At 66.7% G+C, this 54015-nt stretch carries 55 protein-coding genes and 6 pseudogenes; 23 read left to right on the top strand and 38 right to left on the bottom strand.

Annotated elements, in window-relative coordinates:
- Positions 1 to 33: 33 nt before the first annotated feature.
- From ACFFN1_RS06175 to ACFFN1_RS06165, 3 genes and pseudogenes are all read right to left on the bottom strand, one after another.
- On the bottom strand, positions 34 to 582 hold the full coding sequence (locus ACFFN1_RS06175; protein ID WP_376839584.1) for an SLC13 family permease: 549 nt from the start codon (positions 580 to 582) through the stop codon (positions 34 to 36).
- A 69-nt stretch (positions 583 to 651) separates the two neighbouring features.
- The gene (locus ACFFN1_RS06170; protein WP_376839582.1) at positions 652 to 1461 is read right to left on the bottom strand and encodes an alpha/beta fold hydrolase; all 810 of its coding nucleotides are present in this window, start codon (positions 1459 to 1461) and stop codon (positions 652 to 654) included.
- Between the two features lie 94 nt (positions 1462 to 1555).
- Positions 1556 to 2145 (bottom strand): annotated as a pseudogene (locus ACFFN1_RS06165) (thymidine kinase).
- A 223-nt stretch (positions 2146 to 2368) separates the two neighbouring features.
- On the opposite strand from ACFFN1_RS06165, the gene ACFFN1_RS06160 reads away from it, so the two are divergent.
- Positions 2369 to 4594, top strand: a complete 2226-nt coding sequence (locus ACFFN1_RS06160; protein ID WP_376839580.1) for an NADP-dependent isocitrate dehydrogenase — start codon at positions 2369 to 2371, stop codon at positions 4592 to 4594.
- Positions 4595 to 4748: 154 nt separating this feature from the next.
- On the opposite strand, the gene ACFFN1_RS06155 is transcribed toward ACFFN1_RS06160, so the two are convergent.
- Positions 4749 to 5906 (bottom strand): C40 family peptidase, encoded by a 1158-nt coding sequence (locus tag ACFFN1_RS06155; RefSeq protein ID WP_376839578.1) that lies wholly within the window; start codon positions 5904 to 5906, stop codon positions 4749 to 4751.
- 177 nt (positions 5907 to 6083) lie between these two features.
- Between ACFFN1_RS06155 and ACFFN1_RS06150 the strand changes: the two genes are divergently transcribed.
- Positions 6084 to 6536, top strand: a complete 453-nt coding sequence (locus ACFFN1_RS06150; RefSeq protein WP_376839576.1) for a DUF6392 family protein — start codon at positions 6084 to 6086, stop codon at positions 6534 to 6536.
- Positions 6537 to 6619: 83 nt separating this feature from the next.
- The gene (locus tag ACFFN1_RS06145; RefSeq protein ID WP_376839574.1) at positions 6620 to 7141 is read left to right on the top strand and encodes an O-acetyl-ADP-ribose deacetylase; all 522 of its coding nucleotides are present in this window, start codon (positions 6620 to 6622) and stop codon (positions 7139 to 7141) included.
- A 76-nt stretch (positions 7142 to 7217) separates the two neighbouring features.
- Here ACFFN1_RS06145 and ACFFN1_RS06140 read toward each other — a convergent pair whose 3' ends face one another.
- On the bottom strand, positions 7218 to 7679 hold the full coding sequence (locus tag ACFFN1_RS06140; protein ID WP_376839573.1) for an OsmC family protein: 462 nt from the start codon (positions 7677 to 7679) through the stop codon (positions 7218 to 7220).
- A gap of 265 nt (positions 7680 to 7944) precedes the next feature.
- On the opposite strand from ACFFN1_RS06140, the gene ACFFN1_RS06135 reads away from it, so the two are divergent.
- The 3 genes from ACFFN1_RS06135 to ACFFN1_RS06125 all read left to right on the top strand — a co-directional run bounded on the left by ACFFN1_RS06135 (position 7945) and on the right by ACFFN1_RS06125 (position 11426).
- Complete coding sequence (locus ACFFN1_RS06135) at positions 7945 to 9432, top strand: peptide MFS transporter (RefSeq protein WP_376839571.1); 1488 nt, start codon at positions 7945 to 7947, stop codon at positions 9430 to 9432.
- 175 nt (positions 9433 to 9607) lie between these two features.
- Complete coding sequence (locus ACFFN1_RS06130; RefSeq protein WP_376839570.1) at positions 9608 to 10675, top strand: DUF808 domain-containing protein; 1068 nt, start codon at positions 9608 to 9610, stop codon at positions 10673 to 10675.
- Between the two features lie 31 nt (positions 10676 to 10706).
- Positions 10707 to 11426: a PIG-L deacetylase family protein gene (locus ACFFN1_RS06125; RefSeq protein WP_376839568.1), complete on the top strand. Its 720-nt coding sequence runs from the start codon at positions 10707 to 10709 to the stop codon at positions 11424 to 11426.
- A gap of 75 nt (positions 11427 to 11501) precedes the next feature.
- On the opposite strand, the gene tpx is transcribed toward ACFFN1_RS06125, so the two are convergent.
- The 4 genes from tpx to ACFFN1_RS06105 form a co-directional block, all read right to left on the bottom strand.
- Positions 11502 to 11999, bottom strand: coding sequence for a thiol peroxidase (tpx, locus tag ACFFN1_RS06120; RefSeq protein ID WP_376839566.1), 498 nt, complete (start codon positions 11997 to 11999; stop codon positions 11502 to 11504).
- 66 nt (positions 12000 to 12065) lie between these two features.
- Complete coding sequence (locus ACFFN1_RS06115; protein ID WP_376839565.1) at positions 12066 to 13094, bottom strand: DUF368 domain-containing protein; 1029 nt, start codon at positions 13092 to 13094, stop codon at positions 12066 to 12068.
- 139 nt (positions 13095 to 13233) lie between these two features.
- The gene (locus tag ACFFN1_RS06110) at positions 13234 to 14295 is read right to left on the bottom strand and encodes a 2,3-butanediol dehydrogenase (protein WP_376839563.1); all 1062 of its coding nucleotides are present in this window, start codon (positions 14293 to 14295) and stop codon (positions 13234 to 13236) included.
- A gap of 85 nt (positions 14296 to 14380) precedes the next feature.
- A complete protein-coding gene (locus ACFFN1_RS06105; RefSeq protein WP_376839561.1) occupies positions 14381 to 15250 on the bottom strand; it encodes a uracil-DNA glycosylase in 870 nt (289 codons plus the stop codon).
- Positions 15251 to 15407: 157 nt separating this feature from the next.
- Between ACFFN1_RS06105 and ACFFN1_RS06100 the strand changes: the two genes are divergently transcribed.
- The 3 genes from ACFFN1_RS06100 to ACFFN1_RS06090 all read left to right on the top strand — a co-directional run bounded on the left by ACFFN1_RS06100 (position 15408) and on the right by ACFFN1_RS06090 (position 17585).
- Complete coding sequence (locus ACFFN1_RS06100) at positions 15408 to 16331, top strand: patatin-like phospholipase family protein (protein WP_376839559.1); 924 nt, start codon at positions 15408 to 15410, stop codon at positions 16329 to 16331.
- Complete coding sequence (locus tag ACFFN1_RS06095; protein WP_376839557.1) at positions 16328 to 16924, top strand: 4'-phosphopantetheinyl transferase family protein; 597 nt, start codon at positions 16328 to 16330, stop codon at positions 16922 to 16924. The genes ACFFN1_RS06100 and ACFFN1_RS06095 overlap by 4 nt, the downstream gene beginning before the upstream one ends.
- A 70-nt stretch (positions 16925 to 16994) precedes the next feature.
- Positions 16995 to 17585, top strand: coding sequence for a protein-L-isoaspartate O-methyltransferase family protein (locus ACFFN1_RS06090; protein ID WP_376839555.1), 591 nt, complete (start codon positions 16995 to 16997; stop codon positions 17583 to 17585).
- 96 nt (positions 17586 to 17681) lie between these two features.
- Here the strand turns inward: ACFFN1_RS06090 and ACFFN1_RS06085 are convergent, their stop codons facing one another.
- Both ACFFN1_RS06085 and ACFFN1_RS06080 read right to left on the bottom strand, forming a co-directional pair.
- On the bottom strand, positions 17682 to 18326 hold the full coding sequence (locus tag ACFFN1_RS06085) for a peroxiredoxin (protein WP_376839553.1): 645 nt from the start codon (positions 18324 to 18326) through the stop codon (positions 17682 to 17684).
- A 132-nt stretch (positions 18327 to 18458) separates the two neighbouring features.
- Positions 18459 to 19292, bottom strand: coding sequence for a siderophore-interacting protein (locus ACFFN1_RS06080; protein ID WP_376839552.1), 834 nt, complete (start codon positions 19290 to 19292; stop codon positions 18459 to 18461).
- 221 nt (positions 19293 to 19513) lie between these two features.
- On the opposite strand from ACFFN1_RS06080, the gene ACFFN1_RS06075 reads away from it, so the two are divergent.
- Positions 19514 to 21130, top strand: coding sequence for an inorganic phosphate transporter (locus tag ACFFN1_RS06075; RefSeq protein WP_376839550.1), 1617 nt, complete (start codon positions 19514 to 19516; stop codon positions 21128 to 21130).
- A gap of 68 nt (positions 21131 to 21198) precedes the next feature.
- Here the strand turns inward: ACFFN1_RS06075 and ACFFN1_RS06070 are convergent, their stop codons facing one another.
- The 4 genes from ACFFN1_RS06070 to ACFFN1_RS06055 are packed head-to-tail and all read right to left on the bottom strand — an operon-like array spanning position 21199 to position 23607.
- Entirely contained in the window at positions 21199 to 21672 is a 474-nt protein-coding gene (locus ACFFN1_RS06070) for a SufE family protein (protein WP_376839549.1), read from the bottom strand.
- On the bottom strand, positions 21669 to 22577 hold the full coding sequence (locus ACFFN1_RS06065) for a sulfurtransferase (protein ID WP_376839547.1): 909 nt from the start codon (positions 22575 to 22577) through the stop codon (positions 21669 to 21671). The genes ACFFN1_RS06070 and ACFFN1_RS06065 overlap by 4 nt, the downstream gene beginning before the upstream one ends.
- Positions 22578 to 22630: 53 nt before the next feature.
- On the bottom strand, positions 22631 to 23170 hold the full coding sequence (locus ACFFN1_RS06060) for a DUF1697 domain-containing protein (protein ID WP_376839545.1): 540 nt from the start codon (positions 23168 to 23170) through the stop codon (positions 22631 to 22633).
- Positions 23167 to 23607, bottom strand: a complete 441-nt coding sequence (locus ACFFN1_RS06055) for a YchJ family protein (protein WP_376839544.1) — start codon at positions 23605 to 23607, stop codon at positions 23167 to 23169. The genes ACFFN1_RS06060 and ACFFN1_RS06055 overlap by 4 nt, the downstream gene beginning before the upstream one ends.
- A 62-nt stretch (positions 23608 to 23669) precedes the next feature.
- On the opposite strand from ACFFN1_RS06055, the gene ACFFN1_RS06050 reads away from it, so the two are divergent.
- Positions 23670 to 24254 (top strand): HhH-GPD-type base excision DNA repair protein, encoded by a 585-nt coding sequence (locus ACFFN1_RS06050; protein WP_376839542.1) that lies wholly within the window; start codon positions 23670 to 23672, stop codon positions 24252 to 24254.
- A 90-nt stretch (positions 24255 to 24344) separates the two neighbouring features.
- On the opposite strand, the gene ACFFN1_RS06045 is transcribed toward ACFFN1_RS06050, so the two are convergent.
- A complete protein-coding gene (locus tag ACFFN1_RS06045; RefSeq protein WP_376839540.1) occupies positions 24345 to 25658 on the bottom strand; it encodes a CPBP family glutamic-type intramembrane protease in 1314 nt (437 codons plus the stop codon).
- Between the two features lie 159 nt (positions 25659 to 25817).
- Positions 25818 to 26669 (bottom strand): alpha/beta fold hydrolase, encoded by an 852-nt coding sequence (locus tag ACFFN1_RS06040; RefSeq protein ID WP_376839538.1) that lies wholly within the window; start codon positions 26667 to 26669, stop codon positions 25818 to 25820.
- 165 nt (positions 26670 to 26834) lie between these two features.
- Here ACFFN1_RS06040 and ACFFN1_RS06035 point away from each other — a divergent pair, with 165 nt between their 5' ends.
- Positions 26835 to 27485: a DJ-1/PfpI family protein gene (locus ACFFN1_RS06035; protein WP_376839537.1), complete on the top strand. Its 651-nt coding sequence runs from the start codon at positions 26835 to 26837 to the stop codon at positions 27483 to 27485.
- A gap of 25 nt (positions 27486 to 27510) precedes the next feature.
- A complete protein-coding gene (locus ACFFN1_RS06030) occupies positions 27511 to 28212 on the top strand; it encodes an MgtC/SapB family protein (RefSeq protein WP_376839535.1) in 702 nt (233 codons plus the stop codon).
- Positions 28213 to 28215: 3 nt separating this feature from the next.
- On the opposite strand, the gene ACFFN1_RS06025 is transcribed toward ACFFN1_RS06030, so the two are convergent.
- Together ACFFN1_RS06025 and ACFFN1_RS06020 are read right to left on the bottom strand one after the other, a co-directional pair.
- Positions 28216 to 28500, bottom strand: coding sequence for a YdeI/OmpD-associated family protein (locus ACFFN1_RS06025; RefSeq protein WP_376839534.1), 285 nt, complete (start codon positions 28498 to 28500; stop codon positions 28216 to 28218).
- The gene (locus ACFFN1_RS06020) at positions 28497 to 29009 is read right to left on the bottom strand and encodes an RDD family protein (protein WP_376839532.1); all 513 of its coding nucleotides are present in this window, start codon (positions 29007 to 29009) and stop codon (positions 28497 to 28499) included. The genes ACFFN1_RS06025 and ACFFN1_RS06020 overlap by 4 nt, the downstream gene beginning before the upstream one ends.
- A 254-nt stretch (positions 29010 to 29263) precedes the next feature.
- On the opposite strand from ACFFN1_RS06020, the gene mobA reads away from it, so the two are divergent.
- From mobA to ACFFN1_RS06005, 3 genes and pseudogenes are all read left to right on the top strand, one after another.
- Positions 29264 to 29854, top strand: a complete 591-nt coding sequence (gene mobA, locus ACFFN1_RS06015; protein ID WP_376839530.1) for a molybdenum cofactor guanylyltransferase — start codon at positions 29264 to 29266, stop codon at positions 29852 to 29854.
- A gap of 97 nt (positions 29855 to 29951) precedes the next feature.
- Entirely contained in the window at positions 29952 to 31589 is a 1638-nt protein-coding gene (locus ACFFN1_RS06010) for a helicase HerA-like domain-containing protein (RefSeq protein WP_376839528.1), read from the top strand.
- A 383-nt stretch (positions 31590 to 31972) separates the two neighbouring features.
- Positions 31973 to 32441: pseudogene (locus ACFFN1_RS06005) on the top strand (1-acyl-sn-glycerol-3-phosphate acyltransferase).
- A gap of 189 nt (positions 32442 to 32630) precedes the next feature.
- Here ACFFN1_RS06005 and ACFFN1_RS06000 read toward each other — a convergent pair.
- From ACFFN1_RS06000 to ACFFN1_RS05985, 4 genes are all read right to left on the bottom strand, one after another.
- Entirely contained in the window at positions 32631 to 33524 is an 894-nt protein-coding gene (locus tag ACFFN1_RS06000; RefSeq protein WP_376839526.1) for a PKD domain-containing protein, read from the bottom strand.
- On the bottom strand, positions 33515 to 34120 hold the full coding sequence (locus ACFFN1_RS05995; RefSeq protein ID WP_376839524.1) for a hypothetical protein: 606 nt from the start codon (positions 34118 to 34120) through the stop codon (positions 33515 to 33517). The genes ACFFN1_RS06000 and ACFFN1_RS05995 overlap by 10 nt, the downstream gene beginning before the upstream one ends.
- A gap of 308 nt (positions 34121 to 34428) precedes the next feature.
- The gene (locus ACFFN1_RS05990) at positions 34429 to 35172 is read right to left on the bottom strand and encodes a DUF429 domain-containing protein (protein ID WP_376839588.1); all 744 of its coding nucleotides are present in this window, start codon (positions 35170 to 35172) and stop codon (positions 34429 to 34431) included.
- A 12-nt stretch (positions 35173 to 35184) separates the two neighbouring features.
- Entirely contained in the window at positions 35185 to 37614 is a 2430-nt protein-coding gene (locus ACFFN1_RS05985; RefSeq protein ID WP_376839522.1) for an ATP-dependent DNA ligase, read from the bottom strand.
- A 30-nt stretch (positions 37615 to 37644) separates the two neighbouring features.
- Here ACFFN1_RS05985 and ku point away from each other — a divergent pair, with 30 nt between their 5' ends.
- Genes ku through ACFFN1_RS05970 form a run of 3 tightly spaced genes read left to right on the top strand, consistent with a single transcriptional unit; the run spans position 37645 to position 39196 of the window.
- A complete protein-coding gene (ku, locus tag ACFFN1_RS05980; RefSeq protein ID WP_376839520.1) occupies positions 37645 to 38571 on the top strand; it encodes a non-homologous end joining protein Ku in 927 nt (308 codons plus the stop codon).
- A gap of 56 nt (positions 38572 to 38627) precedes the next feature.
- Complete coding sequence (locus ACFFN1_RS05975; protein ID WP_376839518.1) at positions 38628 to 38966, top strand: hypothetical protein; 339 nt, start codon at positions 38628 to 38630, stop codon at positions 38964 to 38966.
- A gap of 41 nt (positions 38967 to 39007) precedes the next feature.
- Positions 39008 to 39196 (top strand): hypothetical protein, encoded by a 189-nt coding sequence (locus tag ACFFN1_RS05970; RefSeq protein WP_376839516.1) that lies wholly within the window; start codon positions 39008 to 39010, stop codon positions 39194 to 39196.
- 188 nt (positions 39197 to 39384) lie between these two features.
- Here the strand turns inward: ACFFN1_RS05970 and ACFFN1_RS05965 are convergent, their stop codons facing one another.
- The 12 genes and pseudogenes from ACFFN1_RS05965 to ACFFN1_RS05910 all read right to left on the bottom strand — a co-directional run.
- Positions 39385 to 39825: a YtoQ family protein gene (locus tag ACFFN1_RS05965; protein WP_376839514.1), complete on the bottom strand. Its 441-nt coding sequence runs from the start codon at positions 39823 to 39825 to the stop codon at positions 39385 to 39387.
- Between the two features lie 83 nt (positions 39826 to 39908).
- On the bottom strand, positions 39909 to 41099 hold the full coding sequence (locus tag ACFFN1_RS05960; protein WP_376839512.1) for an arylsulfotransferase family protein: 1191 nt from the start codon (positions 41097 to 41099) through the stop codon (positions 39909 to 39911).
- Positions 41100 to 41740: 641 nt separating this feature from the next.
- Positions 41741 to 42601 (bottom strand): DNA-3-methyladenine glycosylase family protein, encoded by an 861-nt coding sequence (locus ACFFN1_RS05955; RefSeq protein WP_376839510.1) that lies wholly within the window; start codon positions 42599 to 42601, stop codon positions 41741 to 41743.
- The gene (locus ACFFN1_RS05950) at positions 42598 to 43242 is read right to left on the bottom strand and encodes a DNA-3-methyladenine glycosylase I (RefSeq protein WP_376839586.1); all 645 of its coding nucleotides are present in this window, start codon (positions 43240 to 43242) and stop codon (positions 42598 to 42600) included. The genes ACFFN1_RS05955 and ACFFN1_RS05950 overlap by 4 nt, the downstream gene beginning before the upstream one ends.
- Before the next feature lie 54 nt (positions 43243 to 43296).
- The gene (locus tag ACFFN1_RS05945) at positions 43297 to 43968 is read right to left on the bottom strand and encodes an alpha-ketoglutarate-dependent dioxygenase AlkB family protein (RefSeq protein ID WP_376839508.1); all 672 of its coding nucleotides are present in this window, start codon (positions 43966 to 43968) and stop codon (positions 43297 to 43299) included.
- A 119-nt stretch (positions 43969 to 44087) separates the two neighbouring features.
- Complete coding sequence (locus ACFFN1_RS05940) at positions 44088 to 44360, bottom strand: Ada metal-binding domain-containing protein (protein WP_376839507.1); 273 nt, start codon at positions 44358 to 44360, stop codon at positions 44088 to 44090.
- Positions 44361 to 44367: 7 nt separating this feature from the next.
- Positions 44368 to 45099, bottom strand: coding sequence for a 2OG-Fe(II) oxygenase (locus ACFFN1_RS05935; RefSeq protein ID WP_376839506.1), 732 nt, complete (start codon positions 45097 to 45099; stop codon positions 44368 to 44370).
- Positions 45096 to 45740, bottom strand: coding sequence for a methylated-DNA--[protein]-cysteine S-methyltransferase (locus tag ACFFN1_RS05930; protein ID WP_376839505.1), 645 nt, complete (start codon positions 45738 to 45740; stop codon positions 45096 to 45098). Before ACFFN1_RS05930 ends, ACFFN1_RS05935 begins: the two co-directional genes overlap by 4 nt.
- Entirely contained in the window at positions 45737 to 46234 is a 498-nt protein-coding gene (locus ACFFN1_RS05925; RefSeq protein WP_376839504.1) for an RNA polymerase sigma factor, read from the bottom strand. The genes ACFFN1_RS05930 and ACFFN1_RS05925 overlap by 4 nt, the downstream gene beginning before the upstream one ends.
- A gap of 51 nt (positions 46235 to 46285) precedes the next feature.
- Positions 46286 to 46801 carry a methylated-DNA--[protein]-cysteine S-methyltransferase gene (locus ACFFN1_RS05920; protein ID WP_376839502.1) on the bottom strand — a complete coding sequence of 172 codons (516 nt, stop codon included), beginning with the start codon at positions 46799 to 46801 and terminating at the stop codon, positions 46286 to 46288.
- A gap of 137 nt (positions 46802 to 46938) precedes the next feature.
- On the bottom strand, positions 46939 to 47547 hold the full coding sequence (locus ACFFN1_RS05915) for a DUF6928 family protein (RefSeq protein WP_376839500.1): 609 nt from the start codon (positions 47545 to 47547) through the stop codon (positions 46939 to 46941).
- An 82-nt stretch (positions 47548 to 47629) separates the two neighbouring features.
- A pseudogene (locus tag ACFFN1_RS05910) lies at positions 47630 to 47848 on the bottom strand (DUF2200 family protein); the annotation flags it as partial.
- Between the two features lie 72 nt (positions 47849 to 47920).
- On the opposite strand from ACFFN1_RS05910, the gene ACFFN1_RS05905 reads away from it, so the two are divergent.
- The 3 genes and pseudogenes from ACFFN1_RS05905 (at position 47921) to ACFFN1_RS05895 (ending at position 49392) form a co-directional block, all read left to right on the top strand.
- Positions 47921 to 48256 (top strand): hypothetical protein, encoded by a 336-nt coding sequence (locus tag ACFFN1_RS05905; protein WP_376839499.1) that lies wholly within the window; start codon positions 47921 to 47923, stop codon positions 48254 to 48256.
- 17 nt (positions 48257 to 48273) lie between these two features.
- The gene (locus ACFFN1_RS05900) at positions 48274 to 48705 is read left to right on the top strand and encodes a VOC family protein (RefSeq protein WP_376839497.1); all 432 of its coding nucleotides are present in this window, start codon (positions 48274 to 48276) and stop codon (positions 48703 to 48705) included.
- Positions 48706 to 48799: 94 nt separating this feature from the next.
- A pseudogene (locus ACFFN1_RS05895) lies at positions 48800 to 49392 on the top strand (1-acyl-sn-glycerol-3-phosphate acyltransferase).
- Between the two features lie 208 nt (positions 49393 to 49600).
- Here the strand turns inward: ACFFN1_RS05895 and ACFFN1_RS05890 are convergent.
- The 3 genes and pseudogenes from ACFFN1_RS05890 to ACFFN1_RS16860 form a co-directional block, all read right to left on the bottom strand.
- Complete coding sequence (locus ACFFN1_RS05890) at positions 49601 to 50089, bottom strand: PKD domain-containing protein (protein WP_376839495.1); 489 nt, start codon at positions 50087 to 50089, stop codon at positions 49601 to 49603.
- A gap of 380 nt (positions 50090 to 50469) precedes the next feature.
- Positions 50470 to 51078 carry a hypothetical protein gene (locus ACFFN1_RS05885; protein WP_376839494.1) on the bottom strand — a complete coding sequence of 203 codons (609 nt, stop codon included), beginning with the start codon at positions 51076 to 51078 and terminating at the stop codon, positions 50470 to 50472.
- Positions 51079 to 51415: 337 nt separating this feature from the next.
- Positions 51416 to 52742, bottom strand: a pseudogene (locus ACFFN1_RS16860) (ISL3 family transposase).
- Between the two features lie 238 nt (positions 52743 to 52980).
- Here ACFFN1_RS16860 and ACFFN1_RS05870 point away from each other — a divergent pair.
- Positions 52981 to 54015, top strand: a pseudogene (locus tag ACFFN1_RS05870) (ISL3 family transposase); the annotation flags it as partial.

The following is a 54015-nucleotide window of genomic DNA, read 5'->3' as shown; positions in this document are numbered from 1 at the left end:
CCGCCTCGCCCGCGGCTACCGCAACCAGCACAACTACCGCCTCCGCATGCTCCTCGCCGCCGGCGGACTCACCCCATGACCCCCACCGGATGTCCGAAGAGCCCCCATGAAGGACAGGATGAGGAGGGCGATGCGCCGGTGGAGGTTCCAGCGCTGCATCGCCAGGGCGATGAGGAAGCCGCCCATGAACAGGAAGATCGTGTCGGAGCCGTACTTCGCACCGACCGAGGAGACGGTGACCGGAGCTTCTTCGGTGCCTTCGATGAAGAGCGGGAACACGACGAGCGGGACGAGGGCGGTGGCCGGGATCGGCAGCGCCTCCGTCATCCACCACACCGCCATGACGCTGGCGGTCGCAGCGGTCACGCGGGCGCCGTGCGGTACCTCATCGGGCATGATGAACCAGACGATGGCGGCGAGCACGAGACCGCCGAGGATGCCGATCCAGCGGGTGTAGTTCGTCGAGGCCGAGAACGGTGCCGCCTGCTCACCGGGCGAGCGCATGTTCTGCTCGGTGCTGTCGGCGTTGGGCAGCGGTGAATAGTGGGAGGCGTGCTCACCGGCTGGTCTGTTCTCGGACATCGGGCTCATTCCCTTGGATCGTCGGGGCGGGTGGACGGAGGTGGAGGGTCAACGGGTGGACGGGGCGTGTCAGCTGCGGTTCTCGACGCGGGCGAAGAAGGCGGTGAGGGCATCGCAGACGAGGTCGGGGTGTTCGGCCACGACGATGTGGGCGGCATCCGGGATGACGGTCGCCTGCCCGTCGGGCACCTGTTCGGCCAGGGCGCGCATCGACTCCGGCGGGTTGCCGAGGTCCTGGGCGCCGGCGAGGAAGAGGATCGGGATACGGATCTGCGGGATTCGCTCGGTGATGTCGAAGCGGGCCAGCGCCCGGCAGCAGGCGATGTAGCCGTCATCGGGCACATTGCCGAGCATCTCGCAGACCATGGGTCCTGCCGGGTTGTCCTCGTCGAGGAATCCGGCGGCGAACCAGCGGTCGGCGGTGTCGGGGATGAGGCTGCGGGTGCCGTCGGCGCGGACGGTGGCGATGCGGTCCCGCCAGCTCTCGGCGGTGCCGAACTTCGGGGCCGCGCACAGCGCGGCGACGGCGGTCAGGCGGTCGGGGAAGTCGAGGGCCAGCTGCATCGCCACTCCTCCGCTGATCGACAGGCCGGCGTAGAGGAAGGTCTCAGCGCCGATCTCGTCGGCGATGGCGATGACGCCTGCGGCGATGTCGGCGAGGGTGAGGTCGGCGAGCTGGGCTTCGAGGTCGTCGGCGGTGTGGCTGGCCGGATCGTGGCCGGGCAGGTCGAAGGTGACGATGCGGTAGTCATCGGCCATCCGGTAGGCCACACCAGCCCAGAGTTCGCGGGTGGTGCCCAGCGCGTTGCCGAGGATGAGGACGGGAGCTTCGTGGCCGGGGTCGTGGACGATGGAGTAGGACAGCTGCGGGATCGCCATGGGCGAACACCCTCCTTCACACGAAACGTTCAGCTTCCACCATAGTGAAGGAGCTCACGCACCGGTACCGCAGGAGGCAGCCGTGTCCGGATCGTTAGCGGCTGGCAGCGCCGAGCACTCCCCCGGACCGGGTGAGATAGCAGTCAGCGCACAGCGACTNTCGCCGTCGATCTGGCGGCCGTTGAACATCGCCTTGCGCCCGCAGCGGCAGATCGTCTTGAGCTCTTCGAGGGTGTGGGCGATCTCCAGCAGCCGCGCCGAGCCGGGGAAGGCCCGGGTCTGGAAGTCGGTGCGGATCCCATAGGCCATCACCGGCACATCGTGCAGGGTGGCGATCCGCAGGCAGTCCTCGACCTGCGCGGCAGACAGGAACTGGGCTTCGTCGATGAGCAGGCAGGCGACCGGCTGGACCGGCACCTCCAGGCTCTCGATGAGCGCATCATGGTCGACATAGCCGGCGGTGTCGGCGAAGACCTGCTCGACATCGGCCTCCGCGTCGATGAGGAAGTCGACGGTCCGGGTGACCCCGAGCCGGGAGACGATCTCGTCAGCGCCCTTCGTGTCGATGAGCGGTTTGGCCAGCAGCACCCGCTGTCCGCGCTCCTCATAGTTGTAGGCGGCCTGCAGCAGGGCGGTGGATTTGCCCGAGTTCATGGCGCCGTAGCGGAAGTACAGCTTGGCGATTGCGGTCTCCTCCCCTCAGCTGGCAGCCGGCCGTCACCGGAGTCGGTCCGGGCGGCGGCGGGGTCGCGTGCGCCCCGCGCAACAGGATAGTACGAACCGGAGAAGCGGCCGCCGGACGTGGGCGATCGCACTCCTGCCATTGCCCGAGGTGGTTGGGCCGGTGTCTGTGTCGCTGAGTAGACTGTCAGCGATAACCCCTAGCGATCTGGAGACGTCACTGACCATGTCAAAGATCATCTATACGCACACCGATGAAGCGCCGATGCTGGCGACGTATTCGTTCAAGCCGATCCTCGAGGCCTTCGCTACGACCGCCGGCGTCGAGGTGGAGACCCGTGACATCTCACTGGCCGGCCGCATCATCGCGCTCTTCGGCGACTACCTCACTGAGGAGCAGAAAGCTCCTGATGCTCTCGCTGAGCTCGGTGAGCTGGCCAAGCAGCCTGAGGCCAACATCATCAAGCTGCCGAACATCTCCGCCTCGGTCCCGCAGCTCAAAGCCGCGATCGCTGAGCTGCAGGAGAAAGGCTACCAGCTCCCGGACTACCCGGAGGAGCCGGCGACGGATGAGGAGAAGGACGTCCGCGCCCGCTACGACAAGGTCAAGGGCTCGGCCGTCAACCCGGTGCTGCGCGAGGGCAACTCCGATCGCCGCGCACCGGAGGCGGTGAAGAACTACGCCAAGAAGCACCCGCATTCGATGGGCGAGTGGACGGCTGACTCGAAGACCGCCGTCGCCACGATGGGCAAGGACGACTTCCGCTCCAATGAGCTCTCCGTCGTCGCTGAGCAGGACGACACCTTCACGATCCGCCTGCGCACCGCCTCGGGAACGGAGACCCTCAAGGAGGTTCCGGTGCTCGCTGGCGAGGTCGTCGACGGCACCTTCCTCAAGGCCTCTGCGCTCGATGCATTCCTCACCGAGCAGATCGCCCGCGCTAAGGACGCCGGCGTGCTGTTCTCCGTCCACCTCAAGGCGACGATGATGAAGGTCTCCGACCCGATCATCTTCGGTCATGTCGTCAAGGCCTTCTTCCCCGAGGTGTTCGACACCTACGGCGAGCAGCTGGCCCAGGCCGGTCTGAGCCCCAATGACGGACTCGGCGCGATCCTCTCGGGACTCGACGCGCTGCCGGCCGAGGTCGCTGACGGCGTGCGCGCCGGCATCGACAAGGGTCTGGCTGAGGGCCCGGCGATGGCGATGGTCAACTCCGATAAGGGCATCACCAACCTGCATGTGCCCAGCGATGTCATCGTTGACGCGTCGATGCCGGCGATGATCCGCATCGGCGGCAAGATGTGGGGACCCGACGGCGCAGAGGCCGACACCCTGGCCGTCATCCCCGACTCCTCCTACGCCGGGGTCTACCAGGCCGTCATCGAGGACTGCAAGGCCAACGGCGCCTACGATCCGGCCACCATGGGCTCGGTGCCCAATGTCGGTCTCATGGCGCAGAAGGCCGAGGAGTACGGCAGCCACGACAAGACCTTCGAGATCGCTGAGGCCGGCACCGTCGAGGTCGTCGACTCCGCAGGCACCGTGCTCATGAGCCACGACGTCGAGGCCGGTGACATCTGGCGCGCCTGCCAGACGAAGGACGAGCCGATCCGCGACTGGGTCAAGCTCGCTGTCACCCGTGCCCGGATCTCTGCGACCCCGGCCGTGTTCTGGCTCGACGAGGCGCGCGCCCACGACCGCAACCTCATCGAGAAGGTCAAGCAGTACCTGCCCGAGCACGACACCGAGGGCCTCGACATCCAGATCATGGATCCGGTTGCCGCCACGAAGTTCTCCCTCGAGCGCATCCGCAAGGGCGAGGACACCATCTCGGTGACCGGCAACGTGCTGCGTGACTACAACACCGACCTGTTCCCGATTCTGGAGCTCGGCACCTCGGCGAAGATGCTCTCGGTTGTTCCGCTCATCGCCGGTGGCGGCCTGTTCGAGACCGGCGCCGGTGGTTCGGCGCCGAAGCACGTTCAGCAGCTGCTGGAGGAGAACCACCTGCGCTGGGACTCCCTCGGCGAGTTCCTCGCCACCGCTGAGAGCTTCCGCCACCTCAACCGCACTGCGAGCAATGAGCGTGCCGGTGTGCTGGCAGCGACCCTGGACAAGGCGACTGAGACCTACCTCAACGAGAACCAGTCGCCGTCGCGCACGGTCGGCGAGCGCGACTCGCGCGGCAGCCACTTCCACCTGGCGCTGTACTGGGCTGAGGAGCTGGCCAAGCAGACCGAGGACGCAGAGCTGGCCGAGGCGTTCGCACAGATCGCTGCGCAGCTGCGTGAGAACGTCGATACGATCGATGAGGAGCTGCTCGCGGTGCAGGGCGATGCCGCTGACATCGGCGGCTACTACCTGCCCGAGGATGACAAGGCCGCAGCGGTCATGCGTCCCTCGCAGACTCTCAACGCGATCATGCAGACGCTGGAGAAGAAGGACGTCTGAGAACGTGAGCTGATCATGTGATCGGCCGCCGCCGCTGCGGCTGAGACTGGCACAGCGACGGAGACAGGCAGAGCCCGGAACCATCTGGTTCCGGGCTCTGTGCGTGCAGCGGCTTGGTCAGATCCGCAGGCTGCCGCCAGAGGCAGCGGCTGGGTCAGAGGTAGCGTCGGGCGCCGGAGAACTCGCCGCCGCTGTCCCACTTCTTCCAGTCGACGATCTCGACCGTCTTCGAGGCATTGGGAGCGTGGATCATCTTGCCGTGGCCGATGTACATGCCCACGTGATGGACCTTGCCCTTCCCACCCTTGCCGGCGAAGAAGATGAGGTCGCCCGGCTGCAGTTCGGAGGCTTTGACGCTCGTGCCGGACTCAGACTGCGGTCCGGAGTCGCGCGGCAGGTCGATGCCGTGCTGGCGGTAGACGGCGTAGGTGAACCCGGAGCAGTCGAAGCCGTACTGCGAGGTGCCGGCCCACAGATAGGGCACGCCGTCATAGCGCTTGGCGGTGTCGACGAGCTGTGAGGGCTTGGGCTTCGCCGGCTTCTCACCCTGAGCGAAGATGCGCACATCGCCGGCCTTGACCCAGCCGGTGCCGCCATCAGGCAGCCGCACCCGCACCGAGCTCTCGCCGCTCGTGAGCACCGGCAGGCCGGTGTTCGTCGCGGCGGTCTCGATCGTCTTCCCACCCGGGGCGTCGGTGACGGCGGCGGTGACCGTCGAGACGATCGCGAGCTCACCGCGGCTGCGCAGCTTCTCGAAGTCCGGGTTGCCCACCAGCTGCCGGCGCGGCACCCAGGCCTCGTAGCCGTGCTCATCACCGGGATTCGACTGCGAACGCACCGCGACCTTCGCCCAGTTCTCCGTCAGCTTGAGCACCCGCACCTCATCGCCGAACAGCGCCTGGGTCTGCGTCTTGCCGGTCAGCCCGCGGCGGGTCTCGGTGTTCTTGAGGTTGGCGTTCCACTTGTCGAGGTCGACCGGATTGCCCAGCGCCGGCTCATCGACCTTCCGCGGGCTGTCAGGGTCGGTCCACAGGGTGGCCACGGAAACGTCGACGAAGGCCGGCTTGCCCTCCTGCAGCCCGGAGCCGGGCTTGCGGGTCTCCTCGGGCTTCGGATTGGTGTCGCGGACATTGCCGGCGAGCTGGTCGAAGCGCTTGATCGGAGGCTTCGGCAGCAGGTTCTCCCCGTGCTGCGGGACCTCCTGCGCAGCGGCCGGAGCGGCGATGCCGGCGGCACCGGCTGCGATGACGACAGCTGCAGCGAGCGCACGACCGGCACGGCGCCGCAGCGGGAAACGGGTATAGCGAGACATGGATGTCCTTCCAGTGACCTGGTGGGAAGTGGGACACGAATGTGGCTCCACACTAGCCGGTGGCTGTCCCTGCCGCCGTTCACCGCCCGGCGGTTGGGCGATCGTCACGGAATCGTGATAGTGAGCGGCCGCCCGGCCCCTCCCGTTCGACAGGGCGAAGATTGTAAGCTGGGTCACATGAATGCCAGCCCCGTGACCGGTAACATCCTTCCCCTCAGCCGTGCGGTGGGCCGCAGCAGCGACGACATCGCGGTCCTGACAGCCATGCTTGTGGTCGGCGAGAACCCGCTGCGCTCCGAATCCGATGACTGCGTGTGGTGGACCTTCGTCAACTCCGGCGTCGAGTTCCTCTTCGCCTGCGGCACCCTCGCCGAGGTGGAGCTGCGCCTCGTCTACGACCGCACCGGGTCCTTCAACGGGATCGTCGTGCCCTCCTGGCTCGTCGAATCATGGTGGTGCCGGCCCAATGCCGCGCAGGTGCACAAGACCTTCGGCGCTCCGGACCGGGTGCACGCACTGCTGGAGGACGATGCTGCCGGGGCCGAGGTGTTCAGCCTGGAGACCACGGAGATCCGCACCGAATACGATGTCAACGGCGGCCTGTGCTCGGTGTCCCTCACCGCCGCCTGAGCTCTCGCCTGCCTGACTGCGTTGCGGCGCGACGCCGGCCCTTAAGCGACGACCCCGCCCTGAAGCGAAGGAGGCTCTGCGCTATGCGCATCACTCTGCGCACCGGAGACATCACCACCGAAGACTGCGATGCGATCGTCAACGCCGCGAACTCCTCCCTGCTGGGAGGCGGCGGCGTCGATGGGGCGATCCACCGCGCTGCCGGACCAGAGCTGCTCGCCGCCTGCCGTGAGGTCCGCGCCGAGCAGCTGCCCGACGGGCTGCCGCCCGGCCAGGCGGTAGCGACAGAGGCCGGCAAGCTGGCAGCGACCTGGGTCATCCACACGGTCGGACCCAACCGGAACGCCGGGCAGACCGACCCCGAGGTGCTCGCCTCCTGCTATGCCGCCAGCCTCACGACCGCGCAGCAGGTGGGTGCCCGCACGATCGCCTTCCCGGCGATCGGCGCCGGAGTCTACGGCTGGGCGGCAGCCGACACTGCCGCTGCCGCCCGCCAGGCGCTGGATGCACAGGACTGGCCGGGCATCGAGGAGGTCCGGTTCGTGCTCTTCTCCCCTGAGGTCCACACAGCCTTCGCCGAGGTGTTCCCCAGCGCAGCCGGCTGAGCTCGCCAAGGCCCGCCACACCTCGGCAGCGGGCACACCACCTCGGCAGCGGGCACACCACCTCGGCAGCGAGTGCTCAGGCCGTGGGGTCTGGGGTGACCTCAGCGCTCATCGCCACGGGCGCGCCGTGCTCGATCGTGCGCGAGACCGTGCAGTAGCGGTCATGGGACAGGGCCAGGAGGCGTTCGACCATCTTCGCGGCCTGCCGGCCGGCGGCATCATCGGGGAAGGCCAGGTCGAAGTGCAGCCGGATGTCGTCCATCCGCGAGGCATCGTCCTCCTCGACGACCTTGACGCCTGCGGAGCCGATCGTGAAGCGCTCCGGTTCGGTGCGGCGGCTGATGACGGTGTCGAGGTCGACGGCCGAGCAGCCGGCGACGGCCGCCAGCAGCAGCTCGACCGGCGTCATGAGCCCCTCCCCGCGGCCGAAGTCGACTTCCGCACCCGAGGCGGCCCGCGCCCGGTAGTGATTCTCCGTGATCCTGGTCACCTCGACGCGGCGCTGGCCGTCGTCAGCGGTGCTGTTCTGTGCAGTCATATCCTCATCCTCCCATCTGCCGCGAAGCCATGTACAGCGCCGCACACAGCGGCTGAGACTGCCGCTGACCGACCGCCGCGCACCGCCGGCCCGATCGCGGATGCGCGCTGGAATTCGAGCTTTCCGCCGCTGGCGCGGCACAGATCACAGGAGTAGAGTGTCGGCGGCCTCCGGCTCCGCTGCCGCATACCCCCACGGCATCCGGGCTGCACCGGCCTCAGCGGAGCTGAGCATCCAGAACCGAATGACAGAGGAACACGACATCATGACTGGCCCGTCCGAGACGACGACTGCACAGCCGCAGGCAGAGGACCTGCGCAACGACACCCGCTTCTTCGGCCATCCGCTGCCGCTCATGCAGCTGTTCGGTCTGGAGATGTGGGAGCGGTTCTCCTACTACGGCATGACCGGCATCCTCGTCCTCTACCTCTACTTCTCGACCACCGAGGGCGGCATCGGCATGGACCAGCCGACCGCCTTCGCGATCGTCGGCGCCTACGGCGGTGCGGTGTTCCTCGCCACCGTCGGCGGGGCGTGGCTGGCCGACCGGGTGTTCGGCGCCGAGCCGGTGCTGTTCTGGTCAGCCGTCATCATCATGTTCGGCCATATCGCCCTCGGCCTCGTGCCCGGCGTCATCGGCGTGGCCGTCGGCCTCATCCTCGTCGCACTCGGCTCCGGCGGGCTCAAAGCCACCGCCAGCGCGATCGTCGGCACCCTCTACACCGAAGAGGACACCCGCCGAGAGGCCGGCTTCTCACTGTTCTATATGGGCATCAACATCGGCGCCCTGCTCGGCCCGCTCGTCACCGGCTGGCTGCAGAAGGACATCGGCTTCCACATCGGCTTCGGCGCCGCCGCCATCGGCATGGCCGTCGGCCTCGTGCTCTACCTCACCGGCCGGAAGAACCTGCCGGAATCAGCGAAGATCGTCGTCAACCCGCTGCCGGCCGGCCAGCGGTGGCGCTTCGGCGCCGTTGCGCTCGGCGTCATCGCCCTCATCACGATCCTGTGGATGACCGGAATCATGAACGCCGGCAACCTCGCCGTCTGGACCACCCTGGTGTGCCTCATCTCGGCTGTCGCCTACTTCACCGTCATCCTGCGCAGCAGGGAGATCACCGAGGTAGAGCGCTCCCGCACCCTGTCGTTCATCCCGTTCGTGCTCGCCACGATCGCATTCTGGTCGCTGTACCAGCAGATCTTCAACGCCCTGACCGGCTACTCCGACACGCAGCTCAACCGCAGCATCTTCGGCTGGGAGATGCCGATCTCCTGGATCACCCTCATCCCGGCGTTCTTCGTCATCGCCCTTGCCCCGGTGTTCTCTGCGATCTGGCTCAAGCTCGGCGACCGCCAGCCGGCCACCCCCATCAAGGCCGGGCTCTCGCTGCTCATCATCGGCGGCGCCTACCTGCTGTTCCTGCCCTATGCGCATGCGCAGAACAACACCGTGCCGCTGCTGTGGGTGGTCTTCATCCTCGCGCTCTTCGTCGTCGCCGAGCTGCTCATCTCCCCCATCGGCCTGTCGGTGGCCACGCGCCTGTCGCCAAAGGTCTTCACCTCGCAGATGATCGCCCTGTATTTCCTGGGCTCCGGTGTGGGCACCTCGCTCTCGGGCGTCTTCGCCAAGTACTACGACGCCGACAACCAGGTGCCGTACTGGACGACCCTCGGCCTGGCCTCGATCGCCGTCGGCCTCATCGTCGTGCTGACGGCCAAGCCGGTCATCCGGCTCATGCGCGGCGTCAAGTGAGCCTGCCTGCCGGCGCTGCCCGTACGATGGTGCCTATGACTGCGCGCCTGCACCCGCACCCAGCGTCGGCTCCCGCTCCCGAGGTGTCCCGCCCTGTCCAGGTATCCCGCCCTGCCGAGGCGACGGGCCCTGCCCCGGCGGCCACCGCCTCGGGCGCGGCGGCCGGAGGCCTGCGATGAGCGGCGGCATCGTCGCGCTGCTCGACGACATCGCGGCGATGGCGCGGATGGCTGCCGCCAGCGCCGATGATGTCGCGGCGGCGACGGCCCGGGCGAGTGCGAAGGCTGCCGGTGTCGTCGTCGACGATGCGGCGGTCACCCCGCAGTACGTCCACGGCGTCACGCCGGCGCGCGAGCTGCCGATCATCTGGAAGATCACGCTCGGCTCGCTGCGCAACAAGCTGCTCATCATCCTGCCGGCCGCGCTGCTGCTGAGCCAGTTCCTGCCCTGGGCGCTCACTCCGCTGCTCATGATCGGCGGCTGCTATCTGTGCTTCGAAGGGGCGGAGAAGGTCTGGGAGAAGATCCGCGGCCATCATGCCGAGCAGGGCGAGCCCAGTCAGCTGCAGGGTGAGAAGAGTGAGAAGCAGGTCGTCACCGGGGCGGTGCGCACCGATTTCATCCTCTCAACCGAGATCATGGTGATCTCCCTCAACGAAGTCGCCGCCGAGTCGCTCATCAACCGCACCATTATCCTCATCGCGGTGGCGATCGGCATCACGGTCCTCGTCTACGGCGTCGTCGACGTGCTCGTGAAGATGGACGATATCGGCCTGGCGATGACGCAGCGGGACAGCGCCGGCGCGCAGCGGTTCGGCCGCTTCCTCGTCACGGCGATGCCGCGGGTGCTCGATGCGATCTCGGTCATCGGCACCTTCGCGATGCTGTGGGTCGGCGGGCACATCCTGCTCGTGGGCACCAAGGACCTCGGCTGGCAGGGCCTCTACGGACTCGTCCACCACCTTGAAGGCTTCGGCGCTGCGGTCGCCGGCATCGGGGCGGTGCTCGGCTGGCTCATCAACACGATCTGCTCGCTCATCATCGGACTCATCATCGGTTCGCTGATCGTCGGGATCGTGCACCTGCTGCCCTTCGGCCACGGCACGAAGGACGGCGGTGAAGGCGCTGCGGAGGATGCGCCGAGGAGCGCCGGTTCCGCCCCTGGTGCGCCGTCCGGCACGGGCTCTGCAGGCGGCTCCCATGCCGCCGGCGACGGACCGGAGGCGGCAGACGAGACCCGCTGAGATGTGCCCGCCCATGGCCTAGGGTGGATGTATGAGCGATCTCGAATTCTTCGACACCACCGGCATCGACCGCGTCCTCGGCGTCGTCGCCCACCCCGACGACATGGAATACGGCGCCTCATGCGCCGTCGCCGCCTGGACGGCGGCCGGGATCGATGTCTCCTACCTTCTGCTCACCGCCGGTGAGGCCGGCATCCGCGATATGGATCCGGCCGAAGTCGCACCATTGCGCCGCCGCGAACAGGAAGCCGCCTGCGCCGAGGTGGGGGTTGAGTCGCTGACGATCCTCGACTTCCCCGATGGCCTCGTCGAGGCCGATCATGCGCTGCGCAAGGCGATCGCCCGGCAGATCCGGTCCTACCGCCCGCAGGCGATCATCACCCTGCCGTGGAAGCTGGAGGTCAGCTTCGGGCTCAACCACGTCGACCACCGCAACGTCGGCCTGGCCGTCATCGACGCGATCCGCGATGCCGACAATCCGTGGGTGTTCCCCGAGCTGCGCGAGGAGGAGGACTTAGAGGCGTGGAAGGCGGACTGGCTGCTCGTCTCGGGTGATGAGCCGACCTGCGCTGTCGACGTCACCGGCGAGCCGCTGGAGCGCGGCATCGCCTCGCTGTCAGCCCACGAGGTCTACCTCGACGCCCTGCCGGGTCACCCGGCCCCGCGCGAGATGCTCGAGGGCATGACCGCCGCTGCCGGTGAGCGCGCCGGAGTGGCCAGCGCGGTGGGCTTCCGCTCCATTCAGATGTGAGAAGCCGGCTGGATCTGTGCAGATCCAGCCGGCTGCCGGTCATGCGCCGGGTGCCGGCGCCGAGGCGGTGGGGCGTCAGCTCAGGGCGGCGACGGCTGCGTCGTAGTCGGGTTCCTGGCCGATCTCCGGGACCAGCTGCGAGTGCAGCACGACACCGTTCTCGTCGAGTACGACGACTGAGCGGGCGAGCAGGCCGGCCAGCGGGCCGTCGGTCATGCGCACACCGTAGTCATCGCCGAAGTCGGTGCGGAAGGCTGAGGCACTGGTGACGTTGTCGAGGCCTTCGGCGCCGCAGAACCGGCCGAGCGCGAACGGCAGGTCCTTCGAGGCGCAGATGACCGTGGTGTTGTCGAGTGTGCCGGCCAGCTCGTTGAACCTGCGCACGCTCTCAGCGCACACGCCGGTGTCGACGCTGGGGAAGATGTTGAGCACGACACGCTTGCCGGCGACGTCGGCGGAGGTGACTGAGGACAGGTCGGTGCCGACGAGTTCGAAGGCAGGTGCCTTGCTGCCGGTCTCGGGCAGCGAGCCGTTGGGGCTGACAGGGTCTCCCTGGAATGCGGTAGTAGCCATGCCTTCACCTTACGCGCCTGCACACCTCTGGCAAGTGGCAGCCGGTCGGGATGAGACTCCGAGCCCTCAGCGGGCCGGCTTGTGTTCGATGTCGAGCTCCTCGTCGTGGTCGACCGGCGTGTAGCGGGCCTCGACGAGGATGAGGGTGAGGACGACGGCGGCACCGGCGAGAGCCAGCAGCACGGGCCCGGCGACCGGGGCGGTGGGCAGGATGAGGTCACCGACCCCGTGGGTCTCGCCGCTGGCATCCGGGGTGCCCTCGCTCTGCCACGGCCACAGGGCGCGCAGCGAGCCGAACATCAGCCCGGCCATGACGAGCAGAGTGACCCGCCTGCGGTGGGTGAGCAGGTAGCGCAGCAGGCTCACGAAGCTGGCAAGCCCGAAGACCGCGCCGAGACCGAAGATCGCGATGTAGCCGAGGTCGCGTTCGCTGATCGCTGTCATCGTCGTGGCGTACAGGCCCACCGCCAGCAGGAAGAACGACCCGGACACGCCGGGGATGACGAGCGCGCAGATCGCCACGGCAGCGGCGAAGAACACGACGATCAGCGATGGGTCGGCGTCGTTGCCGCCGCCGGCGAAGCCGACCATGATGAACGCGGCTGCGGCGGCGAGGACGAACATGATGATGCCCACGGCCCGATGCTGGCCCGGTCGCCGGGCCGGCAGCATCCGCAGCGGGACGAGGATGCTCACGAGCACGAGACCGAAGAACAGGCCGCGGGAGTGCTCGGGATAGGCGGTGACGAAGTCCTTCATCACCCCGGCGATCGAGAGCACGGCGGTCGCCATGCCGATGAGCACGGGGATGATGAGCATCCACTGGGTGCGGCGCAGCTCGGTGAGCATGCCGGCGATCCGGTCCGGTCCGACGATGAGACGCTTGACAGCGGACACCACGTGGGAGGCCGAGCCGATGAGCTCATCGTAGATCCCGGTCACCAGTGCTATCGTGCCCCCGGAGACTCCGGGGACGAGTTCAGCCATGCCGATGAGGAATCCGCGCAGCAGGTCCAGCGGCACGAGGTACCACGATCGGCGCGGGGCGCGGCGCACCTGAGAGACGGCGTGCTGGTCGGATTCGGAATGCGGCATCGGGGTCCTCGAGTGGTAGTCGGAGGGTTGGGACCGGGTGGCCCGTCGAACATCGTAGGCCGGTCGCTTCAGAGTTTCCTGAAGCGACCGGCCGTGATGCTGTGCCTGCTGCCTCACACCGACAGGCGGTCTGGGCGTGTCAGGCGTTGGGGTCGACGAGGATCTTGACGTGCTGTTCGTTGTTGTTGATGAGCTGGTCGAAGCCCTTCTCCACGAGGTCGTCCAGCGGGATCTTCGCCGTGATGAACGGGGCCAGGTCGAGCTTGCCCGAACGCACGAGCTCGATGGTGGCCGGGTGGTCGCCTGCGTAGCCGATGGTGCCGCGCAGGTCGATCTCCTTGAGCACCAGCAGCGGCATCGCGACCTCGGGATTGAAGCCCCAGATCGAGACGTTGACGATGACCGCGCCGGGACGCACCGCATCGAGCAGCATGTCGAGGACGGCCGGCACCGAGGAGCACTCGAAGCCGACATCCGCACCCTTGCCGTCGGTGCGTGTGCGGACCTCGTCGGCGACATCGACCTCACGCGGGTCGAACACCTCATCGGCCACGCCGGTCTCGCGGGCCTTGGCCTTGCGCGCCTCGGAGAGCTCGGAGATGTACACCGTCAGCCCGTAGGCCTTGAGCACAGCGGCGGTCAGCAGGCCGATCGGACCGGCACCGCCGACGATCGCGACGTCACCGGCCTTCGCATCCGACCGGACGAAAGCGTGGTGGCCGACCGAGAGCGGTTCGATGAGTGCGGCCTGGTCCAGCGGCAGATCGCCGACCGGGTGCACCCAGCGGCGTTCGACGACGATCTTCTCCGACAGTCCGCCGCCGCGGCCGCCGAGGCCGATGAAGTTCATGTTCGGCGACAGCTGGTAATCCGATCCCTCACCGGTGTCGACGCCGTCAGCGATGATGTAGGGCTCGACGACGACGCTCTCACCGACGGTGAGGTCATCGACGCCCTCGCCCAGAGCAGTGACGGTGCCGGAGAACTCGTGGCCCATCGTCACCGGGGCCTCTTCCCCTGAGATCGGGTGCGGGCTGCCCTTGGGCGGGATGAAGATCGGGCCTTCGAGGTACTCGTGCAGATCGGTTCCGCAGATGCCGCACCAGGCGACGTCGATGGCGACGGTGCCGGGCTTGAGCTCCGGCTCGGGGATGTCTTCGATGCGGATGTCGTGGTTGTCGTAGTAGCGTGCAGCTTTCACGATCGTGAACCTTTCGCGTGACGGGCAGCCGGTCCGGCTGCCTGCTTCAAGGCTATGACCGCGCAGGTCTCGTATGCACGCGCTCTCATGAGTCGGAACGCGGGGTTTCACCAGTGTTCACCTGGTGGATCTCCTTCGCCCGGGAGAACACCGCGTCGAGCATCTCGGTCGTCAGCCGGCCGGTGAAGGTGTTCTGCTGGCTGGGATGATAGCTGCCGATCAGCCAGACCGGCGCTCCGTCTGGCCGGGTGAGGACCGCCTCGGCGCCGTGGCCGAACCGCGGCTGGGGGCGCGGGACGTCCCAGCCCATGCCGCGCACACCGGACAGGGTCGCCTGCCAGGCGATCCCGCCGAGCGCGATGAGCACCCTCAGGGTGGGGATGAGCTGGAGTTCGCGGCGCAGCCACCCGGCGCAGGCCCGGCGTTCGCCGGGGGTGGGCTTGTTGTCCGGCGGGGCGCAGTGAACCGGGGCGATGGTGCGCGCACCGGTCATGACGAGCCCGTCGCCTGCCGCGGTGGAGTCGGGCTGGGAGTTCATGCCCGCCCGGAAGAGCGCGGCGTGGATCCAGTCACCGGACCGGTCGCCGGTGAACATCCGCCCGGTCCGGTTCCCGCCGTGGGCTGCCGGAGCGAGGCCGATGATGCCCAGCCACGCCTGCGGGTCTCCGAACGAGGAGACCGGCCTGCCCCAGTACGGCTCCCCGGCAAACGATGCACGCTTGTCCTTCGCGACCGATTCGCGCCAGTCGACGAGCCGGGGGCAGGCCCGGCACTTCGTCACCCGGGCGTCGAGCTCGGCCAGGGTGCGTGCGCGCTCAGCCAGGCGGGCGACGTCTGCGGCGCTGCGGGCGACCGGGGTGCTGCGTGCGGCGGGATCCTCCGGCCAGCCCTGACCGGCAGGCACCGGGGAGGCGAAGAGCTGTCCGGTCAGCGGGTGCGGCAGGCGTTCGGTCATGTCCTGAGCCTAGCCTGCTGACAGCAGCCGGCAGGCTGCCGTGCTCGTCACGCCGCCGCCCTGGGGCACAGGACGGTTGGGCAGCATGGCTGATCTCACGGAAGCCCAGACCGTCTGAGCCGACCCGAAATGCCGTGCGGTGTCGTAGATTGGAGCCATGCCAGGAGACGACACAACAGCTGGCGCACCCCAGCTGCAGAGCACGGTCACCGACACGGCGCTGATCTTCGAAGGCGGCGGCATGCGCGCGGCGCTGACGTCGGCGATGGTTGTGCGCCTGCTTGAGGAGGAGATCCACTTCGACTGGGTGACAGGCATCAGCGCCGGCGCGACGAACACCGCCAACTACCTCTCCCGCGATGAGCGGCGCGCCCGCCGCTGCTTCGTCGAGTTCTCCGCGGACCCGAACTTCGGCAATATGCGCACCTTTCTGCGCGGCCAGGGCCTGTTCAACTCCGACTACATCTACCAGGGCACCTCTCTGCCGGATCAGGCGCTGCCCTTCGACTGGGAGACCTTCGCCGCCAATCCCGCAGACTTCGCCGTCGCTGCCCTCGACGTCGACACCGGCGCTGAGAAGATCTGGACCCGCGCCGATATCGACACGATGAGCGATCTCATGCGCGCCGTCCAGGCTTCCTCGACGATGCCGGTCGTCATGCCGCCGGTGACGATCGGCGATCACACCTATGTCGACGGCGCGCTCGCCGAGCACGGCGGCATCCCGCTGCCGACCGCACAGCGGGCTGGGTTCGAGAAGTTCCTCATCGTGCTGACCCAGCAGCGGGACTATGCGAAGACCCCGCAGCGCTTCCCGTCGTTCTACCGCAGCTACTTCCGCCGCTACCCCGCTGTGGCTGACGCGCTGCTGGGCCGGTGGAAGCGCTACAACGCCATGCGCGAGGAGGTCTTCGAGCTCGAGCGCCAGGGTAAGGCCTATGTCTTCGTCCCGGAGGTCATGCCGGTCGGCAACAGCGAGCGGAACCTCTCGAAGCTCGCAGCAGCCCACCGGATGGGGCTCTCCCAGGTGCGCCGCGAGCTGCCGGCGATCCGCGAGTTCCTCGGGCTTGAGAGCCGATGACCGCCCTGCCCGGCGTCATGCCGCTGCCGGCGGCCGACACCGGCCGGGCAGATCTGTGGGTGTGGATCGTCGACCTGCAGGCCTGGGAGGGCACGGCGCGTGAGCGGATCAGCCGGCTGGTGCTCGCCTGCCATCTGCAGGTGAAGCCCGAGGCGGTGCAGCTCAGTGCCGATGGCCGGGGCGCTCCGGTGCTGCACATCGCAGATGAGCCGGGGCCATGTGTGTCCTTCGCCCGCTCCGGCGGGCTGCTCGCGATCGCAACAGCCGACACCCTGCTGGGTGTCGACATCGAGGTCCGCGCATCCGCACAGACCGCTGCCGATGTCACCACTCTGCTGCATCCGCACGAGCAGGACGTCATCTCCGGAGCCGATCCGCAGTTGCACGCAGCGGTGTTCACCCAGATCTGGACGCGCAAGGAAGCGCTGCTCAAGGCCTACGGGACCGGGCTGCGACGGGAGCTGGCCGCCGATGACGTCACGACCGCCTCGGCGGCGGGAACCGGACTGCACATCTGCGATCTGAAGGTCCCGGAGGAGGTAGCAGCGGCGGCAGGGCAGCCGGTGCATGCCGCTGTCTGCCTCGCCGGATGAGCCTGAAGCCAGCTGGGGTTCTCAGGCCAGCCGGGATTCCTAGACTGGTCGCCGAGAAGGAGTGAGGATCATGACCGCGTCCGCCCGCCCCTCTGTCATCCGCGGGGTGATGAAGCGCCTCGACCGTGCCCGGTTCCTGCCGGCTGAGCACCGCCGCAGCGCCGCCCGCGACCGGCCGCTGCCGATCGGATTCGGGCAGACGAACTCCCAGCCGAGCACTGTCGTGGCGATGTTGGAGCTGCTGCAGGTCGAGCCCGGACTCCGCGTGCTCGACGTGGGCTGCGGGACCGGGTGGACGACAGCGATCCTCGCCGAGCTCCTCGGTCCGGAGGGCTCGGTGATCGGCGTCGAGCGGATCGGTGAGCTGGCCGCGACGGCCGAAGGGCTGCTGGCCGATGTCGCCACTGCCTCGATCGTGCAGGCGACCCCTGGGGTGTTCGGGCTGCCGGAGGCAGGGCCCTTCGACCGGATCCTCGTCTCAGCTGCTGCCACCGAGCTGCCCGAGGAGCTCGTCGCGCAGCTGGCCCCGGGCGGGCTGCTCGTCATCCCGGTGGGCACGACGATGCTGCGGGTGCGCCGGCTCGTGCAGGGGGACACGCAGATCACCCAACACGGCGGCTACGCTTTCGTCCCGCTTGTACGCGAAGCCCACGGCAGCTGAACCGCAGCCTGCAGCCCTACTCCCCCGCCGGAACGACGATGCTCCCGCCGGCTGCGGGACAGACGTCCCTCAGCTGGCGGGAGCAGCAGCGTCCGCTCAGTCCTCGGCGCCGGCGTCCTTGAGGCGGGCGGTGCGCAGGTAGGGGTAGTGCTCCTCGACCTCGTCGTAGGTCTCCTGCGCCTCGGCGGTCGGCACGTGCGGAGGCACGATGACCTTGTCACCGGGCTGCCAGTCCGCGCCGGTCGCACAGGCACCGCGGTCGGCTTCCTGCAGGGCGTCGACGACGCGCAGGATCTCGTCGAAGTTCCGGCCGGTGGACTTCGGGTAGGTCATCGTCAGGCGGATCTTCTTGTCCGGGTCGATGACGAACACCGAGCGCACCGAGGAGGTGTCGCCGGCACCGGGGTGGATCATGTCGTAGAGCTCAGCGACCGTCTTGTCCGGGTCGGCGATGATCGGGTACGAGACGGTGGTGCTGGAGTACTCGTTGACATCGGGAATCCAGGCGAGGTGCTCTTCAGCCGTGTCGACCGACAGCGCGATGGGCTTGACACCGCGCTTGTCCCATTCGGCCTGCAGCTGCGCGACGCGGCCGAGCTCGGTCGTGCACACCGGGGTGAAGTCGGCGGGATGGGAGAAGAACACCACCCACTCATCGCCGGCCCAGTCGTGGAAGGAGATCGTGCCGGTGGAGGTGTCGGTGGTGAAATCGGGGGCGGTGTCGCCGAGGTGCAGTGACATGGAGAGGCCTTTCTGTCGTCACTGTCAGGGAATCGAAGGGTGAGTGCTGTCACTGACAGAGTAGCGGGCTGCCGCGGCTGTCAGTGACCCAGGGCGGAATTCGGGCGGAATCAGGGAGGAAACAGGGCGGATTCAGCTGTCCCTGGCGGCCTGTTCTGCAGCTTCCATCTCTGCGACGAATTCGCGTTTGGAGGACTGCCACTGGTCTTCGGTCATCCCGAGGCGCCAGTATCCGGAGATCGAGGCAGCGGACTTCTCGACGCCGCGCTCGACGAACAGGAAGCGGCGCAGATCTTTGATCATCTCCGCGACCCCGTGGATGAAATAGCTGACATCGCCTTCCGGCGGGGTATGTCCGCGCACGGCGGCGGCGAGCGCCGTGCCGTGGGTGGCGCCGTCGCGGCTGACCCAGATGAGTTCGACGCCATCGGGTTCGGGCATCTCGAAGCGGGCACGCTGGTGGGCGATCTCGACGAAGGCCGTCGCCGAGGTGCCGGCTGGCAGTGCGTCGAGCGCGGCGGCGATCGCCGGGGCCGCGGATTCGTCGCCGGCCAGGACGATGTGGCCGCCGGCGCTCGGCGCCCAGGCACCGCCGGGACCGAAGAACGCGAAGCGCTCACCAGGCTGCACATCGCGCGCCCAGGGGCCGGCCAGACCCTCTTCGCCGTGAATGACGAAATCGATCTCGGCCTCACCGGTGGCCGTGTCGACACGGCGCAGCGTATAGGTGCGGGTGACCGGCGCATCGGGGCGGGTGCGGCCCTCCAGCACCTCGGCGGCGTCGTCCGGCCAGGCGTACTCCGCCTCGGCGGGCGGGAAGAGCATCTTGATGTAGTGATCGGTGAAGGGCAGATCGAGCCCGATGAGATCAGGGCTGGTGACCGAGAGCCGGACGAGCTCATCGGAGAGATCCCGACGTCCGGTGACGGTACCCAGCCGCAGAACCCGCTTGCGTGGTGGTGCCATATCGCAGCCTGCCTTTCAGAGGTGGGAATGCGGCCCGGTGGAGCCACGCGAACATCCTACCCCACCTTTAGCTTAGGGTAACCTCACTCGCTCGATGGGCGGGTGCCCAGCACCTCGGGCACGGCCAGAGTATGCCCAGAGATTCACTCGAATTCAACCGCTGGTCATGTGTCGTGCCCACAATCCAGTGAAAGCATGCGCCTATTGTGCCTGGAGGACCTATGACAGAAGGTACGAAGACCCGCAGCGCACCGGCCCCGGTGACGCGCGGCTTCCTCGGCCCCGACCGCTGGTGGCACATCAGCTTCGGACTGCTGCTGGCCGCAGCACTCATCGGCTTCACGTTCTGGTCCTTCGGCTATGTGGGCCAGACCGAGTTCCGCCTCGTGCTCATCGTCACGATCATCTTCGGCATGTTCATGGCCTTCAACATCGGAGGCAATGACGTCGCCAACTCCTTCGGCACAAGTGTCGGTGCCGGAACCCTGACGATGAAGCAGGCGCTCATGGTCGCCGCCGTCTTTGAGGTCTCCGGCGCAGTTCTCGCCGGCGGTGACGTCACCGATACGGTGCGCTCAGGCATCGTCGACCTCGGCGGCATGCCGATCAACCCGATGGACTTCGTGTTCATCATGATGTCAGCGCTGCTCGGTGCGGCTGTTTGGCTGCTCGTGGCCACCCGGATGGGCTGGCCGGTCTCGACGACGCACTCGATCATCGGCGGCATCGTCGGTGCAGCGGTCACCCTCGGCATCGTCACCGGCACCGGCGGACTGGAGATGGTGCAGTGGGGTCAGATCGGGCAGATCGCGATCTCGTGGGTGCTCTCCCCGGTGCTCGGCGGCATCGCCGCCTATGTGCTTTTCGGCCAGATCAAGAAGCACATCCTCGTCTACAACGAGACGGCCGATGAGAAGCTGCGCAAGCTGCGCCAGTCCCGCGCTGAGCTGCGCACCCGCCACAAGCAGTCCTTCGAGCGGCTGACCGAACTGCAGCAGATCGCCTACACCAACGTCATGGCCCGTGACGCCGCGCAGGTGAACCTGCCGGACTTCGACCGCGACGATCTCGAGTCCGACTACTACCGCGAGCTGTACGACCTGCAGCAGGAGGTCGACGAGGTCAACTCGCACCGCGCACTGCAGGTGTGGGTGCCGCTGCTGGCCGCCGGCGGATCGATCATCATCGGTTCGATGCTGCTGTTCAAGGGACTGAAGAACCTCGACCTGTCCCTCGACGGAATCGGCAACTTCCTCGTCCTCGGCATGATCGGCGCCTCGGTGTGGATGGCGGTGTTTATCTTCGCCAAGACGCTGCGCCACCACGATCTGTCACGCTCGACGTTCCTGCTCTTCAGCTGGATGCAGGTGTTCACCGCTTCGGCGTTCGCGTTCTCCCACGGCTCGAATGACATCGCCAACGCCGTCGGCCCGTTCGCAGCGATCATCGATGTGCTCAAAACGCAGTCGGTGGCTGAGGAGTCGGCGGTGCCGGCGGCGATCATGGTCACTGCTGGTGTCGCGCTCATCGCCGGGCTGTGGTTCGTCGGCCGCAAGGTCATCCAGACCGTCGGCACGGGCCTGACGAAGATGCACCCGGCCTCCGGGTTCGCCGCCGAGCTCGCCGCTGCCGGTGTCGTCATGGGTGCTTCGGTACTAGGCCTGCCGGTGTCCTCAACACACATCCTCATCGGTGCGGTGCTTGGTGTCGGCTTGGTCAACCGGGCGGCGAACTGGAACCTCATGAAGCCGATCGCCCTGGCCTGGGTCATCACCCTGCCGGCGGCAGCGCTCATCGGCTCGGTCGGCGTCGTCACCCTGCGCGCACTGCTCGGCTGAGACAGGCGCGGGCTCAGGCGCTTGCGCCGGCCTGCGGGCGGATGGCCCTCGGGTGGGCCCTGCGGGGTTCAGCCGAGGGCCTTCTCCTTGACCTGCCGCTGGATGCGGGCGAGCATCCCGGACATGCCGCGCAGCCGCAGCGGACTGACGGAGTCGTTGAGGGAGAGCTTGAGCGCCAGATCCGAAGGCACATCGAGGATCTCCTTGGCGCTCAGCCCGTTGAGGCCCTCGTGCAGGATGCCGGCGAAGCCGCGGGTCGTCGGCGCCTCGGGCGGGGCGGAGAAGAACAGCCGCACCTCGGCACCCTCGCCAGCCGGCGCCTCGGTTCCGGCCTGCTCATCTTCGCCGACTTCGGTGACGAGGAAGATCGGTGACTGGCACTCCGGGACCGGTTCGAGCAGTTCCGGATGGTCGGCGTAGCGCTCGGGCAGGCCGGGCAGCTCATTGCTGAATTCGAGCAACAGCTGCAGCTTGTCCGGTTCGGCCAGCGCTGCGAAGTCGTCGATGATCTCCTGCAGCGACTCAGGGATGTTTTCGCTCATGCGCGGCCGGGCACCTCCCCGCGGTCTTCACCCTTGACGATCGGCACGCGCACGGCGTTGCCCCATTCGGTCCAGGAGCCGTCGTAGTTGCGCACCGATTCGTAGCCGAGCAGGTAGCGCAGCACGAACCACGTGTGGCTGGAGCGCTCACCGATCCGGCAGTAGGCGATGATGTCATCGGCGCGGTCGAGGCCGACCTCATCGGTGTAGATCGCCTCGAGTTCCTCACGGGAGCGGAAGGTGCCGTCGTCGTTGGCCGCCCGCGCCCACGGCACCGAGGCCGCCGTCGGGATATGCCCGCCGCGCAGGGCGCCCTCTTCGGGGTAGTCGGGCATGTGGGTGCGGGCGCCCGTGTACTCCTCTGGGGAGCGGACGTCGATGAGCGGCTTGCCGAGGTGGTCGAGCACATCGGTCATGAAGGCGCGGCTGGCGTCGTCGACGCGGTCGACGACCGGGTAGTCGGTGGTCTCGCGCTTGGGGGCGTCAGTCGTCATCTCACCGCCGGAGGCGATCCAGGCGGCGCGCCCGCCGTCCATCAGACGCACGTCAGGGTGGCCGAAGAGCTCGAAGACCCACAGGGCGTAAGCGGCCCACCAGTTGGATTTGTCCCCGTAGATGACGACGGTGTCCTCACGGCTGATGCCCTTCTTCGACATGAGGGCGGCGAAGCCCTCGCCGTCAAGGTAGTCACGGGTGACGGGGTCGTTGAGCTCGGTGTGCCAGTCGACCTTGACGGCCCCGGGGATGTGGCCGGTCTCGTAGAGCAGGACGTCCTCGTCGCTTTCGACGATGACGAGTCCGTCGTCGCCGAGGTGCTCGGCGACCCAGGCGGTGCTCACGAGCTTCTCGCCGTGGGCGTAGTCGCTGAACTTCTCATTCGGGTCGGCCGCGGGGCGCTGTGTCACTGAACCTCCATGGGGTGTGGCTTCTTAAGTGCGTAACGGCACGCCTGCCCATCCTATTCCGCCCGGTCACACAGAGCCGAGATGGCCGCCAGGGTGCGGACGTTGCGGGCGGTGACGGTGATGCCCAACCGGCGTTCGAGCAGGCTGTGGGAGACCTTCGAGCCGTGCACTCCGCGATCATGCCAGACCCGCACGTGACCGGCTGCCCAGGCGGCCTGTTCCCCGCCGGTGAGCGGCAGCTCGCAGCGGACGGATGCAGCGACGGGTGCGGCGAAGAGGTAGACGAGTTCCGTGCTGGGATCGTCGGCGATGCCGGTGAAGGGATCCTCAGCGAGGATCGCTGCGAGTTCGGCTGCGGTGCGGGTGAGCACCGGGACGGCGAATCCGTACGTCTCCTCCAGGGTTGCGGCGAGGCGGACGGTGAAGGCGGCCGGCGCCTCGGGCGGGGTGCACACGAGGTTGCCGCTGGCCAGGTGGGTGGCGATGCCTGAGGCGCCGAGGCGGCCGGCGAGTGCGCGCAGTTCGGCCATCGGCACGCGGTTGCGTCCGCCGAGGTTGATGCCGCGCAGGAAGAAGGCGCTGCGCTGGCTCACTGTGATGCCGCCGGCTGGCCGGAGGCTTCGAGGGCGTCGACGTAGACCCAGCGGCCAGCGCGCTTGGCGAAGGTCGACACCTCGTGGATGATGTGCTTTTCGCGGTCTTCGATGCAGTGGGCGCGGAATTCGACGAGGCCTTCGGTGTCGTCTGCTCCCCCGGCCTCGGTGCGCAGGATCTCCAGGCGCACCCAGTCAGCAACCGGCGGGGTGGTGTCGGCGGGGCGGGTGCGCGGATCCCAGGTGCGGAACAGGTGGTCGCCGTTGCCGGTGGCGAATGCGCAGTAGCGCGAGCGCATGAGCGCCTCAGCGGTGGCAGGCCAGGTCTGCAGGTTCAGGGCGGGCTGGCAGCAGTCGCGGAAGGCCGCGCCTTTCGGCAGGCCGCCGCACGGGCAGGTCGCACTACCGCTGCTGCGGGAGAACGCATGCGTTGTCATGGATGAAACGCTAGCAGGGTTGTCCCAGGCAGCCGAACCCCGAGAGCTGACACAATGGGGGCATGACGACTCTGTATCTGGCGACTGAACCGGCCGCTGACAAGCTGCTGGCTGAGAATCCCTTCGCCCTGCTCACCGGCATGCTGCTTGACCAGCAGGTCACCATGGAGTCCGCTTTCGCAGGCCCGGCCAAGCTGGCCGAGCGCCTCGGCGGCTACTCCCCTGAGCTGGTGGCGAAGGCCGATCCCGAGGAGTTCCTTGAGGCGTTCAGGCAGAAGCCGGCGGTCCACCGGTTCCCGAAGTCAATGGCTGAGCGGGTGCAGAAGCTCGCGGCGACGATCTGCGCCGACTATGACGGCCAGACCGAGGGGCTGTGGACCGACGGTGATCCGGACGGGCCCGAGGTGCTCAAGCGGCTGAAGAGGCTGCCGGGCTTCGGCGATCAGAAGGCGAAGATCTTCTTAGCGCTTTTGGGCAAGCAGTTCGATCTGCAGGCCGATGGCTGGCGTGAGGCTGCCGGTGAGTACGGAGATGCCGATGCGCTCATCTCCGTTGCCGATATCGTCGATGATGAGACGCTGCAGCAGGTGCGTGAGAACAAAAAGGCCCGCAAAGCGAAGGCGAAGGCAGCCAAGCAGCAGAAGTGATGGGCAACCGCGCTGGGCGGTCGTAAGACATGCAGCGGCCGTAAGACATGCAGCGGCCGGGATCCGATCGGATCCCGGCCGCTGTCGCTGTCACCGCTGGTCCGGCCAAGCGGGCGGCTGCTGATCCGGCTGCTGGCCTGACTGCTGACCAGGATTCCGACCCGGCTGTCCGGGGCCCAGCTGTTGGGGATCCGCCTGTCCCGGACCGGGCTGGGTGGGGCCGGGCTGTCCAGTGTTCCCGCCCTGCCAGCCGGCGCCGAAGTGCTGTGGCCGCACCGCCTCGGGAGCGAGCGGCTGGGCGGCATCGGCACGCGCGTAGTGATCGTACGGCAATGGCGGTGGTGCCTCAGCACCCCACTGCTGCACTGGGGCACCAACATCCACCGCGCCGCGGCGCGGAATCTCCTCGGCCACCCCGTACATCTGGACGCTGCGCACTCGGGCGAGGATGATCGCTGCGGCGGAGACGACGAGGATCGCAGCGACCGGGATGAGCATGAACGGCCCGCCGGCACCGGCCGAGCGGTCGATCTGCTGGGCGATCTCACCGCTGAAGGTCGCGGTGACGAACATGGCGACGTTGTTGATCGCGTGGATGACGATCGGTGCCTCCAGCCCGCCGCTGTAGTGGGCGAGGAGGGAGAGGAAGACGCCGAAGAGCCAGTAGTACAGGATCAGCCACGGGTCGCCGGCCATGTGGACTGCGGCGAAGAGCACGGAGCTGACGGCGGTGCCGAGGATGAGCGACGGGATGGGCCCGCGCACCCAGGAGCCGGCGATGCGCTGGATGACGCCGCGGAAGACGTACTCCTCAGCTGCGGCTTGGAACGGGGTGGTGAGCAGGACGACGACGAGGTAGAAGATGGTCATTCCGGCCGGCAGCGGGGCGTAGGCATCCCAGTCGCTGCTGACGACAAGCAGTGTGATGTAGATGGCGAAGCCGATGCCGATGGGGATGAGGCTCCACAGAAGCCACGTCCAGCGGAACCGTCCGACCACCGAGTTGAGGAAGCCGATGCGCTGCCGGAACAGGAAGCGGTGGAAGATGAGCGCGACGACGGCGAGGGCGATGAGGGAGAGGTTGGTGGCCAGCAGCATGAGCGGCGACATGCCGATTCTGCCCTCCGCCGCCGCTTCGAAATCGAGCTGGCCGGTGGCCAGGTCGATGATGCTGGCGATGAGGGAGAACACGAACGATGCGACCAGCATCGTGATGAGCAGCGCGACGATCGTGATGACGCCCTTCCACCAGCGGTTGCCCGGCAAGCGGTAGAACTCCGAATGCGTCTGACCGCGCTCCGCGGTCGAGGGGACCGCGGTAGAGGGGTCAGCTGCGGGCAGATCCGCTGTGACGTACGGGTCGCCGGGTGGTGTGGGCTGGCCGTCCGGAGCTGCCGGTGCCATGGGCGCGGCGTGGTGGTCTGGGCTGCGGCCGGTCTCAGGGCCGGGGGCGGTGTGCGGCTGAGGGTGTGGGGAACGCGTGGGGTCCGGGTGTCCCGGCTGGTCATCATGCATGACACCAAAACTACCAGCGCGGGACTGCTCTGCAGCTCACGGTGGCGCTTATGAGATGAAGAAGCGGCGCAGCGCGGCGAGGAACTCCTGGGGCTTCTCCGAGTGGATCCAGTGCCCGGCTCCCTTGATGGTGACCTTGAGCATGCGCGGGAACAGCGCGCGCATCGCCGGGGTGTACTCCGGCTTGATGTAGTCGGACCTCTCACCGGCAGCCCAGAGGACGAGCCGGTCGTAGGTCCTGCCGTCTGTGTCGGGGAAGTCACCGATGCTCGACAGGGAGCGGCACAGCAGGTCGAGATTCGGCTCCCAGTAGTAGCCGTCATCACCGGGCCGCAGGTTCTGCAGCAGGAAGCCGCGCACACGGTCGTCGGGGATGTCTGCGGCGAGTTTCTCATCAGCCTCACTGCGGGAGTCGACGGTGGAGAGGTCGAGGGCGCGCAGGGTGTTGAGCAGGTGGGAGAAGCCGCTGCCGGCATCGTGTGAGGAGTCTGCACTGCTGACCGGCGCGATGTCCTCGACGACGAGGCGGTCGACCAGCTGGGGGTGACGCAGGGCGAGCATCATCGCGACTTTGCCGCCCATCGAATGCCCGACCACACCGACAGGTGACTCCTCGGCACCGAAGGCGACGAGCTCCTCGGCGACGGCATCGGCCATCTCGACGTAGTCGAACTCCTCGGTCCACGGGGACTGCCCGTGGTTGGGCAGGTCGGCGAGCAGGCTCGTGCATTCGGGCTCGAGGCCCTTGGCGATCGAGGTGAAGTTCTTGCCGCGGCCGAACAGGCCGTGGAGGAAGACGATCTTCTCGGTATCCGCGCCGCCGCTGCCGATCTGCGTGGTATGCAGCTTCGTCTGCGCTCGGGTCTCACCGGTGCCGGTCGTCTGGGTCTGGGAACTCATGGCGAACAGTCTAGTGACCAGCCAGACCCCACGCGTACACAGCAGAACTTCCGCTACGCGCCGGCAACGGAGCAGGTGAGGCGGTCCCGGTGCGGCCACGGGTGCGCGGGCCGGGCTGAGGGCACCACCGCGCCGACCGGCACAGCCACCGCGTAGACTGACACAGTGGAGAACCGCACTGTCGCCGTCGTCCTGTTCGAGGGGTTCGAACTGCTCGATGTCTTCGGGCCCGTCGAGCTGCTCAGCGTGCTGCCCGCTGACTTCACCATCGTCATGCTCGGGCCCACCGGTGAGCCGGTCGCCAGCCATCAGGGCACCCGGATCGTGCCCGACACCGCCTGCACCGCAGCCCCGGCAGCAGATATTGTGCTCGTCCCCGGCGGCTTCGGCACGCGCCGGCTCGTCACCGAGGAGGGGTTCCTCGCCTGGCTGCGGGAGTACTGTGCCGGCGCCGAGGTGGTGGCTTCGGTGTGCACCGGATCGGCGCTGCTGGCAGCGGCTGGCCTACTCGATGGGCACCGGGCGACGACGAACAAGCGCGCCTACCGGTGGGCGACGGGCTTCGGAAGCGATGTCGACTGGCAGCCGGTCGCCCGCTGGGTCGAAGACGGCAGCCGCTGGACATCCTCGGGTGTGGCTGCCGGGATGGACATGACCGCTGCCCTCATCGCATCGCTTACGAGCCCGGAGCAGGCCCGTGAGGCCTGCGACTTCGTCGAACTCGACGTCCATGCCGACCCGGGCTGGGACCCCTTCGCTGCACGCAACGGACTCGTCCCCGGCACCGGTGCCCACCGCCTCGGCGACGGCAGCTGACAGAACAGGGAGTGAGGACACCGACGTGGACATCGATCTCGTTCCCGCCAACCTGGGCACCCAGGCCGTGCTGCTGGTGGCCGCCTTCGTGCTCTCGGCGATCATCGGCGTCGAACGCGAGCTGCGTCACAAGAGCGCCGGAGCGCGCACGCACATCCTCGTCGGCCTGGGCGCTGCCCTCTTCACGCTCGTGTCGGTCTACGGCTTCGCCTCAGCTGAGGACGTCACCCGCGATCCCACCCGGATCGCCGCGCAGATCGTCACCGGCATCGGCTTCCTCGGTGCCGGTGTCATCTTCGTGCGCCAGAACATCGTCTCCGGGCTCACGACCGCAGCCAGCATCTGGGTGACCGCCTCGGTCGGGATGGCCTGCGGTGCCGGCATGCCGACTGTTGCGGCGCTGACGGTCGGACTGTACCTGCTGACCGTGTTCGTCGTGACCTTCGCAGTCAAGCGGATGCGCGATCCGCGCCATTCGCGCTACATCACGATCCGCTACGCTGACGGCCACGGTCTGCTGCGCGACATCCTCGCCACCGCCTCGGAGCTGGGATACGAGGCGGCCCTGACCCACACGCAGCGCCTGCACGGCCGGAAGGGCACAATCATCCAGGCGTCGCTGCGCTTCACCCCCGGCCCGGATCTCAAGTCCGGCACGCTGGTCGAAGAGCTGACCGAACTGCCCGGCGTCTACCGGGTCATCGCCGCCACCGAGGAGAACGACTGAGGTTCAGCTGCCCTGGGCGGCCGGTGGCCTGCCGGTGCGCTCGCGGTGCTTGCAGCCGGGCCAGCAGCACGGCCGGCGCATCCCATCCTCAAGCTCCTCACGGGTGCGCCGGATGCGGCGCACACGTGTGGCGGCCTGCTTGGCGTCTTCGACCCAGCAGATGAACTCGTTACGCGCCAGTGTCGTGATGTCCAGCCATGCGGCCTCGGCCTGCGCATGAGCGGTGAGCTCAGCACGCAGGTCGTCGGGCAGCGGGTGGACAGCCCCGCCGGGCAGTTCCTCGGTCATGGCGTGATTGTACTGCCGACCGGCACCACCTGGGTGCCGGCGAGCATATCGCCGAGGTGACGGCCATCGGCCCGCAGCAGCCTCATGCCGAGCAGCACGAACAGCAGCCCCAGCCCCGCCCAGATGACGATGAGGGAGACAGGGTGATCGAACTCGGTGTAGACCCCGTCGATGACCCCGATGTGGGCCAGCTGCCAAGGCATGAACTTCACCGCATTGCGCACCAACGCCCGCCACGGTGCGCGGGCGCGGTAGGCGACCATGAGCCCGGCCCGGCGTTTGCCGATGGTGCCGCAGGGCCGGCGGTAGTCGAGGGCGGAGAAGAGGAGGATGATCGGCGCCACCGAGGTGAGCGTCACGATGAGCTGGGTGTGGGTGCTGCTGAACTCCGGCACCCCGCCGAGGACGAGGCCGTAGAACGCAGCGCAGACGAGGGCGAGCAGCACGAGGCAGCCGAGGATGACGATGTAGTCGATGCACAGTTCCTTGAGCCGCTGGGCTGGACGCACGACCTGACCCGCCATCCTCAGCCGCCCTCAGTCCTCGCTGCACCGGATCGCCGTTCGCGGTGTCGGTCGTCCATCGGACCTCCTCTCCCCGCAGCGGCGCTGCGCCCCCGCCTGCAGTCGGTCGCTGCCCTCCCGCCCCAGCCTACTGGTGATCCCGGTCACGCAGCCAGCCTCAGGCGCACCCGGTCTGCCGGGAATGCTCGCGCCCGAGGCGGTGGTCGCCTCAGGACGGGCAGCGCCCGTAGACTTGCGGCATGTGCACGGCGGCGATCATCCTCACCGGTGGGCGTTCGAGCCGCTTCGGCGGCCGGCACACCCCGGGCCTAGAGATCGCCGGGAGCCCGGTCATCGCCTCGCTGCTCAGCTCCGTCGAGGCAGCCGGGGTCGGCGAGATCCTCGTGTGCGGTTCGCCTGCCGGCATCGAGGCCGGGATGCTCGACCGCCTGCGTCTCGTGGAGGAGAAGCCAACCTTCGGTGGGCCGCTGCACGGCATCAGCTGCGCTCTTGCCGCGCTGTCGGCCGGTGAGCGGATCATCCTGGTGCTCGCCGGCGATATGCCGTCGGTGTCCGCTGCGCTGCTGGATCGGCTGCGCGCGGCTGTCACTGCCGGCACCCCGGCGGCTGCCGTCGACCCCCGCGGGCGAGTGCAGTTCCTGTGCGCAGCCTGGCCCGAAGCGACCCTGCGGGACGCCCTCACCGGTGTGGGGCCGACAGCCGGCCTGCCGGTCAGGGCGCTGTACCGCAGCCGCGATGTCACGCTCGTCCCGGCCACCGAGGTCGAGCTCATCGACATCGACACGCCTGCCGATCTCGCCCGTGCCGAACGCGCAGCCCAGATCGATTGACGCGTCGAACCAGCCCGCCTCCGGCAGAAGGGAACCAGCCCGCCTCCGGCAGAACACGGTCTGCTCGCCCGCGCGCCTGCTGTGCTTGAATGACAGCATGAGCGACACGCAGGCCCTTGAAGCGATCCGCGCCGGCTACACCTTCGACGAACCCGCCCTGGAACTCGGCTCCGCACTCGACGGCGACACCCCGGTGCCCGATGTGCGCGTGCGCATCCCTTTGAGCATGCTCAACCGCCACGGCCTCATCGCCGGCGCGACCGGCACCGGCAAGACGATCACCCTGCAGGTGCTCACCGAAGCGCTGTCGACAGCCGGCGTCCCGGTCTTCGCCGCGGATCTCAAAGGCGATCTCTCGGGTCTGGCGACGGCCGGCGAGTCCTCGGAGAAGCTCACCGCCCGCTCGCAGGCCAACGGCCAGGACTGGCAGCCCGAGGCCTCCCCGGTGACCTTCTACTCCCTCGGCGGAGAGGGCACCGGCATCCCGATGCGTGCGAGTGTCAGCTCCTTCGGACCACTCCTGCTGTCGAAAGTCCTGGGCCTGAACGACACCCAGGAATCCGTCCTCGGCCTCATCTTCCACTACGCCGATTCCGCAGGCCTGGCACTGCTCGATCTCTCCGACCTCAAAGCGGTGCTGTCCTTCCTCACCTCCCCGGAGGGCAAGGCCGACCTGAAGGACATCGGCGGAGTCTCCACCGCCTCGGCTGGGGTGATCCTGCGGGCGATCGCGAACCTGGAGATCCAGGGTGCCGACGCGTTCTTCGGCGAACCCGAATACGACATCTCCGACCTGCTGCGCACTCACGGTGAGGCTGGGGCGATCTCGATGCTGGAGCTGCCGGCGGTGCAGAACCGCCCGGCCTTATTCTCGACCTTCCTCATGTGGCTGCTCGCCGAGCTGTTCGAGACTCTGCCGGAGGTCGGCGATGCCGACAAGCCGAAGCTCGTGTTCTTCTTCGACGAGGCCCATCTGCTCTTCGCCGACGCCTCGAAGGCGTTCCTCGACTCCGTTGCGCAGACGGTGCGGCTCATCCGCTCGAAGGGCGTGGGTGTCTTCTTCGTCACCCAGCAGCCCACCGACGTTCCCGAGGCGGTGCTCGCCCAGCTCGGTTCGCGCATCCAGCATCAGCTGCGCGCCCACACGCCCAAGGAGGCCAAGGCGATCAAGGAGACCGTCTCGACCTTCCCGACGACTGACTACGACCTCGGTGAGCTGCTCACGAGCCTCGGCACCGGTGAGGCGATCGTGACCGTCATGGATCCCGATGGTGCGCCGACGCCGGTCGCTGCGACGAAGATCTTCGCCCCGCGCTCGAAGATAGGGCCCAGCGACCCGGCTCTCATGGAAAAGCTCGTCGCCGACTCCCCGCTGCAGGCGACCTATGGCGAGCGCATCGACCGGGAATCGGCCCGCGAGATCCTCACCCAGCGACTGGAAGCCGGTGCCGCCGACGCCGAAGCGGAGGGTCCCCCAGTCTCGGGTCCCACCTCGGGTCCGGAACCGGTGTCAGGCAGCGGGCCGGGTGCCGAACACGGTGGGGCCCGGATCCCGCTGCCGGACAGCGCGGGGGCGGGCAGAACCAGCCGCAACCGGTCGACTAAGCCCGGGAGACAGGATCAGACGATGCTCGAGCAGGTGGTGAATTCCCGCGAGTTCCGGCAGTTCACCCGCACCGCTGCCCGCGAGATCGCCCGCGGGATCTTCGGCACCGGCCGGCGCCGTCGGCGCTGAGGCGCACCAGCCGGGGTCAGCCGCAGAGCCCTCGGGCATCTTCTGAAAGAACAGCCGTCGGCCTGTGTCAGCGAGTTCCACGACCCGACGGGCCACTGGCTGCTCATGCACGATCCCGAAGACAACGAGTTCTGCATGGTGTGAACCACCTCATTGTGTGAACTACCGCGGGACCGGTGACCGACGTTGCGAGCCAGGCTGTATGCCGGATGGACCTGTGCGCTTCGGGAGTCGGGCGCGCTCTAGATTGAGCCATGCTCCGACGACTCGCCACCGACGCCTTCTGGCGCTTCAGCCGCTGGACGCTGCGCACCCAGCCGGCACCGACTCAGCCGACGATCCTCATCGGCGCACCTCACACCTCGAACTAGGACTTCATACTCATGCTGAGCATCGCCTGGGAGCTGGGCATCGATGTGCGCTGGATGGGGAAAGAAGAGCCTTTTCCGCTCCTGGCACGGGCCGTTCATGCGCGCCACCGGCGGCATCCCGGTCGACCGCGACAATCCCAGCCGCGTTGTCGCCGAGGTTGTCGAGGCTGCCCGCGCTGGTGAGATCTTCGGGCTCGTCATCACCCCGGACGGCACTCGCAGCGGGCACACTCACTGGAAGTCCGGGTTCTACCGCATTGCTCGTAAGACCGGCATGCCGGTGACCCTGGGCTGCGTCGATTCGACGACGCACACGACCGGGCTCGGCCCGACCCTGGAGATGACCGGCGATGTCGCAGCCGATATGGATCGGATCCGGGCCTTCTACGCGGATAAGACCGGCATCCGCCCGCACCGGCAGGTGACACCGCGGCTGCGCGATGAGTCCGGCGGGCCGCTCGACGGGCGAACGGTCGCCTGATCAAGGATTGCCGAAAGTTCTCGACAGCGGCGCCGAGGTGGTGCGCCCGCTGTGATCAGATGAGCGTGGCGTTCGCCGTTACTTCTGGCGCGACTTCTCGGGGCATGTCGTCAACGCCGGCACACACATCTGAGGTTCGATGACGATCGCCCAGCGGACCGACGCGGGAGGCGGTGACCGACGGCGTTCTCATGGGCAATCTGGGCCGTCGGGGTTCTTGGTGCAGTCCTCGTCGACGAGGTAGCGCACGTACCGGTAGATCTCGACTGGCACCGGTGTCGAGGCGATCTCAGCGGTACCGGGGATGTCCTCCCATGCTCCGCCGTCGACACGGAACTGACCGACGTAACTGGTCGTCAGATTGATCGTGTACTCACCGCTTTCCGTGTAGGAATGGCTGATATCGGCGTCGTGTGCGTATCTGGGCTTGCGGCCGGCTGAGGTCGTGGTGGTTGTGTTGCCGTCACCGAAGTTCCATTTGTATTGCGCTGGCGTCACCCGGATCTCGACTGTGTATCCGGCGAGCTCCATCGTCTCTGTCCGCGAGGAATTGTTGCCGGCCCATACGGCTACTGGCTTGTTCACCACACCCCACCCTTCGGGCATGACGAAGATGTCAGACGGCGGGATCGAGGTCTCCCCGACATCTTCCCATGTCACATCCGGTGGAGGCTCCACATAGAAGTCTGTGTCAGGCGGGCTGTTGCTGTCACGATCCGGCGACGGCGGCCGCCGTCGCTCACACTGCCTGGCCCGGCTCCCCGGGTCGTCCTCGAGCAACTGGCAGGTCCGAGGACCGGAATCAGCGTTGTTGTCCCGGCGATCACGATCGGAATTGTCGCCGTTGCGGTTGCCGCCGTCGTCACCGCGGCCCGAACCGTCGCGGTCCTTCTTCGGTGGTGTCCGATCGCGTTTTGGCCCCTTCTTGCTGTCTTTACATCTGATTTTGAACCGGTCTTTCGCGGTCTTTGAATCACATGAATTTGCAATTGAAGGCACCGGCGAAGGAACGGCGATGATCACACCCACGAGCACCATTGTTAGAGCCGCAAGAATCGCGATGTACAGCCGGATCAGTCGCATGAGTATTCCGTAAACTCGATATCTGTTAGGGACCAGCCGGAATTCGAGCCGTCCAGCGAATAGCGGACAATACTAGGGTCCGTGTCACCGCCGCTGAGAGATTCTCCATCTTTATCCAAGAGATCAAAATTACTAAAATCCAAACAGGACTCGAATACTGCTTCTCCGTCTGCGCCAGACGACTTCTCCAGTTCATCCAAATGATGGTAGCGATGCGAGACTCCTCCAACGGCAACTTCACCCGCGACCGCCATCGATCCGAACGACTCGACGTGCTCGTCACGCAACTCTCCGCTCGTGTACTGAAGCGCTCGGTCAGGCTCCCCTCCTGAGTCAGCCAAAACCGCGTTGTTCGCCTTGATGTAACTGACCAGCACGTCGTAAGCCTCATCCGCCGCCTTCTTCTCATCCGGCGTGAGGTTCAACTCTGTTTCGTACGGAGGCTCGGTGAGTTCGGGGCTCGGATCCGCATCGGCGGTGGGTGAAGCAAACGAGGGGGTCGGCTCTGCTTCCTCGGCACCGGTGCACCCACTAGCGACCAGCACAAGCGCACTCAGCGACGCACCCATCACCACGCCTCGTCCTCGGTATTGCATCCTGTCGACTCCTCTTCCGGTTAAACCAAAACTAGGTCACTCATACCTGCGAAGGAATAGCCGAAACGGAACTGTGGACAAGGACCAGTCAGAGCCGCACCGTCTCACGGATCCTGACCAGGACTTGAGAACGAAGGCACACATCACCATCCGCATGTGACCTTCATCACGGTAGCAAAATGTTCGGCGACGTGGAACCAGGGGCACGGGCACCCAACGGCACCATCGACCAACCCTCCGGGCCTGAAACTCGCTCGTGACATTGCGGTGCCGTACATGCACCAATCACGGTGCCGTACACGCGCCACTCACACGGCCACCGTGCTAAACGGAATGTGGATCCATCCCTTTGTCAGGGCATCTTTCTGCTCTGCCGCTGTCGGCACGCGCGTGCGCCCGTCTGCCGCCTCGACGGCCACCAAAGCAGAGATGACCGCATCGAGAGCGTCATCCGATGACACGCAGACCGAATCGTATCCGTTGCGGTCAACTGCGCACCGCCTGTTCAGCCCCGCCACGATGTCCTCCCGCAGCCCTGCGTCCCGCTTGTAGCCGCGCAACGGAAGCTGCCACACTTTCAACGCTGCCGCCGGGTACGCCTCACACACCCGCCCGGTGCCATCGCGTCGGCAGTCGATGCCGCGGTCGCGCAGGCGCGCCTCGACTGCGGCCCAGCGCAGCGCCGGGTAGGCAATCCGGTCGGCTGCCACACTCAAGGGCGTGAGACCGCACCACTGGTGCACCAGCTGATCCGTCCGGCGCAGCACCATCCCCCGGCGCCACCGCACATCTGCTGCCATAGGCGCCGAGTGCTGCTCCAGTGCATGATCCGCGAGGAAGTCAACGAACCCCACCGGCCAGCCGAAGGGCACATCAATGCCGGCTTTCGAGATCCCACTGAGCATCTCGATGAGCTCCTCATCAGCGAGCCCACAGCCGGTGTCTTCCACGACGACCCGGCCCTGCGGTGTGCGCTGCAGTCGGGCGAATCCAGTCCTGCCCGGTTCGGCAGCGAGATCGACTCCAACGAAGACTCCAGCTTCCCACGGCACCGTCACGACGTGTCACACCTCCCAGCGCACCTCGTCAGGATCCTTGTCCTCACGCCAGCCCCGCCAGGCGGCCTGCCGGACCCGGCCCTGCCGCGTCCGCCCGGCAAGCGCCACCTCGGCGACGAGCGTCGGCCTCACCCACCATGCGTCAGCCTGGTCGTCGGCCGGCACATCGTCGACCGGCGGGGTCTTGCGCTCAAGTTTGCGCAGCTTCGCCTCGATCTCAGCCCGCTGCCGGTCGGTGAATCCTGTTCCGACCCGGCCGGCGTAGCGCAGCTCGCCGTCACCATCGGGCACGGCGACAAGCAGCGAACCGATCCCACCAGCCCTTGCACCCTTCCCGTCGCGGGCGCCGATGACGATGACCTCCTGGTGCAGCTGCGTTTTGAGTTTGACCCACGCTGAGCCGCGCTGGCCGGTCAGGTAGACCGAATCGGCGCGCTTGGCGACGACCCCTTCGAGCCCGAGCCTCCGGCTGGCCCTGATCGCCGCCTCCAGCGACCCCTCGTGCGCCGGCGGCACGGCGACGTACTCGCCTTCGCTCAGCACCTCGGTGAGGATCTTCCGGCGGGCCCGGTAGGTTTCGCGGATGAGCGAGCGGCCGTTGTGGGCGAGGATGTCGAAGACCATATAGCGCAGCTCGGCGTCCTCAGGCACGTCGTCCTCGCCGCTGAGCATCGCCTGCAGCAGACTGAAGTCCGGTCGCCCATCCGCGTCGAGCGCGACGAGCTCCCCGTCGAGGACCCCGGTGCCCTCCATCAGCTCAGTGAGCTCGCCTGCCTGCGGGAACTGCGCGCTCATATCCTGGCCGTTGCGGCTGGCGAGCACCACTCCCCCGGTCCCCACAGCGGCGAGCGTCCGGTAACCGTCCCATTTCATCTCCGCAACCCACGTCTCCCCAGCACCCTTCCCGAGGCGAATGTCGGCCTCCGAGCCCGCGCGGGCGAGCATCGGGGCGGGGATGTCGCTGAGTACCGGTTCGTCCCCGGAGTCCCGGCCAGCTGCGGAAGGCGACGCCTTCTCGCCGCGCTCCCCAGCCTCGGGCGCGGGGGCGTCCCGGTCGCCGGGCTGGTCCTTCATCAGCTGCAGCAGCCACGTGTTCTTCCCGTCCATCCCCTTCGTGCGGATGAGCGCGTACCGGCGCGGCACACCTTTGAGCCCGCCGTCCTCGCGGCCGTGCAGGACGGCGATGATCTCCTTGTCATCGCGCCACTTCTCGCGCTCATAGGTGCCGGCATCCCAGATGGTGACCTCGCCGGCGCCATACTCGCCCTTGGCGATCGTGCCTTCGAAGCTGCCGTATTCGAGCGGGTGGTCCTCGGTCTGGACGGCCAGCCGGTTGACATTGTGCTTCAGCGGCACGCCCTTGGGCACCGCCCAGCTGACGAGCACGCCGGAGTGCTCCAGCCGGAAGTCCCAGTGCAGGCTGCTGGCGTGGTGCTCCTGGATCACGAAGCTCGGGTCACCCGTTCCCGAGGTGTCGGCTGGCCTGTGTGCCGGGACTGGTTCGCTGGTCTTGGCGGGATCGCGCATCGACCGGTAGGTCTCCAGTCGGTCCGCACCGAGGTCCGCGATTGGGTCCAGGCCCTCTTCGACGCGGGTGAGCACGTCGTCGAACTCCAGCTGCGCAAGATCAGGATCGGCCAGTTCCTCCCAGGTGCGCGGGGCGGCGACGGTGGGGCGCAGACGGCCGCGCAGCGAGTAGGGGCTCACGGTGGTCTTCGAGGCGCTGTTCTGACTCCAGTCGAGGAAGACCTTGCCGGTCCGGTCGGACTTCTTCATCGTCGAGACGACCTCATCGGGGTGGTCGGCTTCGAGTGCGCGGGCGAGTTCGTGGGCGACGTCGGAGATCTGCTCAGAGTTGTGCCGACCGTCGAGAGCGGCATACAGGTGGATGCCCTTCGAACCTGAGGTCACCGGGTAGGTCGGCATGCCCATGTCCTTGAGGATCTCCCGGCACCAGGTGGCGACGGTGGCGCAGTCGGTGAGGTCGGTGCCCGGGCCGGGGTCGAGGTCGAGGACGAGGCGGTCGGGGTTGCGCGGCTGGCCGTTGCGGCCGAAGCGCCACTGTGGGGTGTGCAGTTCGAGGGCTGCGACTTGGCCGAACCACGCAAGTACGGCCGGTTCCTCGGCCAGAGGATAGGTGTTGGTGCCGCTCTTGTGCTTGATCGTGCCGGTGGGGGTCCAGTCCGGGGCCGAGTCCTCCAGGTCTTTGCGGAAGAAGGCATCCCCCGCCTCGGCGGCGGTGCCGACCCCGTCGACCCAGCGTTTGCGGGTGACCGGCCGGCCGGTGATCTGCGGGATGAGGACGTCAGCGGCGGTGAGGTAGTAGCGGATGACGTCGGCCTTCGTGGTGCCAGTCTCCGGGTAGAGGACCTTGTCGAGATTGGAGACGGTGAGCGTGCGGTCTCCGACCTGGAACTTCTTGCGAGCTGGCGCCATCGTGGTCCCTTTCTGCGTAGAATTCATGCTATGCGAGCGATATGGACCGGCGCCATCACCTTCGGGCTCGTGAACGTTCCCGTCAAGGCCTACAGCGCTACGGAGAATCACGACGTGTCCTTCCACCAGGTCCACGATGCCGATGGCGGGCGGATCCGCTATGAGCGGCGCTGCGAGGTCTGCGGTGAGAAAGTCGAGTACAAGGACATCGACAAGGCCTACGAGTCTGATGACGACACCGTCATCGTCACTGATGATGACTTCGAGGCGCTGCCGGAGAGCGACAATGACGAAATCGAGGTCGTGCAGTTCGTGCCGACCGAGCAGATCGATCCGATCATGCTCGACCGCACGTACTATCTGGAGCCGGCGGCGAAGTCGCCGAAGTCGTATCTGCTGCTGCGTCATGCGCTTAACGACAGCGACCGGACCGCGGTGGTGACGTATTCGCTGCGGCAGAAGACCCGGCTGGGTGTGCTGAGGGTGCGCGGGAAGGTGCTCGTGCTGCAGGGCATGCTGTGGGCCGATGAGGTCCGCAGCGTCGACTTCAAAGGAGTGAAGTCGAAGGCGAAGATCAGCAGCAAGGAGAAGGAGCTCGCCGGCGCGCTGGTCGAGCAGTTCGCCTCGGATTTCACCCCCGAGGAGTTCGAGGACGATTACCAGGTCGAGCTGCGCAAGCTCATCGACGCCAAGCTCAAAGCCGGTGACACCCTCGATACCGAAGCGACCTTGGGTGAGACGCCTGACGAGGCCGATGAGGACGACGGCGATGACGCGGACGTCGTCGATCTGATGGAGGCGCTGAAGTCCTCGCTGGACCGCAGGCGCGGCGGGTCGAAGCAGAAGTCGGGCGGGTCCTCGAGCGGCAAGAAGGCCGGTGGCAAGAAGTCCGACGAAAAGAAGTCGGGCGGGAAGGAGTTTTCGAAGAAGAAGTCGGATTCGTCGAAGAGCGCATAAGCTTCTGATTCGGCGTGATCGCCCTTCCGCGCCGGCAGAAATCCGGTAATGGGATCATGACGGACTTTGCACTGCAGCCACCGCAGCCGGCTCCTCTGCGAGGAGACGAACCATTCGACGGAATCGATGCAACGGTTCTCGACTTCTGGCGATACGCACTGTCGAACTTGAGGGTGAACAACGTGCGCGGATACATCGCCGAGTTCCTCGTCTCTCGCGCGGTCGGCGCTGTCGGATCTCGAATCGAGTGGGACGCCTACGATGTGGTCACACCTGGGGGAACCACAATCGAAGTCAAAACATCCGCCTATATCCAGGCATGGGAACAGCGCACAGCCTCACGCATCAGCTTCAGCGGCTTGAAAGGACGCATTGGGACACCGCCTCCGGTCTGAGTCGCGAACAAACATACAACGCCGATATCTACGTGTTCGCAGTGCACACTGCACAGACGCACGAAGAGTACGACGCGCTCGCCGTCTCGCAATGGAAGTTCTACGTACTGCCTCGCCGCATCCTGCAGAAGCTCGGCTATTCGTCTATCAGGCTGCCGACGCTCGAACGGCACGCTGGTCAGGCCGTACAGTACTCCGGCCTAGCCGAGGCGATCAGAACTACGGTCTGAGAACAGACCTGCCGATGCCGCTTCCCGCGGGCGGCGCTGGCAGGAGCTTCGGGGGCAGCGAACGGGGAAGCTGGCGCGATCGACAGACGGGTAGAGCGCGAAACCGGATTCGGTTTCAGTGAGGACCATGTTCTCACTTCCACGCCTCGGGCGAGTGAAAGGCCGCCCCAACCGCTGTGATAGAGCTCTTAGGCGTTGAGCACGTAGCGCAGCGTCTCGACAACCTGCTCGGTGGTGGTGCACCAGCCTTGGGCGCCGGCGTCGACTTCCTTGAGCGCGTGGACGGTGTCCTCGTCGTGGAGGGTGATGTAGGGGGTGCCGAGCGCCGCGCAGTATCCGGCGTCGAAGGCCGCGTTCCACTGCTTGTACTTGTCGCCGAAGCGCACGACGACCATGTCGCTCTTCTCGATGAGGGTGCGGGTGCGGATGGCGTTGATCTTGGCGGACTGGTGGTCGCGCCAGAACGGGCTCGGGGTCTCGCCCAGGTGGTCGCCGGCTGCATCGCTTGCCGGGTGGTCGGTCACCGGGGCGGTGAAGACGACATCGAGTCCGGCGGCTTCGGCACCGCGTTTGATCTCCTCCCGCCAGTCGGTGTGGATCTCGCCTGACAGATACACATTGAAGCTCACAGCTGCCTCCTTGAAAGAGATGCGGTTCTCCTCCGCTGCTGTCAGCCTAACGCAGTCTCACGCAGCCGGGCCGGTGCCGCCGGTCACTTCATGTCGTCGGTGTCGACGACAGCGCTGCTGAGCTGCTCGCCGTAAGCGTTGAGGGCTTCGACGACGATGTGCTCGAAGGACTGCGCTGGAGCGGCGGATGCGTCTTCATCCTCGTCCTCGTCGTCGCTGCGGCTGGCCGCCTCGGGCAGTTCGATCGCCGTTTCGAACCCGGTGCGCTTGCTGGTGGCGACTTCGGCGAGCGTCGAGGAGTCGCGGAGGGTGGGCGAGGACTGGTTGTCGAACATCGTGATCGACCCGTCGGCCTGACGTTCGACATCGTGCTGCCAGGCGAAGTAGACGCCGTCGCCGAGCTCGAAATCGGATTCCGGCCCACCGGCGGTCCAGTTGACCTCGCCGGTCTCTCGGTCGAGGTTGTAGAAGGCGTGGGTGTTGCGCGCATTCACCAGCAGCGAACCGTCCTCATCGACGCTGACGGAGTTGCCGTGGAAGTAATCGAAGGGCTTGTCCTCGGTGCCCATGCCGTCTTCGAACTTGCGCTGGAACGCGGTGACGGGGATGTGCTCGAGGGAGCTCCAATCGAAGACCACCTCGCCGGTCTCGATGTCGATCTCCTGCACGACGCCGTCCCACACCCAGCCGTCTGCGTCGCCGCCGAATGAGGTGAGATCAGCCTGCTTCGGCACATATGACATCAGCAGCACGGTGCCGTCTTCGGTCAGAGTCGTCTCATGGAGGTCGACCTTGCGGTGCGGCAGGTCGCCACCGGTGCCGACACGCGCGATCTCCTCATAGGTGTCGTCGACGATGACGACTTCGCCTTCAGCCAGCGGGGTATCGACGAAGCCCTCCCACCAGGTGAGCACGTTCTCGCCCTTGTGCTGCTGGACCCGCAGATCCCAGCCGGCGGTGTTGCCGTTCGTTTCGGCATCCTCTTCGATCCACACGGGTTCGCCGGAGCTGTCGACGATGAGCCGACCGGACCAGACGTCGGTCTCCCGCGACTTCGGGCCGATGAAGAAGTACTGTTCAGCACCATCGACACTGAGGTCGAGGGGTTCGCCCTCGACGGGCGGTGCGGTGAGATCCGGGCGGCTGGCGTATTCGGTGAGTTCGACTGACGCGCCAGTCTTCCCATCACCGCCGGTGCAGCCGGTCAGGGCGATCGCCAGGATCGAGGCGGCCCCGGGGGCTGCTCGCGAACGGTGACGTGACATCGGGGTCATGAGATGTGCTCAGCTCCTCAGCACGCGCCACGGCAGCGCAGCGGTCAGTGTGGCCGGCCGGTTATGGGCAGTCTCACCTGCAGCTTTGCAGTTCTTTCGGCAACGCAGCGTGCGGCTCGGCGCTGGGATGATCAACAGACGTCTACGACGTATAGGTTGCATGCGCGCTGATATCTCAGCCAGGGCTGTCGGCGCCTCCGACAGGGCTGCGACAGAGCTGCGAAAGGGCTGCGACAGGGGGCGCTCCCCCACTCAGGCTTGTGCGCTCCTCAGATGCCAGCGGATTCCATTTCCGGACGTGTGTCCGGCACATGTGTGCAGATTGGGGCTGGAAGTTCCTGCACGAGCTTCGATAGAGTGGGAGCACCCAGTCGGCCCGTCGAGGCCGCGAAGAGGCGATCAAGTTGCGGTTTCCCCACCGCAGACCGTGGCGCAGGGATGCGAATGAAGCTTGCCGGCCATCCGCGCACAGGGCGCGGGTATCAGATGGCATTGGGGATCCAAGAGGTGAAAGGACCTCGTATGCCATCGATGCATATCTTTGTATTACCCGTTGATCGCAAGCTTCCAGCTGTCCGAAGCACCCATGCAACCGGTGATTGCGGCCTGTGCCTGCTCGCCAAGCCCACATCAGAGCCGGATCAGAGAGAATGCGCCCAGAGCCGTGACGCTGCATAGCTGCGAAACGGGCGCCACGACTCGACGCGCACAGCATCGCGCTCTGGACTGACAGCACTGAGGGTGCGGCGCAGCACGGCATCCGTCATGGGGAAGGCATCCGGATCTGTGCCTGCGCGGATCGCGAGATAGTCCACGGTCCACGGCCCGACACCATAGACGGCGCGTAGCTCGTCTCGCGCTGGCAGCACTGTGTGGTCGGCGGCCGCGGCAAAGAGCACGGCGACCTCGTGCACGGTGCGCGCTCGTACGCCGGTGAGCCCGACCGCCGCACGCACCTCGTCGATCGGCGCGGCGGCAAGAACTGCCGGCATCGGGAAGCATCGGAGCCCGGAGTTCGGGGTGCCCTCGGGCGGATGGGCGCCGTAGGCGGCGACGAGCCGTGCTGCGAACCGTCGCCCGGCGGAGAGGGAGACCTGCTGACCGAGCACCGTGAGGATGGCCGCTTCGAACGGGGTATGGAACCGGGTGATCCTGATGCCCGGCCGCCGCGCGACCTGCTCGGCGAACAGAGGGTCCGCGCCGAGATGGGCGTTGACGGGGGTGAGATGGGTGTCGAGATCAAACCAATGCCGCACCCGCCTGGTGATCTCAGCATTGATGCCCTCGTCGTGGGTCGCTGTCGAGACGGTCGCACCGTCCGCGTCGAGACGCACCGCGACCGGATGCGGTTCGCCGTGGATGTCGATCCAGCGGGTCAGTTCCGCCTTCTCCGTATCAACGTGGTGCAGGCCGTCGACGGCGTGCGCAGCGAGCGTACCGAGCGCCGCATCACGGTCGACCGGGCCGGTGGCGTCGATCCTGAGCTGCGAGACCTCGCTCATGCGGGCCAGACGCCGGAGGAGCCACGACGGTGCGAGCCGATGAGGTGGGTGTCGATGATCCCGATCGCCTCCATCAGCGCGAACATCGTCGTCGGGCCGACGAAGGCGAAGCCCTCCTTGCGGAGCGCTTTGGAGAGGGCGACGGACTCGGGAGACTTTGTGGGGATCTCGGCGAATGTGCGCGGGGCGGGTGTCTCGGACGGCTGGAACGACCAAACGAAATCGGCCAGTCCGCCTTTGTCGCGCAGCCGGAGCGTGGCGTTCGCGTTCGTGATCGCGGCGCGGATCTTCGCCCGGTTCCGCACGATCCCCGCATCGGCCATGAGCCGTTCGATCTCGGTCTCCCCGTAGCGGGCGACCCGTTCGGGGTCGAAGTCATCGAATGCTGCGCGGAACGCGGGCCTTTTGCGCAGGATCGTCGCCCATGACAGCCCCGCCTGGAACGCTTCGAGGCTGATGCGCTCGTACATGCCCTGCTCGTCGCGCACGGGCATGCCCCACTCGGTGTCGTAGTACTCGCGCAGCAGCGGATCGACACTCGCCCACGCCGGGCGTGCGAGTCCGTCTTCGCCGATGACGATGCCCGGATCGTCTGCTGCAGCGGGTTCTTCGACGGGAATCGTGGGAGTCAAAGCTGAGATCCTTCGTTCGTTCGGTGTGGTGCTGATGCGGTGGGATGCGGCGGCAGGCCCGGGTCAGCCGCCGAGCCCAGTGACGCGCATCGTGATGTTGATCCGGCCCGATGCGAGGCCGCATTCGCGAGGTGCCGTGCCCGGATAGACCTTCGTAACGCCGTGATACGCAAGGCGCGACGGTCCACCGAACACGAACAGGTCGCCTGAGGCCAGCTGAAGATCCTGGTACGGCTTGCTGCGGGTCTCGGTGTTGCCGAAGCGGAACCTGCAGGTGTCTCCGATCGACAGCGACACCACCGGGGCGAGGGAGCGTTCGTCCTTGTCCTGGTGCATGCCCATCCGGGCGATGTCGTCGTAGAAGTTGACCAGTGCCGTGTCGGGCGTGTAGTCATCGCCCGCATGCGGATCACTTGTCGCCGCGACGAGAGCCTTGCGACCCAGGCGCACCATCCAGTCAGGGAAGTCGAGCACCCGGTTGCCGTTCACGTCGACGGCTTCGCGGGTGTATTCGTACGGTCGCCAGTGCCAGCCGAGACAGACCGTGCGCACGCTCATCTCGTGGCCGCGCACCTTCGCCGCCCGGATCGGCACCGGACCGTTCACCCACTCGTGGAAGCGGGCGACGATCCAGCGCTGCTGTTCCAGAGTCAGCCATCGTGGAACGTAATGCGCACCGGCGGGCAGCTCCGGCACGGGTCGGTCGATCGTGTCGTCTCCGAACAGGGTGCTCACCGTATGCTCCTCCCGACCTCGGGGCAGTGCAGATGCTCCATGGTCTCATCTCAGATCGGCCACAGCGCTCGGCACCGCGGTGCGCATCGCCAGCGGTCTGGACAGTCGGTGTCTGTGCATCATCGGGCCTGATCTCGCGTGTGCTTCCATGCGGCGTACTTTTCTGGCAGGCACGTGCCACAGGGACGGAACCCTGCAGCGATCGCGGTGGCTTCATCGGCGAAGAACACCCGGTTCGTCACGTAGCCGCCCTTAGCGATCGAGCGCAGCGCCGACGGGCAGTCCATGCGCCCGTAAAGGCGACCGGCGCGGTGACCGCCGAGCGCGCCCGGAGTCGCGCTCTCGTAGGGCGTACGATCCGCCCCGAGGAGCGTGTACGTCTTGCCGGTCATCACGGCCTCATGCAGCATCGTGGAAGACCAGCGCGAGCGTGAACCGCTCACCGGAACGGATCGCCGAGACGCCGTGCCGGACGGGGGCCGCCGACCAGCCGCGCTTGGACTCCACCGGACGATCCCGCGTGGTGAACACGTACCCATGCCCCTGCGGCAGCAGGAATGCGGTGCCTCTCGACTGCGCCCTGGGGCGCTGCTCCAGTAGGAGGAACTCGCCTCCGGTGTGGTCCACACCGGGGCTGTTGAGGTTGATGACCACCTGCAGAGGGAACACGAGATCGCCGTAGAGATCGCGGTGCAGCGCGTTCCAGTCCTTCTCGCCGTACTTCAGCAGGATCGCGGTGGACTTGTCCTGCCCGGCCTCATGACACATGTCCAGCCACGCGTTCAGGGTGTCCGGCCAGATCGCCTCGCGGCCGAGTTTGGACCACCAGTCGCGGGCGATCGGCAGAAGGCGCGGGTACAGGGCCTGCTTCAGCCCCTCGATCGGCTCCGGGTAAGGGGCGTGGAAGTACTTGTACTGGCCCTCCCCGAAGCGCACACGGCCCATGTTGACCGTCTGCCGGAACGCCTCATCCACGTCGTAGAGCCCGCGGATCTCCTCGGCCTCCTCCGGAGTGAGCAGCTGCGGCAGCAGCGCACCTCCGTAGTCGTTGAGCTCCGCGGTGATCGATTCCCAGTCGCCGGAGTCCACGCGTTGTGCGTACACGTCCGGAGCGTTCGTCTTCGCGTTCATGCGGCCTTTTCCAGCATCAGCAGCGTCGTCTTCGCATCAAGGCCGCCGATGTACCCGCCCAGGCTGCCGTCGGTGCGCAGCACCCGGTGGCAGGGCACGACGACCGGCAGTGGGTTGGTCGCGCACGCCGTGCCGACGGCGCGCACGGCCTTGGGGTTGCCGACGATCTCGGCGATCTCCTTGTACGACTGCGTGCGGCCGTAGCTGATGTGCGGCAGGTAGCGCTGCACGGTCTGCCGGAATCCCGAGGACATCGCGTAGTCCAAGGGCACGTCGAAGGTGTGCCGTTCACCTGCGAAATACTCGTCGATCTCAGCGGCCGCCGCGTCGAGGCGGCGGGGCCCCTCCAGCACCCGCGGGCTGATCTTCCGCGCCAGCGACTCCAGCACCGTGTCGAAGTCTTCGCGCTCGAACGCGACACGCACCAGGCCCTTTTCGGTCGCGGCGAGCAGCAGGCGGCCCACCGGCGTGTCGATCGTGCGGTAGGCGACGTCGAGCAGGCCGTGCTCACCGGCGAGTGCGGTCAGCCGCGTATGCAGGGTCTCCATCGCGCCTGGGTCGATCGGGAAGAGGGAGGCGTGCTCGGCTCCCGTGGTTTCGTTCATCGGACGACTGATCCCGGATGGAGTGATGTCTGTCATCGGGATGCTCCTTTCGTGTGCTCGTCCGTGTGATAGGTCTGTCTCAGTCTCCTGATGCCGTCTGCCGCTGCTCGGCGCACCGCATCCGTGCTGCCGCCGATGAGTTCGGCGGTCTCGGCGTGCGGCAGCCCGCCGAGGTAGTGATAGGCGACTGCGAGCCGCTGCCGCTCCGGAAGCGCCGCAACCGTCGCCCACACCTCGTACTCGTCGGCGCCAGGGCTGCCCACCGCTGAGACCCGTTCAGGGAGATCGTCGGTGGGGATCGCATGCCGTGCACGTGCCCTGGTGATGTCGATCGCCTTGCGGCGCGCGACGCGCACCAGCCATGCCTGCACGTTCGTGTCCTCGGGAAGGTCTGGCCAGGATCGCAGCGCGGCGAGGAATGTCTCCGACCAGGCGTCGTCGGCGTCTGGTCCCGGCCCGAGCACGGCGCGGCAGACCCGCAGCACGGCCTCACCGTGCCGCGTCACTGCCTGTTCGAATGGCTGTTTCATCTTCATCACACGGTAGACGTTCCAGCAGCGAGAAACGTGAGATCCGATCTTCTAGAACAGTCGCGATCCGGTCGCCTCGGCGGGCTCTTCCAGCTCCAGCAGCCACCGCTTGCGCTCCAACCCGCCCGCATAACCCGTCAGCGACCCGTCCGCACCGACGACGCGATGGCACGGAATGAACACACACAGCGGGTTCCGCCCGACTGCTTGCCCCACGCGCTGCGCCAGACGCCGGTCCCCCAGCTGTTCCGCGAGAGCTCCATAGCTCGTGGTCTGTCCATACGGGATCGACCGCAGCAGCAACCACACCTGCTTGGAGAAGTCGTCCCCGCTCACGCGCAGCGGCACATCGAACGGCTCCCGCTGACCAGCCAGATACGCATCCAGTTCGGCCTTCGCCCTGACGAACACCTCGTCCGCATCGGCCTCCGCCCGGGCGCCGAACACCGACGCGTTCGGCAGATGCCGGTGGCCGGGGAAGTACAGCCCAGTCAGCTCATCGCCTTCAGCAACGACAGTCACCTCATCCAGCGCCGAATCGATCACTGTATGTCTTGTGTTGCGCATGCCCCTCACCTCTCCCTCATTCACGATGAAGACGCACGAGGAACACGAAACGTGAGATGCACGTCGCGACGCACACGTTCGGCACAGGCATCAGCGATCTCAGGCAAGGATTGGCACGCTCGTCCGAGCCGCAGGACTCAGCCGAACAACCGCCCGAAGAAGCCCTTCTTCTGAGGCTTGAGGGCTTCGTTCCCGAGGTGCTCGTGCCCGGGCGCGCTCCCGGGTTCGACTTCGAGTCCGGTGCCGGCGAGGGCGTAGACCTGGCCCTCGAGTTCGAAGATGTCGGGGCTCCCCGGAACCGAGGCAAGGGACGCGAGCGTATCGATGAGCAGCTGACCGTCCACCTCAACGTCGCCGTCAGTGCGGAACACAAAGGAGTCTTCCTGCGACAAGGGCTCGCCTTCGTCGGTCACTATCTCGCCGTCCGAGGTTTCCAGGACGCGGGCGGCTCTCCCGTTGTCAAACACGCGGAACACCGCATACCCAACCGAATCGACGGTGCCCGCGACAACGACGCGGCCCGGCAATTCGGTGCTCGTCCCCTCGAACTGCTCGGCCACCTCGGCGGCGCCGTCAACGATGATCGTGTGGCCACCGTGCCGGGTGACGAGGACGCGATCATCGGCTGGGTTGAGCATGACCTCCGAGGTCGCGGCGGTCTCGGGCCGCGGATACAGTCCCACAGCGGTGAGTTGGGCATCGGTCAGCTCAGTGTCGGCGATGACAGCGGAGACGCTCAATCCCATAGTTGTCACGCTACTGCAGGCTCCCAGCCGCCAGGGCGATCGTGGAACGTCATTCTCGCGGGTCGTGAGATCGGGTTTCGGGCCCGGTGATCTTCTCAGCGTTCGGGTTGAGCGAGGCTGCGGCGAAGAAGCCCTCGAAGGTCGTCTCGGCGGCCAGATGCCCATCGATAGCGCCATCGTCGAAGCCGGCGAGCCACGTGATGACCTGCCGCAGCTCGGCCTCGGTGCGGCCCTTCTTCTCCAGTTTGGTGACGTAGTGGGGGTAGACGGAGGCGACGCTGGTCGTGAAGATGCGGCTCAAAGTCGCTCAGTGTAGTGATGCGCGTCGTCGTGATGCTCGACGCAGAGGCGGCACCGGTGGGACAATCGATGCATGGCCGGCTATCCGTGTCTCAAGCAGGTCGTCCTCGACGCCGAGGACGTCTTCGAGCTGGCCGAGTTCTACCGGCAGCCGCTCGGTCTGCGCTATCCGCCCGGCCGCGATCCCGAGACCTGCGAGCATGCGGATCCGATCGACTGGCTCAACCTCATCAGCGCTGACGGGCGGACTGAGATCGCGATCCAACTGGCCCACCCCTGCCGCGCTCGACCTGGCCGGATCCCGCGGAAGCGCTGTAAGTCTTCGCCGATCCGGCCGGCCACCCGTTCTGCATCTTCGTCCACGCCGAGGCAGTACAGGCCGTCTCGCACCATCAGACCTGAACCATGACGCTGGAAGGCAAGACCATGGCACGCACGTTCACTGTCACCTTCGATGCCGGCGATCCGAAGGCGCTCGGCGACTTCTGGCAGCTGGCACTCGACTATGTCCGCGAGCCCCCACCTGATGGCTATGCCACCTGGGAGGAGCAGCTGCAGGCCTGGAACCTGCCGCCTGAGCACCGGAACGACGCCAATGCCAGCGTCGACCCCACCGGCACGGGCCCGCGGCTGTTCTTTCAGAAGATGCCCGAGGGCAAGACCGTGAAGAACCGCATTCATCTCGACGTTCACGTCGGCGACCGGGGCCCCGGTGAGGCCATGGACATCGAGGCGATGCACGCCCATGCGGAGCGTCTCGTCGAGGCCGGGGCTGCGTTCATCGGCGAGTTCCACGACCCGCCGGGCCACTGGCTGCTCATGCACGATCCTGAAGACAACGAGTTCTGCATGGTGTGAGCCACCTCGGGACCGGCGACCGACGTTGCGCGTCTGGCTGCGCGCCGGATGGACCGGTGCGCTTCGGGGGCCGGGAGTGCTCTACGGTTGAGCTATGCTCCGACGACTCGCCGCCCGCGCCTTCTGGCGCTTCAGCCACTGGACGCTGCGCACCCAGCCGACACCGACCCAGCCGACGATCCTCATCGGCGCACCCCCTCGAACTGGGACTTCATACTCATGCTGTGCATCGCCTGGGAGCTGGGCATCGATGTGCGCTGGATGGGAAAGATAAGCCTTTTCCGCTCCTGGCGCGGGCCGTTCATGCGCGCCACCGGCGGCATCCCGGTCGACCGGGACAATCCCAGCCGCGTCGTCGCTGAGGTCGTCGAGACTGCCCGCGCTGGGGAGATCTTCGGGCTCGTCATCACCCCGGACGGCACCCGCAGTGGGCACACCCACTGGAAGTCCGGGTTCTAGCGCATCGCCCGCGAAACCGGCATGCCGGTGACCCTGGGCTACGTCGATTCGACGACGCACACGACCGGGCTCGGCCCGACTGTGGAGATGACCGGTGATGTCGCAGCCAATATGGACCGGATCCGCGCCTTCTACGCCGACAAGACCGGCATCCTCCCACACCGGCAGGTGACACCGCGGCTGCGCGATGAGTCCGGCGGGCAGCTCGGCTGGCGCATGGTCGCCTGATCAGGGATTGCAGAAAGCTCTCGATACCGGTGCCGAGGTGGTGCGCCCGCTGGCATCAGAGGATTGGGGCGTGCGCCGGTTCTTCTGCCGCGGCTCCTTGGGGCGTGCCGTCTGACACCTCGGGGGCCGCCAACATCGGCACTTACATCTGAGGTTCGAGCGCGACCGCCCAGCGGACCGACGCTGGAGGCGGTGACCGCCGGCGTTCTCATGGGCAGTCGGGGCCGTCGGGGTTCTTGGTGCAGTCCTCGTCGACGAGGTAGCGCACGTATCGGTAGATCTCGACTGGCACCGGTCTCGATGCGATCTCAGCTGTGCCGGGAATGTCCTCCCATGCTCCGCCGTCGACACGGAACTGACCGACGTAACTGGTCGTCAGATTGATCGTGTACTCACCGCTTTCCGTGTACGAATGGCTGATATCGGCGTCGTGTGCGTATCTGGGCTTGCGGCCGGCTGAGGTCGTGGTGATTGTGTTGCCGTCACCGAAGTTCCATTTGTACTGCGCTGGCGTCACCCGGATCTCGACGGTGTATCCGGCGAGCTCCATCGTCTCTGTCCGCGAGGAATTGTTGCCGGCCCATACGGCTACAGGCTTGTTCACCACACCCCACCCCTCGGGCATGACGAAGATGTCAGACGGCGGGATCGAGGTCTCCCCGACGTCTTCCCACGTCACATCCGGTGGAGGCTCCACATAGAAATCTGTGTCAGGCGGGCTGTTGCCGTCACGATCCGGCGACGGCTGCGGCCGGCGCTCACACTGCCTGGCCCGGCTCCCCGGATCGTCCTCAAGCAACTGACAGGTCCGAGGACCGGAATCCGCGTTGTTGTCCCGGCGATCACGATCGGAATTGTCACCGTTGCGGTTGCCGCCGCCCCGGCCCGAACCGTCGCGGTCCTTCTTCGGTGGTGTCCGATCGCGTTTTGGGCCCTTCTCCTTGTTCTTGCACTTGGCTTGAAAGCTGCGATCCCAAGTTTGCCCTTTACACCCGCCAGCCTCAGCCGGGGGCACGGCATGTGTGGTCATCAACAGCCCGCAAACTAGAACCATCGTGAGGGCACGCAGAAGTGCGGTCAGCATGTCTCGTCCGTATTCCGCAACTCAGAGAACTTCCATCCACCGTCCTCTTTGGAAACTGTGTAAACAACGATGAACGGGCGTGTGTCCTCGCCAGCTTGCGACTGGCCGGCTTCGTCAACAAGATCAAAAGCGCTGAAATCAACACACGACTGAAATTCAACGTTTCCCTCGCCCGGTTCCGAACCCTGAATCGAGACGTCCGACACCTCGTGGTACTTATGAGTTACGCCACCAACTACCCTCAGCCCATCTTGCTCAAAATCGCGAAAACTGCTGCGATACTCACTCTCAACTTCTCCAGAAGCATACTTGAGTGCACGCTCGGGATTGCTCCCAGAATCAGCACCTACTCGGTTGTACGCGTTGATGAATTTGACCAAGATGGCGTAAGCCTCATCCGCCGCCTTCTTCTCATCCGGCGTTAGGTTCAACTCTGTTTCGTACGGAGGCTCGGTGAGTTCGGGGCTCGGATCCGCATCGGCGGTGGGTGAAGCAAACGAGGGGGTCGGCTCTGCTTCCTCGGCACCGGTGCACCCACTAGCGACCAGCACAAGCGCACTCAGCGACGCACCCATCACCACGCCTCGTCCTCGGTATTGCATCCTGCCGACTCCTCTTCCGGTTAAACCAAAACTAGGTCACTCATACCTGCGAAGGAATAGCCGAAACGGAACTGTGGACAAGGACCAGTCAGAGCCGCACCGTCTCACGGACCCTGACCAGGACTTGAGAACGAAGGCACACATCACCATCCGCATGTGACCTTCATCACGGTAGCAAAATGTACGACGGCGTGAAACCAGGGGCACAGATACCCGGCGGCACCATCGGGCAACCCTCCGGGCCTGAAACTCGCTCGCGACACTGCGGTGCCGTACATGCACCAATCACGGTGCCGTACATGCACCACTCACACGGCCACCGTGCCAAACGGGCTCTTCAGAGTTGAGTGTGGGTTGATGCGTCCAGGCCGCCAGCGATGAGGAGCATTCGTAGCTGGTAGTTCTCGAGGTTGTGGAACCTGCGAGCGATCCGCCTGCCGAGCTCGATGAGCCCGTTGACCGCTTCGGTGCCACCGTTGCTGGCACCACCGGTATCGAAGTACGCCAGGATTGTCGTCTTCCATTTCCGCAGCGTCCTGCCCAGTCTGGCGATCTCTGGGATCGGGCACGTCGGCAAGGCCTCGATCACGCGGGCGGCCAGCCTGCGCCCTTGAGCGTGAGTGTCTTGGTGGAACATGTCACGGATGTCCTGGGCGCACTGGTAGGCGACTTCGACACTGATGTGGTCCTCATGCGCGACGAAGGCCGCTTGCAACCGTTTCTGTTGTCGTTCGGTGAGGCGTTCTCGGCTGGCCCGTAGAAGGTTGCGGATGCCGTAGAGCGGATCGCCCTTCCGGCCCCGGTGCCTGAGTGTCTGCTGTTGGACGCGCCTGCGGACGTCATCGACGGCGTTGGTGGCGAGCTTGACGATGTGGAATGCGTCGAGGAAGCAGGTGGTGTCGTCGAGTTGGTCATCGATCGTGTTCTTGTATCCCTGGAACGGGTCCAGCGTCGCAATCTGCACACCGTTGCGGAAGCTGGGCCCGCGTGCGGTGAGCCAGTCCTTGTACACCGTTGCTGAGCGTCCCGGGACGAGATCCAGCAGACGTGCCGTCGGGTGCTGGTGGCGGGTGAGGTCGACCATGCCGGTGAGTTCCTTTCGGCCCTCGCCGGCGGGGGTCCGTGTGATGCCAGACGTGCTCGTCGACGCCGAGAACCTCGACGCCGTCGAACCGTGCCGGATCGTCAGCGGCGGTGTTGAGCACTGGCCGGATCTGGGACCACAGGGTGTTCCAGGTCGTGCCCAGCTGGCGGGCCAGTCCCTGGATAGAGGCGTTCTCATACCGCAGCTGGCGGATCGCCCAGGACACCGCGCGGGTTGTCAGCAGGGCGCGTGGGGCGGCGACCTGCGTGTTCTGCTCGGTGAAGGTCACGACCGGGCAGGCGGACTCGCGGCAGATCCAGCGGTGTTTGCGCCATCGCAGGCGGGCAGGCCGTCCAGCGGATGGGGCGTCGATCAGGGTCACGGTGATGCGTCCGTGGCCGGTCGGGATGACGCCGCATCCGGGGCAGCCGGTCAGCCAGTCGCAGGCCTCGATGTCGAGGACGACGGCGGTGTCGGTGACCTCGGCGTGGATGAGGTGGAAGTCAGGCAATCCGAGCAGGACGTCACACCTGGCACAGCGATCCAGAGCAACAGCGCAAGGGCACGTAGAATTAGGCATTGTCGAGGTCCTTGAGATCAGCGGGGGTTAAAGCCCACTCATCATCAGGGACCTCGACGCTTATCCCCAGCACCCCTGCCCGACCGGCGTGCCCACACTCAACTCTGAAGAGCCATTCGGGCTCTTCACAGATGAGGGTGTAGCGGTCGATGGCGGTGTGGGCGCGTCGGTCCGGGGATAGACATCGAGGTCTTCCGAAGATGGAAGTTCTTACGCTCACCATCTGGAAGACCTCGACGTGCCCAACGCTACCTTCACTGCGCCCGATCTCGATTCGTTCTGTCAGCTCGACCGGCTCGGCCTGACCGCGACTGGACAGTCGATCGACGCCGACCGCTCGATTCTCGAATGCCGCGTGCTCGATCCAGACAACTGGTGCCACCAGTGCGGTCAGCAGGGCGTCTCCCGAGGAACTGTCATCCGCCGCCTCGCCCACGTCCCGCTTGGCTGGAGGCCCACGATTTTGCAGGTCAGAGTGCGCCGCTACCGTTGCCCGGACTGTCGCAGCGTGTGGCGGCAGGACACCCCGGCCGCCGGGAGAGCCTCGCGCCGTGCTCTCCTGGCACGCGGCACTGTGGGCGCTCAAGGGCGTGGTCATCGATCGCTTGTCCGTCGCGCGGGTCGCCGCCGGCCTCGCGGTCGCCTGGAACACCGCGAACGACGCGATCCTGGCCGCCGGCCAAAAGCTGTTGATCAACGATCCCACCCGGTTCGACCGGGCCCGCGTGATCGGCGTAGACGAACACGCGTGGTCCCACACCCGCCGGGGCAGCAAGCACGTCACCGTCATCATCGACCTGACCCCGATCCGCGACGGCACCGACACCTCTAGACTGCTGGACATGGTCCCGGGACGATCGAAGAAGGTTTTCAAGGCCTGGCTCGATGCTCAGACCGCAGAGTTCCGTGACGGAGTCGAGGTCGTCGCGATGGACGGATTCTCCGGTTACAAGACCGCGACCGCCGAGGAGCTGCCCGAGGCAACAGCGGTGATGGATCCCTTCCACGTCGTCGCCCTGGCCGGCGAGAAGGTCGATCAATGCCGCCAACGCGTCCAGCAGGCCACCCTCGGCCATCGTGGGCGGTCCGGGGACCCGCTCTACGGGATCCGGCGCGTGCTGCACACGGGCGCGAACCTGCTCATCGACAAGCAGATCACGCGCCTGAAGGCCGTGTTCGCCAGTGATGAGCACGTCGAGGTCGAGGCGACCTGGGGTATCTACCAGCGCATCGTCGCCGCCTACCGCCACCCCGACCGCGCTGCCGGGAAGAC

It is taken from the genome of Brevibacterium otitidis (assembly GCF_042429315.1).
In the GTDB taxonomy this organism is placed as follows: domain Bacteria; phylum Actinomycetota; class Actinomycetes; order Actinomycetales; family Brevibacteriaceae; genus Brevibacterium; species Brevibacterium otitidis.
The sequence above is the reverse complement of the archived record's forward strand: the minus strand, read 5'-3'. Positions and strand labels throughout refer to the sequence as shown.

What these genes read in the sequence shown, in the direction of transcription:
- ACFFN1_RS06175 (WP_376839584.1), bottom strand. Translation starts at nt 582, where the DNA reads ATGTCCGAGAACAGACCAGCCGGTGAGCACGCCTCCCACTATTCACCG.
- ACFFN1_RS06170 (WP_376839582.1), bottom strand. Translation starts at nt 1,461, where the DNA reads ATGGCGATCCCGCAGCTGTCCTACTCCATCGTCCACGACCCCGGCCAC.
- ACFFN1_RS06160 (WP_376839580.1), top strand. Translation starts at nt 2,369, where the DNA reads ATGTCAAAGATCATCTATACGCACACCGATGAAGCGCCGATGCTGGCG.
- ACFFN1_RS06155 (WP_376839578.1), bottom strand. Translation starts at nt 5,906, where the DNA reads ATGTCTCGCTATACCCGTTTCCCGCTGCGGCGCCGTGCCGGTCGTGCG.
- ACFFN1_RS06150 (WP_376839576.1), top strand. Translation starts at nt 6,084, where the DNA reads ATGAATGCCAGCCCCGTGACCGGTAACATCCTTCCCCTCAGCCGTGCG.
- ACFFN1_RS06145 (WP_376839574.1), top strand. Translation starts at nt 6,620, where the DNA reads ATGCGCATCACTCTGCGCACCGGAGACATCACCACCGAAGACTGCGAT.
- ACFFN1_RS06140 (WP_376839573.1), bottom strand. Translation starts at nt 7,679, where the DNA reads ATGACTGCACAGAACAGCACCGCTGACGACGGCCAGCGCCGCGTCGAG.
- ACFFN1_RS06135 (WP_376839571.1), top strand. Translation starts at nt 7,945, where the DNA reads ATGACTGGCCCGTCCGAGACGACGACTGCACAGCCGCAGGCAGAGGAC.
- ACFFN1_RS06130 (WP_376839570.1), top strand. Translation starts at nt 9,608, where the DNA reads ATGAGCGGCGGCATCGTCGCGCTGCTCGACGACATCGCGGCGATGGCG.
- ACFFN1_RS06125 (WP_376839568.1), top strand. Translation starts at nt 10,707, where the DNA reads ATGAGCGATCTCGAATTCTTCGACACCACCGGCATCGACCGCGTCCTC.
- tpx (WP_376839566.1), bottom strand. Translation starts at nt 11,999, where the DNA reads ATGGCTACTACCGCATTCCAGGGAGACCCTGTCAGCCCCAACGGCTCG.
- ACFFN1_RS06115 (WP_376839565.1), bottom strand. Translation starts at nt 13,094, where the DNA reads ATGCCGCATTCCGAATCCGACCAGCACGCCGTCTCTCAGGTGCGCCGC.
- ACFFN1_RS06105 (WP_376839561.1), bottom strand. Translation starts at nt 15,250, where the DNA reads ATGACCGAACGCCTGCCGCACCCGCTGACCGGACAGCTCTTCGCCTCC.
- ACFFN1_RS06100 (WP_376839559.1), top strand. Translation starts at nt 15,408, where the DNA reads ATGCCAGGAGACGACACAACAGCTGGCGCACCCCAGCTGCAGAGCACG.
- ACFFN1_RS06095 (WP_376839557.1), top strand. Translation starts at nt 16,328, where the DNA reads ATGACCGCCCTGCCCGGCGTCATGCCGCTGCCGGCGGCCGACACCGGC.
- ACFFN1_RS06090 (WP_376839555.1), top strand. Translation starts at nt 16,995, where the DNA reads ATGACCGCGTCCGCCCGCCCCTCTGTCATCCGCGGGGTGATGAAGCGC.
- ACFFN1_RS06085 (WP_376839553.1), bottom strand. Translation starts at nt 18,326, where the DNA reads ATGTCACTGCACCTCGGCGACACCGCCCCCGATTTCACCACCGACACC.
- ACFFN1_RS06080 (WP_376839552.1), bottom strand. Translation starts at nt 19,292, where the DNA reads ATGGCACCACCACGCAAGCGGGTTCTGCGGCTGGGTACCGTCACCGGA.
- ACFFN1_RS06075 (WP_376839550.1), top strand. Translation starts at nt 19,514, where the DNA reads ATGACAGAAGGTACGAAGACCCGCAGCGCACCGGCCCCGGTGACGCGC.
- ACFFN1_RS06070 (WP_376839549.1), bottom strand. Translation starts at nt 21,672, where the DNA reads ATGAGCGAAAACATCCCTGAGTCGCTGCAGGAGATCATCGACGACTTC.
- ACFFN1_RS06055 (WP_376839544.1), bottom strand. Translation starts at nt 23,607, where the DNA reads ATGACAACGCATGCGTTCTCCCGCAGCAGCGGTAGTGCGACCTGCCCG.
- ACFFN1_RS06050 (WP_376839542.1), top strand. Translation starts at nt 23,670, where the DNA reads ATGACGACTCTGTATCTGGCGACTGAACCGGCCGCTGACAAGCTGCTG.
- ACFFN1_RS06045 (WP_376839540.1), bottom strand. Translation starts at nt 25,658, where the DNA reads ATGGCACCGGCAGCTCCGGACGGCCAGCCCACACCACCCGGCGACCCG.
- ACFFN1_RS06040 (WP_376839538.1), bottom strand. Translation starts at nt 26,669, where the DNA reads ATGAGTTCCCAGACCCAGACGACCGGCACCGGTGAGACCCGAGCGCAG.
- ACFFN1_RS06025 (WP_376839534.1), bottom strand. Translation starts at nt 28,500, where the DNA reads ATGACCGAGGAACTGCCCGGCGGGGCTGTCCACCCGCTGCCCGACGAC.
- mobA (WP_376839530.1), top strand. Translation starts at nt 29,264, where the DNA reads ATGTGCACGGCGGCGATCATCCTCACCGGTGGGCGTTCGAGCCGCTTC.
- ACFFN1_RS06010 (WP_376839528.1), top strand. Translation starts at nt 29,952, where the DNA reads ATGAGCGACACGCAGGCCCTTGAAGCGATCCGCGCCGGCTACACCTTC.
- ACFFN1_RS06000 (WP_376839526.1), bottom strand. Translation starts at nt 33,524, where the DNA reads ATGCGACTGATCCGGCTGTACATCGCGATTCTTGCGGCTCTAACAATG.
- ACFFN1_RS05995 (WP_376839524.1), bottom strand. Translation starts at nt 34,120, where the DNA reads ATGCAATACCGAGGACGAGGCGTGGTGATGGGTGCGTCGCTGAGTGCG.
- ACFFN1_RS05985 (WP_376839522.1), bottom strand. Translation starts at nt 37,614, where the DNA reads ATGGCGCCAGCTCGCAAGAAGTTCCAGGTCGGAGACCGCACGCTCACC.
- ku (WP_376839520.1), top strand. Translation starts at nt 37,645, where the DNA reads ATGCGAGCGATATGGACCGGCGCCATCACCTTCGGGCTCGTGAACGTT.
- ACFFN1_RS05975 (WP_376839518.1), top strand. Translation starts at nt 38,628, where the DNA reads ATGACGGACTTTGCACTGCAGCCACCGCAGCCGGCTCCTCTGCGAGGA.
- ACFFN1_RS05960 (WP_376839512.1), bottom strand. Translation starts at nt 41,099, where the DNA reads ATGACCCCGATGTCACGTCACCGTTCGCGAGCAGCCCCCGGGGCCGCC.
- ACFFN1_RS05955 (WP_376839510.1), bottom strand. Translation starts at nt 42,601, where the DNA reads ATGAGCGAGGTCTCGCAGCTCAGGATCGACGCCACCGGCCCGGTCGAC.
- ACFFN1_RS05940 (WP_376839507.1), bottom strand. Translation starts at nt 44,360, where the DNA reads ATGACCGGCAAGACGTACACGCTCCTCGGGGCGGATCGTACGCCCTAC.
- ACFFN1_RS05935 (WP_376839506.1), bottom strand. Translation starts at nt 45,099, where the DNA reads ATGAACGCGAAGACGAACGCTCCGGACGTGTACGCACAACGCGTGGAC.
- ACFFN1_RS05930 (WP_376839505.1), bottom strand. Translation starts at nt 45,740, where the DNA reads ATGACAGACATCACTCCATCCGGGATCAGTCGTCCGATGAACGAAACC.
- ACFFN1_RS05925 (WP_376839504.1), bottom strand. Translation starts at nt 46,234, where the DNA reads ATGAAACAGCCATTCGAACAGGCAGTGACGCGGCACGGTGAGGCCGTG.
- ACFFN1_RS05920 (WP_376839502.1), bottom strand. Translation starts at nt 46,801, where the DNA reads ATGCGCAACACAAGACATACAGTGATCGATTCGGCGCTGGATGAGGTG.
- ACFFN1_RS05915 (WP_376839500.1), bottom strand. Translation starts at nt 47,547, where the DNA reads ATGGGATTGAGCGTCTCCGCTGTCATCGCCGACACTGAGCTGACCGAT.
- ACFFN1_RS05905 (WP_376839499.1), top strand. Translation starts at nt 47,921, where the DNA reads ATGGCCGGCTATCCGTGTCTCAAGCAGGTCGTCCTCGACGCCGAGGAC.
- ACFFN1_RS05900 (WP_376839497.1), top strand. Translation starts at nt 48,274, where the DNA reads ATGGCACGCACGTTCACTGTCACCTTCGATGCCGGCGATCCGAAGGCG.
- ACFFN1_RS05885 (WP_376839494.1), bottom strand. Translation starts at nt 51,078, where the DNA reads ATGCAATACCGAGGACGAGGCGTGGTGATGGGTGCGTCGCTGAGTGCG.